The 56,591-nt window shown below is 73.1% G+C and carries 51 protein-coding genes and 2 tRNA genes (2 of these 53 only partly in view); 11 read left to right on the plus strand and 42 right to left on the minus strand.

The window, feature by feature from the left end; genetic code table 11:
- Together IH00_RS0105870 and leuA are read right to left on the minus strand one after the other, a co-directional pair.
- On the minus strand, positions 1–216 hold the start of the coding sequence (locus IH00_RS0105870) for a TerB family tellurite resistance protein (RefSeq protein ID WP_031070306.1). Its footprint begins 480 nt before the window's first position; only the first 216 of its 696 coding nucleotides appear in the window; it begins with the start codon at positions 214–216; its stop codon lies beyond the left edge, outside the window.
- A 190-nt stretch (positions 217–406) separates the two neighbouring features.
- Positions 407–2,170 (minus strand): 2-isopropylmalate synthase, encoded by a 1,764-nt coding sequence (gene leuA, locus IH00_RS0105875; RefSeq protein WP_031070308.1) that lies wholly within the window; start codon positions 2,168–2,170, stop codon positions 407–409.
- A 297-nt stretch (positions 2,171–2,467) separates the two neighbouring features.
- On the opposite strand from leuA, the gene IH00_RS0105880 reads away from it, so the two are divergent.
- Both IH00_RS0105880 and IH00_RS0105885 read left to right on the plus strand, forming a co-directional pair.
- Positions 2,468–3,535, plus strand: coding sequence for a M4 family metallopeptidase (locus tag IH00_RS0105880; protein ID WP_031070310.1), 1,068 nt, complete (start codon positions 2,468–2,470; stop codon positions 3,533–3,535).
- A 9-nt stretch (positions 3,536–3,544) separates the two neighbouring features.
- The gene (locus tag IH00_RS0105885) at positions 3,545–3,811 is read left to right on the plus strand and encodes a protealysin inhibitor emfourin (protein WP_031070313.1); all 267 of its coding nucleotides are present in this window, start codon (positions 3,545–3,547) and stop codon (positions 3,809–3,811) included.
- A 94-nt stretch (positions 3,812–3,905) separates the two neighbouring features.
- Here the strand turns inward: IH00_RS0105885 and era are convergent, their stop codons facing one another.
- The 5 genes from era to IH00_RS0105910 all read right to left on the minus strand — a co-directional run bounded on the left by era (position 3,906) and on the right by IH00_RS0105910 (position 8,771).
- On the minus strand, positions 3,906–4,856 hold the full coding sequence (gene era / locus IH00_RS0105890; protein WP_107064406.1) for a GTPase Era: 951 nt from the start codon (positions 4,854–4,856) through the stop codon (positions 3,906–3,908).
- A complete protein-coding gene (locus IH00_RS0105895) occupies positions 4,834–5,820 on the minus strand; it encodes a WxL protein peptidoglycan domain-containing protein (protein WP_031070317.1) in 987 nt (328 codons plus the stop codon). Before IH00_RS0105895 ends, era begins: the two co-directional genes overlap by 23 nt.
- A gap of 147 nt (positions 5,821–5,967) precedes the next feature.
- Positions 5,968–7,296: a hypothetical protein gene (locus IH00_RS0105900; RefSeq protein ID WP_031070318.1), complete on the minus strand. Its 1,329-nt coding sequence runs from the start codon at positions 7,294–7,296 to the stop codon at positions 5,968–5,970.
- 189 nt (positions 7,297–7,485) lie between these two features.
- Positions 7,486–7,839 carry a hypothetical protein gene (locus IH00_RS0105905; RefSeq protein ID WP_031070320.1) on the minus strand — a complete coding sequence of 118 codons (354 nt, stop codon included), beginning with the start codon at positions 7,837–7,839 and terminating at the stop codon, positions 7,486–7,488.
- The gene (locus IH00_RS0105910) at positions 7,836–8,771 is read right to left on the minus strand and encodes a helix-turn-helix transcriptional regulator (protein WP_078887569.1); all 936 of its coding nucleotides are present in this window, start codon (positions 8,769–8,771) and stop codon (positions 7,836–7,838) included. Before IH00_RS0105910 ends, IH00_RS0105905 begins: the two co-directional genes overlap by 4 nt.
- Positions 8,772–8,860: 89 nt before the next feature.
- Between IH00_RS0105910 and IH00_RS0105915 the strand changes: the two genes are divergently transcribed.
- Positions 8,861–10,288 carry an MFS transporter gene (locus IH00_RS0105915; protein ID WP_031070324.1) on the plus strand — a complete coding sequence of 476 codons (1,428 nt, stop codon included), beginning with the start codon at positions 8,861–8,863 and terminating at the stop codon, positions 10,286–10,288.
- Positions 10,289–10,301: 13 nt separating this feature from the next.
- Here IH00_RS0105915 and IH00_RS0105920 read toward each other — a convergent pair whose 3' ends face one another.
- From IH00_RS0105920 to IH00_RS0105940, 5 genes are all read right to left on the minus strand, one after another.
- Positions 10,302–10,655 carry an MmcQ/YjbR family DNA-binding protein gene (locus IH00_RS0105920; RefSeq protein ID WP_031070325.1) on the minus strand — a complete coding sequence of 118 codons (354 nt, stop codon included), beginning with the start codon at positions 10,653–10,655 and terminating at the stop codon, positions 10,302–10,304.
- Entirely contained in the window at positions 10,652–11,932 is a 1,281-nt protein-coding gene (locus tag IH00_RS0105925; protein ID WP_031070327.1) for a hemolysin family protein, read from the minus strand. The genes IH00_RS0105920 and IH00_RS0105925 overlap by 4 nt, the downstream gene beginning before the upstream one ends.
- Complete coding sequence (ybeY, locus tag IH00_RS0105930) at positions 11,929–12,426, minus strand: rRNA maturation RNase YbeY (protein ID WP_031070328.1); 498 nt, start codon at positions 12,424–12,426, stop codon at positions 11,929–11,931. The genes IH00_RS0105925 and ybeY overlap by 4 nt, the downstream gene beginning before the upstream one ends.
- Positions 12,427–12,440: 14 nt before the next feature.
- Positions 12,441–13,442, minus strand: coding sequence for a PhoH family protein (locus IH00_RS0105935; RefSeq protein WP_031070330.1), 1,002 nt, complete (start codon positions 13,440–13,442; stop codon positions 12,441–12,443).
- Positions 13,443–13,607: 165 nt separating this feature from the next.
- On the minus strand, positions 13,608–14,729 hold the full coding sequence (locus IH00_RS0105940; protein ID WP_031070332.1) for a carbohydrate kinase family protein: 1,122 nt from the start codon (positions 14,727–14,729) through the stop codon (positions 13,608–13,610).
- Positions 14,730–15,006: 277 nt separating this feature from the next.
- On the opposite strand from IH00_RS0105940, the gene IH00_RS0105945 reads away from it, so the two are divergent.
- Positions 15,007–16,368 carry an MFS transporter gene (locus IH00_RS0105945; RefSeq protein ID WP_031070334.1) on the plus strand — a complete coding sequence of 454 codons (1,362 nt, stop codon included), beginning with the start codon at positions 15,007–15,009 and terminating at the stop codon, positions 16,366–16,368.
- Here IH00_RS0105945 and IH00_RS0105950 read toward each other — a convergent pair.
- The 7 genes from IH00_RS0105950 to hrcA form a co-directional block, all read right to left on the minus strand.
- Positions 16,293–17,327 carry an adenosine deaminase gene (locus IH00_RS0105950; RefSeq protein ID WP_031070336.1) on the minus strand — a complete coding sequence of 345 codons (1,035 nt, stop codon included), beginning with the start codon at positions 17,325–17,327 and terminating at the stop codon, positions 16,293–16,295. The genes IH00_RS0105945 and IH00_RS0105950 overlap by 76 nt on opposite strands.
- A gap of 33 nt (positions 17,328–17,360) precedes the next feature.
- Entirely contained in the window at positions 17,361–18,263 is a 903-nt protein-coding gene (locus IH00_RS0105955) for a ribonuclease Z (protein ID WP_031070338.1), read from the minus strand.
- A 7-nt stretch (positions 18,264–18,270) separates the two neighbouring features.
- Complete coding sequence (locus IH00_RS0105960; protein ID WP_031070340.1) at positions 18,271–18,630, minus strand: histidine triad nucleotide-binding protein; 360 nt, start codon at positions 18,628–18,630, stop codon at positions 18,271–18,273.
- 56 nt (positions 18,631–18,686) lie between these two features.
- Positions 18,687–19,427, minus strand: coding sequence for a 16S rRNA (uracil(1498)-N(3))-methyltransferase (locus IH00_RS0105965; RefSeq protein WP_031070342.1), 741 nt, complete (start codon positions 19,425–19,427; stop codon positions 18,687–18,689).
- Positions 19,424–20,497 carry a nitronate monooxygenase gene (locus tag IH00_RS0105970; protein WP_031070343.1) on the minus strand — a complete coding sequence of 358 codons (1,074 nt, stop codon included), beginning with the start codon at positions 20,495–20,497 and terminating at the stop codon, positions 19,424–19,426. Before IH00_RS0105970 ends, IH00_RS0105965 begins: the two co-directional genes overlap by 4 nt.
- Before the next feature lie 144 nt (positions 20,498–20,641).
- Positions 20,642–21,778, minus strand: a complete 1,137-nt coding sequence (dnaJ, locus tag IH00_RS0105975) for a molecular chaperone DnaJ (protein WP_031070345.1) — start codon at positions 21,776–21,778, stop codon at positions 20,642–20,644.
- Entirely contained in the window at positions 21,778–22,794 is a 1,017-nt protein-coding gene (gene hrcA, locus IH00_RS0105980; protein WP_031070348.1) for a heat-inducible transcriptional repressor HrcA, read from the minus strand. The genes dnaJ and hrcA overlap by 1 nt, the downstream gene beginning before the upstream one ends.
- 165 nt (positions 22,795–22,959) lie before the next feature.
- On the opposite strand from hrcA, the gene IH00_RS0105985 reads away from it, so the two are divergent.
- Together IH00_RS0105985 and IH00_RS0105990 are read left to right on the plus strand one after the other, a co-directional pair.
- Complete coding sequence (locus tag IH00_RS0105985) at positions 22,960–23,691, plus strand: MBL fold metallo-hydrolase (protein ID WP_031070350.1); 732 nt, start codon at positions 22,960–22,962, stop codon at positions 23,689–23,691.
- Between the two features lie 10 nt (positions 23,692–23,701).
- Positions 23,702–24,517: a DUF3097 domain-containing protein gene (locus tag IH00_RS0105990; RefSeq protein ID WP_031070352.1), complete on the plus strand. Its 816-nt coding sequence runs from the start codon at positions 23,702–23,704 to the stop codon at positions 24,515–24,517.
- Positions 24,518–24,551: 34 nt separating this feature from the next.
- Here IH00_RS0105990 and hemW read toward each other — a convergent pair whose 3' ends face one another.
- The 4 genes from hemW to lepA all read right to left on the minus strand — a co-directional run bounded on the left by hemW (position 24,552) and on the right by lepA (position 32,395).
- Positions 24,552–25,784 carry a radical SAM family heme chaperone HemW gene (hemW, locus tag IH00_RS0105995; RefSeq protein WP_031070355.1) on the minus strand — a complete coding sequence of 411 codons (1,233 nt, stop codon included), beginning with the start codon at positions 25,782–25,784 and terminating at the stop codon, positions 24,552–24,554.
- A gap of 15 nt (positions 25,785–25,799) precedes the next feature.
- Positions 25,800–28,013 carry a SpoIIE family protein phosphatase gene (locus tag IH00_RS43835; protein WP_420710858.1) on the minus strand — a complete coding sequence of 738 codons (2,214 nt, stop codon included), beginning with the start codon at positions 28,011–28,013 and terminating at the stop codon, positions 25,800–25,802.
- 183 nt (positions 28,014–28,196) lie between these two features.
- A complete protein-coding gene (locus IH00_RS0106005; protein ID WP_031070358.1) occupies positions 28,197–30,086 on the minus strand; it encodes an AMP-dependent synthetase/ligase in 1,890 nt (629 codons plus the stop codon).
- 437 nt (positions 30,087–30,523) lie between these two features.
- Positions 30,524–32,395: a translation elongation factor 4 gene (gene lepA / locus IH00_RS0106010; RefSeq protein ID WP_031070359.1), complete on the minus strand. Its 1,872-nt coding sequence runs from the start codon at positions 32,393–32,395 to the stop codon at positions 30,524–30,526.
- Positions 32,396–32,601: 206 nt separating this feature from the next.
- On the opposite strand from lepA, the gene rpsT reads away from it, so the two are divergent.
- Positions 32,602–32,868, plus strand: a complete 267-nt coding sequence (gene rpsT / locus IH00_RS0106015) for a 30S ribosomal protein S20 (RefSeq protein ID WP_031070360.1) — start codon at positions 32,602–32,604, stop codon at positions 32,866–32,868.
- Positions 32,869–33,236: 368 nt separating this feature from the next.
- Here the strand turns inward: rpsT and holA are convergent, their stop codons facing one another.
- The 7 genes from holA to leuS form a co-directional block, all read right to left on the minus strand.
- Positions 33,237–34,223, minus strand: coding sequence for a DNA polymerase III subunit delta (gene holA, locus IH00_RS0106020; RefSeq protein ID WP_031070361.1), 987 nt, complete (start codon positions 34,221–34,223; stop codon positions 33,237–33,239).
- Positions 34,224–34,274: 51 nt separating this feature from the next.
- Entirely contained in the window at positions 34,275–34,520 is a 246-nt protein-coding gene (locus IH00_RS0106025) for a hypothetical protein (RefSeq protein WP_078887570.1), read from the minus strand.
- Between the two features lie 11 nt (positions 34,521–34,531).
- Entirely contained in the window at positions 34,532–37,090 is a 2,559-nt protein-coding gene (locus IH00_RS0106030) for a ComEC/Rec2 family competence protein (RefSeq protein WP_052411188.1), read from the minus strand.
- Positions 37,087–37,782 carry a ComEA family DNA-binding protein gene (locus tag IH00_RS45390; protein ID WP_420710859.1) on the minus strand — a complete coding sequence of 232 codons (696 nt, stop codon included), beginning with the start codon at positions 37,780–37,782 and terminating at the stop codon, positions 37,087–37,089. Before IH00_RS45390 ends, IH00_RS0106030 begins: the two co-directional genes overlap by 4 nt.
- Before the next feature lie 596 nt (positions 37,783–38,378).
- Complete coding sequence (locus tag IH00_RS0106045) at positions 38,379–39,224, minus strand: DegV family protein (RefSeq protein ID WP_031070367.1); 846 nt, start codon at positions 39,222–39,224, stop codon at positions 38,379–38,381.
- Positions 39,225–39,290: 66 nt separating this feature from the next.
- Positions 39,291–40,076, minus strand: a complete 786-nt coding sequence (locus IH00_RS0106050) for a magnesium transporter CorA family protein (protein ID WP_031070369.1) — start codon at positions 40,074–40,076, stop codon at positions 39,291–39,293.
- A gap of 150 nt (positions 40,077–40,226) precedes the next feature.
- Positions 40,227–43,091 (minus strand): leucine--tRNA ligase, encoded by a 2,865-nt coding sequence (gene leuS, locus IH00_RS0106055; protein ID WP_031070371.1) that lies wholly within the window; start codon positions 43,089–43,091, stop codon positions 40,227–40,229.
- Positions 43,092–43,585: 494 nt separating this feature from the next.
- On the opposite strand from leuS, the gene IH00_RS0106060 reads away from it, so the two are divergent.
- A complete protein-coding gene (locus tag IH00_RS0106060; protein ID WP_267882542.1) occupies positions 43,586–45,127 on the plus strand; it encodes a ferric reductase-like transmembrane domain-containing protein in 1,542 nt (513 codons plus the stop codon).
- Entirely contained in the window at positions 45,124–46,716 is a 1,593-nt protein-coding gene (locus IH00_RS0106065; RefSeq protein ID WP_031070374.1) for an NADH-quinone oxidoreductase subunit NuoF family protein, read from the plus strand. The genes IH00_RS0106060 and IH00_RS0106065 overlap by 4 nt, the downstream gene beginning before the upstream one ends.
- 54 nt (positions 46,717–46,770) lie before the next feature.
- On the opposite strand, the gene IH00_RS0106070 is transcribed toward IH00_RS0106065, so the two are convergent.
- Positions 46,771–46,843 (minus strand) — tRNA-Ala (locus tag IH00_RS0106070).
- Positions 46,844–46,977: 134 nt separating this feature from the next.
- Between IH00_RS0106070 and IH00_RS0106075 the strand changes: the two genes are divergently transcribed.
- Positions 46,978–48,210 carry a glycosyltransferase 87 family protein gene (locus IH00_RS0106075; RefSeq protein ID WP_031070377.1) on the plus strand — a complete coding sequence of 411 codons (1,233 nt, stop codon included), beginning with the start codon at positions 46,978–46,980 and terminating at the stop codon, positions 48,208–48,210.
- Here the strand turns inward: IH00_RS0106075 and IH00_RS0106080 are convergent.
- From IH00_RS0106080 to IH00_RS41680, 8 genes are all read right to left on the minus strand, one after another.
- Positions 48,189–48,422, minus strand: coding sequence for a hypothetical protein (locus tag IH00_RS0106080; RefSeq protein WP_026277450.1), 234 nt, complete (start codon positions 48,420–48,422; stop codon positions 48,189–48,191). The two genes, IH00_RS0106075 and IH00_RS0106080, sit on opposite strands and share 22 nt — an antisense overlap.
- Before the next feature lie 3 nt (positions 48,423–48,425).
- On the minus strand, positions 48,426–48,593 hold the full coding sequence (locus IH00_RS43260; protein ID WP_199819693.1) for a hypothetical protein: 168 nt from the start codon (positions 48,591–48,593) through the stop codon (positions 48,426–48,428).
- Positions 48,594–48,813: 220 nt separating this feature from the next.
- Positions 48,814–48,886 (minus strand) — tRNA-Ala (locus tag IH00_RS0106085).
- 73 nt (positions 48,887–48,959) lie between these two features.
- Positions 48,960–49,613, minus strand: coding sequence for a histidine phosphatase family protein (locus IH00_RS0106090; RefSeq protein WP_031070380.1), 654 nt, complete (start codon positions 49,611–49,613; stop codon positions 48,960–48,962).
- Complete coding sequence (rsfS, locus tag IH00_RS0106095; RefSeq protein ID WP_031070381.1) at positions 49,610–50,047, minus strand: ribosome silencing factor; 438 nt, start codon at positions 50,045–50,047, stop codon at positions 49,610–49,612. The genes IH00_RS0106090 and rsfS overlap by 4 nt, the downstream gene beginning before the upstream one ends.
- A gap of 69 nt (positions 50,048–50,116) precedes the next feature.
- The gene (locus IH00_RS0106100) at positions 50,117–51,895 is read right to left on the minus strand and encodes an LCP family protein (RefSeq protein WP_031070383.1); all 1,779 of its coding nucleotides are present in this window, start codon (positions 51,893–51,895) and stop codon (positions 50,117–50,119) included.
- 19 nt (positions 51,896–51,914) lie between these two features.
- On the minus strand, positions 51,915–52,535 hold the full coding sequence (gene nadD / locus IH00_RS0106105) for a nicotinate-nucleotide adenylyltransferase (RefSeq protein WP_031070385.1): 621 nt from the start codon (positions 52,533–52,535) through the stop codon (positions 51,915–51,917).
- 52 nt (positions 52,536–52,587) lie between these two features.
- On the minus strand, positions 52,588–52,752 hold the full coding sequence (locus IH00_RS41680) for a hypothetical protein (protein WP_031070388.1): 165 nt from the start codon (positions 52,750–52,752) through the stop codon (positions 52,588–52,590).
- A 235-nt stretch (positions 52,753–52,987) separates the two neighbouring features.
- On the opposite strand from IH00_RS41680, the gene IH00_RS0106115 reads away from it, so the two are divergent.
- Positions 52,988–54,076 (plus strand): M48 family metallopeptidase, encoded by a 1,089-nt coding sequence (locus tag IH00_RS0106115; protein ID WP_031070390.1) that lies wholly within the window; start codon positions 52,988–52,990, stop codon positions 54,074–54,076.
- A gap of 137 nt (positions 54,077–54,213) precedes the next feature.
- On the opposite strand, the gene IH00_RS0106120 is transcribed toward IH00_RS0106115, so the two are convergent.
- From IH00_RS0106120 to IH00_RS0106130, 3 genes are all read right to left on the minus strand, one after another.
- Complete coding sequence (locus IH00_RS0106120; protein ID WP_031070394.1) at positions 54,214–55,275, minus strand: SCO2583 family membrane protein; 1,062 nt, start codon at positions 55,273–55,275, stop codon at positions 54,214–54,216.
- A gap of 74 nt (positions 55,276–55,349) precedes the next feature.
- On the minus strand, positions 55,350–55,952 hold the full coding sequence (locus tag IH00_RS0106125) for an SCO2584 family spore wall biosynthesis protein (RefSeq protein WP_031070397.1): 603 nt from the start codon (positions 55,950–55,952) through the stop codon (positions 55,350–55,352).
- 72 nt (positions 55,953–56,024) lie between these two features.
- A protein-coding gene (locus tag IH00_RS0106130; protein ID WP_031070399.1) for a glutamate-5-semialdehyde dehydrogenase crosses the window boundary here: on the minus strand, positions 56,025–56,591 show its end. 738 nt of this gene lie beyond the right edge of the window; 567 of the gene's 1,305 nt are visible here — the last part of the coding sequence; its start codon lies beyond the right edge, outside the window; the stop codon is at positions 56,025–56,027.

Consider the following 56,591-nt stretch of genomic DNA (forward strand, 5'->3'; position numbering starts at 1 on the left):
GTGGCAGGCCGCGCACTCGACGACGGGCCCGGCGTCACCGCGCGGCAGCAGCGGGACACCGAAAAGAGTGAAGCGGCGGCGGCCGGTACGGCGCCGGTAGTTGCGGTCCCCGCCGCAGCCCGGGCAGAAGAACTCGCCGTCGCCGATCGTGTTCCATGTGGTCGAGATGGAGCAGATGCGCAGTTTCCGGCCGCGTGATCCTCGTGCTGGCAGCACGTCGCACCTCCATGAATCCCCCGCAGCCCTTCGGACACGGGAGGCACCGCCACGGCCACCTTGCCGCGTGGGCGTGATGTTAGCCACATCAGTGATGCCGCGTCAGTACCCCGTCCGGAGAACGCCACCGGACATGGCCGAACCCCGACCGCTCGCGGCGGGCGGGGTTCGGGCCGGAGAACCGGGCGGATCAGCGCGCGGAGCGGTTGACGGCCGAGATGACCGCCTTCAGTGAGGCGCGGGTGGTGTTGGGGTCGATGCCGATGCCCCACAGCACCTTTCCATCAATGGCGCATTCGATGTACGAGGCGGCCTGGGCGGACGCTCCCTCGCTCATCGTGTGCTCCTGGTAGTCCAGCAGGCGGGCGTCCACGCCGATGCCGGCCAGGGCGTCGAAGAACGCCGAGATCGGACCGTTGCCGGAGCCGGTCAGGACGACGTCCGCGCCGTCGACGACCGCCTCGACGGTCAGCGTGTCCGTGCCGTCCTTGTCGGTCGTGGTCTGGCCGGAGCGCAGCTGGATGCGGCCCCACGGGTTCTCCGGGTTCGGCAGGTACTCGTCCCGGAAGACCGCCCAGATGTCCTTCGGCGTGACCTCGCCGCCCTCGGCGTCGGTCTTCGCCTGGATGATCCGGGAGAACTCGATCTGCATGCGGCGCGGCAGGTCCAGCTTGTGGTCGTTCTTCAGGACGTACGCGATGCCGCCCTTGCCCGACTGCGAGTTGACGCGGATGACCGCCTCGTACGACCGGCCGACGTCCTTGGGGTCGATCGGCAGGTACGGGACCTCCCAGGTGATCTCGTCGACCGTCCTGCCGGCGGCGGCCGCGGTGGCCTCCATCGCGTCGAACCCCTTCTTGATGGCGTCCTGGTGGGAGCCGGAGAAGGCGGTGTAGACCAGGTCGCCCGCGTAGGGGTGGCGCGGGTGGACCTCCATCTGGTTGCAGTACTCGGAGGTGCGGCGGATCTCGTCGATCTGGGAGAAGTCGATCTGCGGGTCGACGCCCTGCGAGAACAGGTTCATGCCCAGGGTGACCAGGTCGACGTTGCCGGTGCGCTCGCCCTGGCCGAACAGGCAGCCCTCGATGCGGTCGGCCCCCGCCATGATCGCCAGCTCGGCCGCCGCCACCGCCGTGCCGCGGTCGTTGTGCGGGTGGACCGACAGGCAGACGTGCTCGCGGCGGGACAGGTTGCGCGACATCCACTCGAAGCGGTCCGCGTGCGTGGAGGGCGTCGAGCGCTCGACCGTGGCGGGCAGGTTCAGGATGATCTCGCGGCCCTCCTCGGGCTGCCAGACGTCCATGACGCCCTCGCAGACCTCCAGGGCGAAGTCCAGCTCGGTGTCGGTGAAGATCTCCGGGCTGTACTGGTAGCCGAAGGTGGTCTCGTCGCCCAGGATCTTGTCGGCGTACTCCATCACCAGACGGGTGCCGTCGACCGCGATCTGCTTGATGTCGTCCTTGGAGCCGCGGAAGACGACCCGGCGGAAGACGGGCGCGGTGGCGTTGTACAGGTGGACCGTGGCCCGGTGGGCGCCGCGCAGGGACTCCACGGTCCGCTCGATCAGGTCCTCGCGGGCCTGGGTCAGGACGGAGATCGTCACGTCCTCGGGGATCGCGCCCTCTTCGATGATGGAGCGTACGAACGCGAAGTCGGTCTCGCCGGAGGAGGGGAAGCCGACCTCGATCTCCTTGTAGCCCATGCGGACCAGCAGGTCGAACATCTCGCGCTTGCGGGCCGGGCTCATCGGGTCGATCAGCGCCTGGTTGCCGTCGCGCAGGTCGGTGGAGAGCCAGCGGGGCGCCTTGGTGATGCGCCGGTCGGGCCAGGTGCGGTCGGGGATGTCGACGGCCTCGTACGGGCCGTACTTGTGGATGGGCATCCCGGACGGCTTCTGGAGGTGCGTCGCGTTGGTGACGGGCGTGGGGCGGCCGATCCACTGTGACTGGGTCATTGCGTAGGGCTCCTGGGGTGTCCTTCTACGGGGGAAGGCCGACTGGGTCGAAGCAGCACCAGACTCCGCGGGGAGGGGGTCGGCCTACGACTACAGGCCCTCGCCGCGGCAGCTAAGGAGAAGCAGCCCGAAACGCATGATGTGCAGCAGCCTAGCCGAGGGACACGGTGGGCGGGGGGTCCGTTCCAGTATGCGGGATCGCCGTCCGCAATCCCGAAACCGTGACCTATCACTCCTTTTCAGCAATCATGGTCGCAGCTGGTGACAGCACGGTGACGCGCTGCCACATTGCGGAACATGACTCCCACGCTTGCTCCCGTGCACTGCACGATCGTGCCGCCCCACCTGCTGGACCGCCTCAGCCGCGCCGCCGACCCCGCGGTCGCCGCGGCCGCGCGCCGCACGCTCGTCGCGGACGCCGCCAACCGCACCGCGCGCCGCCTGACCACGGTCGTCGGCGCCACCCCCGTACCACTGGCGGCGGACGCGCCCCTCGACAAACCCCGGCGCACGATCTACGACGCCGGGCACACGACCCGGCTGCCGGGCAGCAAGGTCCGCGGGGAGGCCGAGGAGCCGACGCAGGACGCGACCGTCAACCGCGCGTACGCCGGCCTGGGCGCGACGTTCGAGCTGTTCCGCGACGCGTACGGGCGCAACTCGATCGACGGATCCGGGCTGCCGCTCGACGCGACCGTCCACTACGACCGGGACTACAACAACGCCTTCTGGAACGGCGACCGGATGGTCTTCGGCGACGGCGACGGCCGCATCTTCGTCGACTTCACCGTCGCGGTGGACGTCATCGGCCACGAGCTGGCGCACGGCGTCACGCAGTACACCGCGAACCTGGCGTACTTCGGCCAGTCCGGCGCGCTCAACGAGTCGATGTCCGACGTGTTCGGCTCGCTGGTCAAGCAGTACACGCTGAAGCAGACGGCGGAGCAGGCCGACTGGCTGATCGGGGCCGGGCTCCTGGCGGAGGACGTCCAGGGTGTGGCGCTGCGTTCGATGAAGGCCCCGGGCACGGCGTACGACGACGACGTCCTCGGAAAGGACCCGCAGCCGGCCACGATGGACGACTACGTGCACACGGGATCCGACAACGGCGGCGTGCACATCAACTCGGGCATCCCGAACCACGCGTTCTACCTCGTCGCCACCCGGCTGGGCGGCAACGCCTGGGAACGGGCGGGGCGGATCTGGTACGACGTCCTGACCGGCGGCGGACTCGCGGAGGACGCCGACTTCAAGGACTTCGCCCGCCTGTCGGTGGCGGCGGCCGGCGAGCGGTACGGCGCGGGCGGCGCGGAGCACGACGCCGTGGTCAAGGCATGGTCGACGGTGGGTGTGCCGACGGAGTAGACAGGGCCCATGCGGATTCGGGTGACGCGCACCGGCGGCTTCGCGGGCATCGAGCGGCGGGCCGAGGTGAACACCTCGGGCCGCCGCGACGCAGCGGAGTGGCACGCCCTGGCGGAGGCGGCGCTCGCCGCGGGCGGGGCCGCTCCCGCCGGCGGCGTGCCGGACGGCTTCCACTACACGATCACGGTCGACGGCCGCACGGTGCGCTGCGCGGACCCGTGCCTGTCGGAGGCGCAGCGGGAGCTGGTGAGCCGGGTGCTGCGGGAGGGCGCCTAGCGCCGGGCGGCCGCCAGGGGGTGTCTCGCCGATCCCACGGGCTCGCGGCGGCCGGCGCCGCTCACGGATCCGGCCCGACCGACGAGAACGCCCCCTAGAAGCCGAGCTTCCGCAGCTGCTTGGGGTCGCGCTGCCAGTCCTTGGCGACCTTCACGTGGAGGTCGAGGAAGACCGGCGTGCCCAGCAGGGCCTCGATGTGCTTGCGGGACTTGGTGCCGACCTCCTTCAGGCGGCTGCCCTTGGGGCCGATGATGATGCCCTTCTGGCTCGGGCGCTCGATGTAGAGGTTGGCGTGGATGTCCAGCAGCGGCTTGTCCGCCGGGCGGTCCTCGCGGGGCAGCATCTCCTCCACCACCACCGCGATCGAGTGCGGCAGCTCGTCCCGTACGCCTTCCAGCGCCGCCTCACGGATCAGCTCGGCCACCATGACCTGCTCGGGCTCGTCGGTCAGGTCGCCCTCGGGGTAGAGCGGCGGGGACTCGGGCAGCAGCGGGACCAGCAGGTCGGCGAGGAGCTGGACCTGCTTGTCGCCGACGGCCGACACGGGGACGATCTCGGCCCACTCGAAGCCGAGCTCCCGGCCGAGCCGGTCGATCGCGATGAGCTGCTCGGCGAGGGCCTTGGAGTCGACCAGGTCGGTCTTGGTGACGATGGCGACCTTCGGGGTCTTCTTGATGCCGGCGAGCTCCTTGGCGATGAACCGGTCGCCGGGGCCGATCTTCTGGTCGGCGGGCAGGCAGAAGCCGATCACGTCGACCTCGGCCCAGGTCGTGCGCACGACGTCGTTGAGCCGCTCGCCCAGGAGGGTGCGGGGCTTGTGCAGGCCGGGGGTGTCGACCAGGACGAGCTGCGCCTCCGGCCGGTGCACGATGCCGCGCACGGTGTGCCGGGTGGTCTGCGGACGGTTGGAGGTGATGGCCACCTTCTGCCCGACCAGAGCGTTCGTGAGGGTGGACTTGCCCGCGTTGGGACGGCCGACGAAGCAGGCGAAGCCGGCCCGGTGGGCGGTTTCGGTTTCAGGGTTACGAGCGCTCATGGGGGCCATTCTCCCCGATCGCCGGGCGTCGGACGTACCGCAGCCGGAGCAGCACCCCGGCGGCCGCCACGAGGACGGCGGCGACGAGCACGACGAGCCACGGCAGCACGAGGAATGATGCCCCGCCGGACGCGCGGACGTCCCGGGCGGTGGCGGTCACGGTGACCTCTCCCCGTTCCAGCCGGGGTGCGCCGGCCCAGCGGGCGCTGAGGCGGATCCGCTGCCGCGGCAGCAGCTCGGAGGGGACACCGCGCAGGTCACGGGTGAGGAGCGTCCGTCCGAAGAGGCCCTCGGCCCTGAGCGCGACCCGGGGGGAGAGGGTGACGTTGCCGGTGTTGTGCAGGGTGTACGAGATGAGAGCGGTGCTCTCGCCGGTGCCGGGGACCAGGGGCGCGTCCGCGGACCAGGTGACGTCCTCCACGGCCAGCGCGGGCACCGTCGGGCCGGTGACCCGCAGATGGATCCGGGCGCCGACGGCCCGCCGGACGCCCACCGCGGCGCCCCCGCGGGCGGTGGTGCGCTGCACGCGCTCGTCGAGCGCGACCAGGGCCCCGGCGTGGTCCCCGGGCTCGGCGTCGGGCGGGACGGTCAGGGTGTAGGGGACGGTGACCGTGCCGTGCGCGGGGACCGTGACCCGGTCCCGGTCGGGCACCGCCCAGGCGCCGACCCCGCGCCGGGGCTCGTCCGGGGCCCGTACGGCGAAACCGCCGTCCCGCTCGGTGTTGTACGCGTCGGCCGCGTACAACCGGAAGGTCAGCGGGGCGGCGGTCCTGTTGGCCAGGGTGACCCGGTCGGTCAGCGTGGCACCGGGGTCGGCGGACAGGTGGAAGTACGGCCGGGCGCCGAGTTGTGAGGCCTCGGGGTAGACGGCCCACTCGCCGTTCTCGGCGGCGCCGGCGGGAGCGGCCGGCAGCCCGAGGAGCGCCGCCAGGAGGATCGGGAGGGCCGGGAGGATCGCGGACAGCTTGCGCAGCACGGGTGCGGACTCCCCTTCTGTCGCGGTTGCCGTTGCGGGCCGGGACTCACGCGTCGTGCGGTCCGGGGCTCATGGCGCCGGCCCCCACGTCCACGCGGCTCACGTCACCGCGGCTCACGTCACCGCGGCTCACGTCACCGCGGCTCACGTCAGGGTGAGGGTGAGGACGCCCGCGTACGCGCCCGGGGCGGTGAACGGCGGGACGTCCAGCGTCAGCTTCGCGTCCACGGTGAACTCGCCACCGGTCAGCGCCGCGTCGGGGGCGGCGGCGAGCGTCGCGCCGGCCGTGCCGACCGGACCCGCGGAGCCGGGGGCGCAGGTGCTGGGGCTGCCCGGCCTGGTGGCGCAGGCGGGCGCCCAGCTGAGCTTCCCGGCGCCGATCGTGCCGCCGGGGCCGGTGAAGTCGGTGACCTTGCCGGTCAGCGACCAGCCGGCGGGTCCGCCGCGGAAGTCCTTCACGGTGACCGTCCGCAGGTCGCCGGTGGCCGCGCCGCCCTTGCCGAAGTCGACGGACGACAGCTGGACGGCGTCCCCGGCCTGCGTCATGGACAGGGTGCCGGCCGCGACCGCCGCGCCGATCCGCTGGCTGCCCGCCGGGAGCGGGGTGTCGTCGACGACGGTGTACGCCGCCGGGCCGGCGGCCTTGTCGGCGCTCCAGGCGTCGCCCTCGTACGCGACGATCCCGCTGGTCGCCTTGTCGGTGACCGTGAGGGAGGCGGTGAAGCGGCCGCTGCTGTCGGCCGTCACGGTCGTCCGGTCGGCGGTCTCCGCGGCGCCCGCGCGCCCGGCGACGGTGACGGTGGCGAGCGGGGTGAACCTGGTGCCCGTGACCGCGACCGGGGTGCCGGGCCTGCCGGAGGCGGTGGCGAGCGCGAGGGTCCGTTCGTTGGCTCCCGGTCGAGGGCTCGCGACGATGGTCTGCGACACGGGCGCGGGCGGGTTCGTGACCGTGCAGGGGGTGTCCAGCTCCATGATGTAGCTGGTGTGGATGTTGTAGTCGCCGGGCGAGAGCGTGATCGAGCCGGGCGCGGTGACCGTGAACGTACCGGTCATGGAGAAGGGCGGGAAGGCGCCCTTGCCCGGGACGGGCGGGTTCTTCTTCGGTCCGGTGACGGTGACCGCGCCGGACTGGGCACCGCCGAGGGCGACCTTGCCGGTGGGGGTCATGATGTCCGCCGGCAGCGCGAGATCGACGGGGTTGCCCGCGGCCGGCTTGGTGACCGTGTACGTGACGGTGACCGTGTCACCGACCCTGGGTGCCGCGTTGTCGACGGTGATCGCGGCGGTGGTCGGGCCGTCGATGGGCGGGATGCCGGCGATCGGCGGCGGTACGCAGTGGGTGGGGAAGTCGACCGCCCGCGCGGCGGTGACCTGCGCCGCGGCAGGGGTGGCGAGGCCGCCGGCGGTGAGTGCGAGAGCGGTGGCGCCGAGGAGCGCGAGGCCGCGGCGCCCTCTTCGCGGGGATGGTGCCATGGGGCCCTCCTGTGGGGACGAGAGGGCGCCATTGACGGCGGACGCGGAAGAGATGTCAATGCCGCGGCAACGCCTTGCCTGATGGCCCATCAGATTCTGTCAAGATCGGGCCTTTTCGCCGGCCGTACGGGCCGGGCGGCGCGCAGGGCCGCGCCCTCATCCCGCCCCGCGAGGCCGGCCATCCTGGTTTCAGCCGGCCGTCACGGTGGCGCGCAGCTCGCCGTCGGGACCGGCCACCAGCACCGGGGTGCCCGCCCCGCCGAGGTCGCGCACGGCGGCGCGGTCCTCGTCCGACGCGGTCGCGGCCTCGGTCACCACGGCCGCGGCCTCCAGCGACTTCGCGCCGCTGGCCACGGCCATCGCCACCGCGGTCTGCAACGCGCTGAGCCGGAGCGACTCCAGGGCGACGGTCCCTGCGACGTACGTGCGGCCGGTCTCGTCGCGCACCGCCGCGCCCTCGGGCACACCGTTGCGGGCGCGGGCGCTGCGCGCCAGCGTGATGATCTTGCGGTCCTCGGGGCCGAGGTCGGTGCTCTGTGTCATGACCCGAGCATAAGTCGGCGTCCGCCGCCGGTGCCGCCGGGCCCGGGCGCGTCGGCGCCGGGGGCGGTGAGGTCCCCCGCGACCGGATGCAGCGCTTCCCGCCGGCCCTCCGGGCTCGCCAGCCGCTCCAGTTTCGCCGCCGTGTCGCCCTCCGGCAGCGGGGTGTGCAGCACGATCACCAGGTCCGGCCGCGCCGGAACGCGCAGCTGCGTCGCCTCCAGGTGCAGGGTGCCGACCAGCGGGTGCGCCAGCTCCTTGCGGTTCTGGCCGCCGGGTGCGATGTCGCGGCGCTCCCACAGCTCGGCGAACTCGGCGCTGGCCGCCCTGGCCTCCTCCACGACCGCGCGGAAGCCCTCGTCGCCGGGGTGTTCCGAGCACGCGGCGCGGTACTGGGCGACGATCTGCGGGGCCACTTGCTCCCAACTGGTGGCGCGGGCCCGGTAGACGGGGTCGGTGAAGAAGGCGATCAGGCAGTTCTGGGAGATCTCGGGGCGCATGCCGAGGACGAGGGACGCGGAGTCGTTGTACATCACCGCGTTCCAGTGGACGTCCATGATGTGCGCCGGGTAGGGCATCCAGGCGTCGATCAGCCGCCGCAGCCCGTCGCACATGTCGCGGGCCGACGGATCGGGCCGCGGCTGGGGCGGGTTGAGCCCCGCCAGGACGTACAGGTGGCGGCGCTCGGCCTCGCTGAGCCGCAGCACCCGGGCGACGGAGTCCAGGACCTGCGGCGAGACCGTGATGTCGCGACCCTGCTCCAGCCACTGGTACCAGGAGACGCCGACACCCGCGAGCACGGCCACCTCCTCGCGCCGGAGCCCGGGCGTACGGCGCCGGACGCCGCCGTCGGGCAGGCCCACGTCGGCCGGCGTGACGCGGGCGCGGCGGCTCCTGAGGAACTGGCTCAGTTCGGCCAGCCGGTGGTCCTTCATGCCATGGCCCTCTCCCCCTGCCTGGTGGTGCGGCCAACAGGATAAGTCCCCGCTCCCCACCACCGGTTGGGCGAGCGGAGGGTGGGGCCATGGCTATGGACACCGACACCGACACCGGCACCCGCACCCACTCCCCCACCCCTCCCGGCTCCGCGTCCGCCGTGCCACGGCTGGACGGCCGGGCGCGACTCGTCCTGTTCGTCCTGTGCGCCGCCCAGTTCATGGTGGCGCTGGACTTCTCCATCCTGAACGTGGCGCTGCCCGTGCTGGGCGCGGACCTGGGGCTGAGCCGGTCCGCGTTGCAGTGGGCGGTGACGGCGTTCGCGCTGCCGTCGGGCGGCTTCCTGCTGCTGTTCGGGCGGATCGCCGACCTGTACGGCCGCAAGCGGCTGTTCCTCGCGGGGCTGTCCCTCTTCGGGGCGGCGTCGCTGCTGGCGACGTTCGCCTGGGACCCGGCGTCCTTCCTGACCGCGCGGGCGCTGCAGGGCCTGGGTGCGGCGGCGATCGTACCGGCCGGCATGTCGCTGCTGACGACGACCTTCCCCGAAGGGCCGCTGCGCGACCGGGCGCTGGGCATCAGCGGGACCCTGATGTCGCTGGGGTTCACCGTCGGCATGGTGCTGGGCGGGGTGATGACCGACACCCTGGGCTGGCGCTCCACGATGGGCCTGCTGGCGGTGTTCTCGCTGATCGTCCTGCCGCTGGCGCCGGGACTGCTGCCGGAGTCGCGCACGCCGGACCGGCCGCGTCTGGACGTGCCGGGCGCGGTGACCGTCACCGGCGGCCTGCTGGCACTGATCTACGCCCTGTCGACGGCCGCCGAGCACGGATTCGGCGGTACGGACGTTCGGGTGACGCTGGTCGCCGGGGTGGTGCTGCTGGTGGCGTTCGCGGTGGTCGAGTCGCGACACGCCGCTCCGCTGGTGTCGCTGCCGATGCTGCGGCGGCGGACGGTGGCCTTCGGCAACCTGGGCGGCCTGGTGACCTTCTCGATGATGAGCGCGGTGATCTTCGTCCTGACGCTGTACCTCCAGGAGGTCCTCCGGCTGTCGGCGTTCCTGACCGGCCTGGTCTTCGGTGTGCAGGGCGTGCTGTCGGCGGTCGCCGGCTCGCTGGCCCCCCGGCTGATCGGCCGCCTCGGCGCCCGGCGCACCCTCGTCCTCTCGCTCCTGGGACAGGGCGCCTTCGTGGCGCTGCTGCTGGGCCTGGGCCGGGAGTCCGGTGCGCTGCTGGCGACGGTCGCCGTCTCGCTGGCGAGCGTCTGCCACCTGGGCGCGATCATCTCGTACGGCCTCACGGCCACCTCCGGCGTTCCCGACGAGGAGCAGGGCCTGGCCACCGGTCTGGTGACCACGACGCAGCAGGTGGCCCTCACGATCGGCATCCCCGTCCTGGCGGTCGTGGCCACCGCCCGCGCGGACCTCTTCGCGGGCATCCGCACGGTCCTCGCCCTGGACGCGGCGATCGTCCTGGCCGCGGCGGCCCTGCTGGCGGTGGGACTGCGCAAGCGGGGGTGAGGGCCTTGTCCGGCTACGGCCGGTCCAGGCGCAGCCGGACGGCCCGGGGCAGGCCCGCGACCACGAGGTCGTAGGAGTCCTCGATGAGCTCCCGGACCATCCGGTCCGGGAGCCCGGTCACCGTGACCGTGTTCCAGTGGCGCTTGTTCATGTGGTAGCCCGGCACGATCGCCGGGTGCTCCGCGCGGAGCCGCACCGCGATCTCCGGGTCGCACTTGAGGTTGACCTTCAGCGGGCGGGCCTCCAGGGAGGCGAGGGCGAACATCTTGCCCGCGACCTTGAAGACCGAGGTGTCCGGGCCGAAGGGGAAGTCCTCGGACGCGTCGTTGAAGGCGAGGCAGAAGGCCCGCAGCTGCGCCGGTGTCATGCCGCCCTGTCCTCCGGTTCCGCGAGCACCGTGACGATCTTGTTGCGGCGGCCCGCCGGGGACTCGGCCGTCAGGCGCAGCGTCCGGCCGTCCGGCAGGTCCACCACGGCGGAGGCCCCGGCGATGGGCACCCGGCCGAGGGCCTTGGCCAGGAGGCCGCCGACGGTCTCGACGTCCTCGTCGTCGTACGCGTCGAGGCCGAAGAGCTCGCCGAGGTCGCCGATGTCGAGGCGGGCGGTGACCCGGTAGCGGCCGTCGCCCAGCTCCTGCACCGGGGGCAGCTCGCGGTCGTACTCGTCGGTGATCTCCCCGACGATCTCCTCGAGGATGTCCTCGATGGTGACGATTCCCGCCGTGCCGCCGTACTCGTCGATGACCACCGCGCAGTGGTTGCGCTCCTTCTGCATCTCGCGCAGCAGGTCGCCCGCGTTCTTGGTGTCGGGGACGAAGGAGGCGGGCCGCATGACCGTGGAGACCAGGTCGTTCTCGGCGTCGCGGTTGATGTGGGTGCGGCGGACCAGGTCCTTCAGGTAGACGATGCCGACGACGTCGTCCTCGTTGTCGCCGGTCACGGGGATGCGGGAGAAGCCGGAGCGCAGCGCCAGCGTCAGGGCCTGCCGGACGGTCTTGTACCGCTCGATGGAGACGAGGTCCGTGCGCGGGACCATCACCTCGCGGACGAGCGTGTCGCCGAGCTCGAAGACGGAGTGGACCATGCGCCGCTCGTCGTCCTCGATCAGGGACTCCTGCTCGGCGAGGTCGACCATGGCGCGCAACTCGGCCTCGGAGGCGAAGGGGCCCTTGCGGAAACCCTTGCCGGGTGTGAGGGCGTTGCCGATGAGGATCAGCAGCTGCGGTACCGGGCCCATCACACGGGCCAGCGGCAGCAGGGCGTAGGCGGCGGCGGTCGCGGTGTTCAGCGGGTGCTGGCGACCGATGGTGCGCGGGGAGACGCCGACGGCGACGTACGACACGAGCACCATCACGCCTATCGCGACCAGCAGCGCGGACCAGGTCGCGGCGAACTCGTTCAGGCAGACGTACGTGACGAGGACGCCGGCCGCCGTCTCGCACGCGACCCGCACCAGCAGGGCCACGTTGAGGTACCGGACCGGGTCGGAGGCGACCTGGGCGAGCCGGGCGGCGCCGCGCCGCCCGGCCCGTACCGCCTCGGCGGCGCGGAAGCTGGACACCCGGGCGATGCCCGCCTCCGCGCACGCCGCCAGCCAGGCGATCACGACCAGCGCGACCGCGCCGAGGAGCAGTTGGGCGGTCATGAGACGGTCGGCGCCGGGGAGGGGCCGGTCAGGCCCTTCTCCGCCCGCCAGCCGTCGACGATCGCCGCCTGGAGCCCGAACATCTCGGCCTTCTCGTCGGGCTCCTCGTGGTCGTACCCGAGCAGGTGCAGCACGCCGTGGACGGTGAGCAGCTGGAGCTCCTCGTCCATGGAGTGCTGCGTCGGTGCTTCCTGGCCCTGCTTGGTGGCGACCTCGGGGCAGAGCACGATGTCACCCAGGAGGCCCTGCGGCGGCTCCTCGTCGTCCTTCGCCGGCGGACGCAGCTCGTCCATCGGGAAGGACATGACATCCGTCGGGCCCGGCAGGTCCATCCACTGGATGTGCAGCTGCTCCATCGCCTCGGCGTCCACCAGGATCACCGAGAGCTCGGAGAGGGGGTGGATGCGCATCCGCCCGAGCGCGTAGCGGGCGACGTCGAGGATCGCCTGCTCGTCGACCTCGGTACCGGACTCGTTGTTGACGTCGATCGACATGGTGCTCGTGCGCTCTACTTCCCGTTTCGGTTGTCGTACTTCTCGTACGCGTCGACGATACGGCCGACCAGCTTGTGCCGTACGACGTCGTGCGACGTGAGCATCGAGAAGTGGACGTCGTCGACGCCGTCCAGGATCTCCCGGACCTGCCGCAGACCGCTCTTGGTGCCGCCGGGCAGGTCGACCTGGGTGATGTCACCCGTGATGACGATCTTGGAGTCGAACCCGAGCCGGGTGAGGAACATCTTCATCTGCTCGGGGTTCGTGTTCTGGGCCTCGTCGAGGATGATGAACGCGTCGTTGAGCGTCCGGCCGCGCATGTACGCCAGCGGCGCGACCTCGATCGTGCCCGCCGCCATCAGCCGCGGGATCGAGTCGGGGTCGAGCATGTCGTGCAGGGCGTCGTACAGCGGCCGCAGGTACGGGTCGATCTTCTCGTAGAGCGTGCCGGGCAGGAAGCCGAGCCGCTCGCCCGCCTCGACGGCCGGCCGGGTCAGGATGATCCGGGTGACCTGCTTGGACTGGAGGGCCTGGACCGCCTTCGCCATGGCGAGGTACGTCTTGCCGGTACCGGCCGGGCCGATGCCGAAGACCACGGTGTGCTTGTCGATCGCGTCGACGTACCGCTTCTGGTTGAGGGTCTTGGGGCGGATGGTCCGGCCGCGGCTGGAGAGGATGTTCTGGGTGAGGACTTCCGACGGCGTCTCCACGCCCCGTCCCCCCGTCTCCTCCTTGAGCATGGCGATGGAGCGTTCCACTGCGTCCTCCGTCATCGGCTGCCCGGTGCGGAGCACCAGCATCATCTCGTCGAACAGGCGCTGGATCAGGGCGACTTCCGCCGCGTCCCCGACCGCGCTGATCTGGTTGCCCCGGACATGGATGTCGGCGGCCGGGAACGCCTTCTCGATCACGCGCAGCAACGCGTCACCCGAGCCGAGCACGGTCACCATGGGGTGCTTGGCGGGTACGGTGAAATGGGCCCGTACCTGATCCTGGTCTGTGGGTGTGTGAGTCATGGGCCGGCTCTGTGGCCTGCACATACCTCCTGTTGCAAGGTTCTCGCCGATCGAGACCTCTGGACTGTCCAGCGTACGTCGTGCCACTGACAGCACCGAAGGCTTTTCCGGGTCCCGCTCCGCGGGGGTGCCCCGCGGCGCGGGTCCCGGGCACCGCGCCGGGCCTCACGCCGGGCGGCGGAACCCGATGGTCGGCACGGCCCTCCGCAGTGGCCAGGGCCGGATCGGCGCGGGCAGCAGCGACTCCAGGAACGCGTACCGGCGCAGCGCCGCCGGGTCCTGGTCGGTGCATTCCTGGACGTACTCCCACCAGGCCGCGACCTCCACCCACCCGGGGGCGGACAGCGACCCGCCGAACTCCTGCACCGACAGCGCGGCGGTCAGCCCGGCGAAGGCGAGCCGGTCGGCGAGCGGCCAGCCGGCGAGCGTGCCGGTGACGAACCCGGCCACGAAGACGTCGCCGGCGCCGGTCGGGTCGAGCGCCGCCACCTCGATGGCCGGGACCTCGGCGGTCTCGCCGGTGCGGGAGTCCACGGCGTACGCGCCCTCCGCGCCGAGCGTGACGACCGCGAGCGGCACCTTCTCGGCGAGCGCCCGGGCCGCGGCGCGCGGGCAGGTGGTGCCGGTGTAGCGCATCGCCTCCTCGGCGTTGGGCAGGAACGCCTCGCAGTGCTCGAGGTCGGCGAGGGCCGTGAGGTCCCAGCGGCCGGTGTCGTCCCAGCCGACGTCGGCGAAGATCCGGGTGGAGCGGCGGGCGGCCCCCGCGACCCACGGCTCCCGGCGGCCCGGCACGAGGGAGGCGACCGCGGCCCGCGCGGGGGGCGGGTACTCCGGGAGCTCCCCGACGGCGGTCCCCGGTGCCTCGTGGCCGTGGGAGACCATGGTCCGTTCGCCCTCGTACGCCATGGAGACGGTGACCGGGGAGTGCCAGCCGGGCACGGTCCGCGACCGGGACAGGTCGATGCCCTCGCCCTGCTCCAGGGCGTCCCGGCAGTAGTCGCCGTAGTGATCGTCACCGAAGGCGGCGGCAAGGTGGGTGCGCAGGCCGAGGCGGGCCAGGGCGGTGGCCATGTTGGCGACGCCCCCGGGGCTGGAGCCCATGCCGCGGGCCCAGGTCTCGGTGCCGCGGACGGGGGCGGAGTCCAGGCCGGTGAAGATGATGTCGAGGAAGACCGTGCCGGTGAGGAAGACGTCGCACTCCGGGTCGCCGGGGCCGCGCAGGGCGGCCAAGGGGTCGACGCCCGCGGTGTGTTGCCGAAGCTGCTGCTCTCCCCTGGGTGTGGTCACGGCGGGCTCCCCGGTCGCGGTTCCGATCTGGCCAGTGTGCCCGATTCCGGCCGTCCGCGACGGCGGGCGACGCACCGGAAATCCAGCTGCTTACCCGGCCTTCTCCGGCGCGAAACACTTTGTGACTCGGATCACATGACCTCGGCTTCTCCCGCGCCGCACGGCCTTGATACAAATTGGCCCGCGTTCCCGCGCGGCCATCGGCGTGCGACATCGGGCGCCCCTCCCCTCTTCCGCTCTTTTCCCGTCCGCCGGGAATCAGTTCGCTGGAACGCCCATGCCCTCGCGCCCGCGCGCCCCGTGGCCGCTCGTCGCCCTCTTCACCGCCGGCTACCTCGCCGCGTACCTCCTCCCGACCCTGGTCGGCAGCCTCTCCACCGGGCTCGGCCTCGCTCCCGCCCGGGCCGGACTGGTCGGCTCGGCCCTGCTGCTGAGCTCCGCCACCGCCGGCTTCACGCTCGCGGCCCGCGTGGAGCGGTACGGGCAGCGGCGGCTCGCCCGCCTCGGTCTGGCACTGGCCGTCGCCGGCTACGGCTGCGCCGCGCTCACCGCGTACGCCCCGCCGGTCGTGGCCGGCGCCGTCGTCGGGGGCTTCGGCTCCGGTACGGCGACGGCGGTCGCGGCGGCCGGGTTCGCGGGCCGCCGCGACCCGCACCGCGCCTCGACGCTGGGGCTGCTGTCGGTGTCCGCGACCGCGGGCGCGCTGTACCTGACGCTGCCGCACCTGGGCGGCGGGCACGCGCTGCCGTTCGCCTCGATCGCGCTGGTCGCGGCGGCGGTGTGGCCCGCCACGGCACGGCTGGAGACCGGGCACGACACCGGCGGGGCGCGGGAGGCGGGCGCACCGCTGCCGCGCCTGCGCTCCGGCGTGGTCCTGGCGGGCGCGATGGTGTGCTGGTCCCTGGCGCAGAACGCCCTGTGGGGCGTGAGCGGCCGCATCGGGCTCGACCAGGCGGGCCTGAGCGAGGTGACGGTCGGCGCGGTCTTCGCGGCCGCGCTCGGGGCGGGGCTCCTCGGCGTCCTCGGCGCCGGCGCGCTCGGCGCCCGGCTCGGCCGGGCGGTGCCGATCGGCGCCGGCACGGTCGTGATCGCCGGCTGCATCGCCCTGAGCTCCGCTGCCGAGGGCCTCGCGTCGTTCGCCACCGGCGAGATCCTCTGGAACACCTGCTACCCGGTGGTCCTGTCGTACGTGATCGGCCTCGCCGCCTCGCTGGACCCGCGGGGCCGCTGGGCGGTCCTCGTCGGCTCGGCGTCCTCGCTGGGCGTGGCGTGCGGGCCGGTGACCGGCAGCGTGCTGTCGGAGCGGGCGGGCTACCCCGGCATGGGCCTGGTGCTCGCCGCGCTCCTGCTGCTGCTCGCCGTCCCGATGACCGCGGTCGCCCTGCACACCTCGGGCCGGCCGCTGGTCCCGGGCGCGATCCGCCGCCGCGGCGGCGCCCCGGCGGCGGTGGTGGCGGCCGCCGCCGCGCCGGCCGCCGCGCTGGCCCCGCAGATGGGCGCCCCGGAGCAGCCGGTCGCGCAGATCCCGGTCGCGTCCGCCCCGGCGGCCGCGGCGCGGAATTCCTACGGCCTGGCGGAGTCCACCGCGTCGACCGAGTCGGAGGAGCCGAAGTCGTACGCCTCCACCTCGGCGAGGTAGCGCGCCCTGCGCTCCTCGTCGTCGTCCAGGAAGGACGCCAGGAAGGAGTTGCGGGCCAGCTCCCGCAACTGCTCCGGAGCCAGGCCCAGGGCCTCGTGGACCGCGTGGAAGGTGTCCCCGACGTAGCCGCCGAAGTAGGCGGGGTCGTCGGAGTTGACCGTCACCAGCAGCCCGGCCTCCAGCATGGACCGCAGTGGGTGGTCCTCCAGGAGGTCGATCGCGCGCAGCCGCACGTTCGACAGCGGGCACAGCGTCAGCGGCACCCGGTCCCGTACGAGCCGGGCCACCAGCTCCGGGTCCTCGACCGCCCGCAGGCCGTGGTCGATCCGCTCCACGCCGAGGACGTCCAGCGCCTCGCGGATGTACGCGGGCGGGCCCTCCTCCCCGGCGTGGGCGACCTTGCGCAGGCCGAGCGCCGCGGCAGCCTCGTACACCTCGGCGAACTTCGACGGCGGGTGGCCGACCTCCGCGGAATCCAGGCCGACGCCCGTGATCCGGTTCAGGTACGGCTTCGCCGCCTCCAGCGTCTCCCTCGCCGACTCGGCCGGCAGGTCGCGCAGGAAGCACATGATCAGCCGGGTGGAGATCCCGTGCCGCTCCTCGCTGTGGTCCAGCGCCCTGGCCAGCCCCTCCACCACGGTGCCGAAGGCGATGCCGCGGCCGGTGTGCGCCTGCGGGTCGAAGAAGATCTCGGCGTGCCGCACCCCCTGCGCGGCGGCGCGCGCCAGGTACGCGTCGGCGAGCTCGGCGAAGTCGTCCGCCGTGCGCAGCACGGTCATCAGGCCGTAGTACAGGTCCAGGAAGGACTGCAGATCGCTGAAGAGGTACGCCTTGCGCAGCTCCTCGGTGTCCGCCCAGGGCAGCTGGACGCGGTTGCGGGCGGCGAGCGCGAAGGCCAGCTCGGGTTCGAGGGTGCCTTCGATGTGGAGGTGCAGTTCGGCTTTGGGAAGCGGTGCCATGGGGAGTGCCTCGGTGCTTTCCAGCGCTGGTGCCTAGCGCTTGGGGAGGGGGACCCGGACGAGGTCGTGGGCGACGGTCAGCTCGCCGTCGAAGCCGGCCGCCCGGGCCTGCTGCTCGAAGGCGCCGGGGTCGCTGTAGCGCTGCGAGAAATGCGTGAGGACCAGGTGCCGCACGCCCGCCCCGCGCGCCACCGCCGCCGCCTGCCCGGCCGTCAGGTGACCGTGCTCCACGGCCAGTGTCTCGTCCTCGTCGAGGAACGTCGACTCGATGACGAGCAGGTCGCAGCCCTCGGCGAGCGCGTGGACGGCGTCGCACATCCGGGTGTCCATGACGAACGCGAACCGCTGCCCGCGCCGGAGCTCGCTGACGTCCTCCAGTCGTACGCCGTCGAGCTCGCCCTCCCGCTGGAGGCGGCCCACGTCCGGGCCCTGGATGCCGCGGGCGGCGAGCTTCCCGGGCAGCATGCGGCGCCCGTCGGGCTCGGTCAGCCGGTAGCCGAAGGACTCGACGGGGTGCGACAGCCGGCGGGCCTCCAGCGTGTACCCGGGGGTCGTGGCGAGCACGCCGTCGCCGGCGACCGGCGCCTCGGCGAGCTGCACCGTCTCGCGGTAGGCCGTGGCGTACCGCAGCCGGTCGAAGAAGCGCTGCCCGCTCGCCGGGTAGTGGGCGGTGACGGGGTGCGGGACCCGGTCGAGGTTGATGCGCTGGATGACCCCGGCGAGGCCGAGGGAGTGGTCACCGTGGAAGTGGGTGACGCAGATCCGGTTGATGTCGTGCGCGGCGACCCCGGCCCGCAGCATCTGCCGCTGGGTGCCCTCGCCCGGGTCGAAGAGGATGCCCTCCCCGTCCCAGCGCAGCAGGTAGCCGTTGTGGTTGCGGTGGCGTGTGGGCACCTGACTGGCGGTGCCCAGCACGACGAACTCCCGTACGGACATCCGTGCCCTACCCGGGGGGCCAGTTGAGGCCGCGGCCGCCCAGGACGTGCGCGTGCGCGTGCCAGACGGTCTGCCCGGCTCCGGTACCGGTGTTGAAGACGATGCGGTAGCCGGCGCCGTCGGTCTTCTCCTGCGCGGCGACCTCGCCGGCCTCGCGCAGCACGTCGGCGGCGATCTCCGGCGCGGCCGCGGCGAGCGAGGCGGCGTCGGGGTGGTGCGCCTTGGGGATCACCAGCACGTGCGTGGGTGCCTGCGGGTTGATGTCGCGGAAGGCGACGGTGGTCTCGGACTCACGCACGATCGTGGCCGGGACCTCTCCCGACACGATCTTGCAGAACAGGCAGTCGCTCCGCGGCTCTCCGGCCATGCTCCGGCCCCTTCCCGAATCGGATCATCACTGTGGGGGCAGCTTATCCGTGACGATCACGCCCAGCGGCCGGTCCGCCCCAGCAGCAGGGCCGTGGCGGCCGTGCCGGCGGTGGAGGTGCGCAGCACGCTGCGGCCCAGCCGGTACGGCCTGGCGCCCGCCTCCGCGAAGGCCGCCAGCTCCTCGGGCGACACGCCGCCCTCGGGGCCCACGACGAGCACGATCCCGCCGGTGGAGGGCAGGTCGGCGGTGGCCAGCGGCTCGGCGCCCTCCTCGTGCAGGACCGCCGCGAAGTCCGCCGCCGCCAGCAGACCGGCGACCTGCTTCGTCGACGCGGCCTCCGCCACCTCCGGGAACCGCAGGCGGCGCGACTGCTTGCCCGCCTCGCGGGCAGTGGCGCGCCACTTGGCGAGCGCCTTCAGGCCGCGCTCGCCCTTCCACTGCGTGATGCAGCGGGACGCCGCCCACGGCACGATCGCGTCGACGCCGGTCTCGGTCATCGTCTCCACGGCGAGCTCGCCGCGGTCGCCCTTGGGCAGCGCCTGGACGACGGTGATGCGGGGGCCCGGCTCCGGCTCGGTGCGCACCTCGCGCACGGCCACCTCCAGCCGGTCCTTGCCCTCGACGGCGGCGACGGTGCCGTACGCGCCGGTGCCGGCGCCGTCCGTCAGGACGATCTCCTCGCCGACGCGCAGCCGGCGCACGGACACGGCGTGCCGTCCCTCGGCCCCGTCGAGCGTGACGGTCCCGCCCGTCGCGGCCCGGAGCCGCTCGACCACGAACACGGGCGCGGTCATGACGCCTCCCGCAGCGCGAGTTCGGCCGCCGCGGCCTGCAGCTCGGCCTGGAGCACCTCGACCAGCCGACCGGCGGGCAGCTCGCGGGCCAGCCGGTGGCCCTGGCCCGCCCACAGCGCCATGCCCTGCGGGTCGCCGGCGGCCGCGGCGGCCTTGCGCAGGCCGCTGGTGAGGTGGTGCACCTCGGGGTAGGCGGCGGGGGCGTACGGGCCGTGCTCGCGCATGAACCGGTTGACGAGCCCGCGCGCGGGCCGGCCCGAGAAGGCGCGGGTGAGCTCGGTGCGGGTGAACAGCGGGTCCGTCATGGCCTGCTTGTGCAGCAGGTGCGCGCCCGACTCGGGACAGACCAGGAACGCCGTGCCGAGCTGTGCGGCCGCCGCGCCCGCCGCGAGGGCGGCGGCGATCTGGCTGCCGCGCATCAGCCCGCCGGCGGCGACCATCGGTATCCGCACGGCCTCGCGGACCTGCGCCAGCAGCGCCAGCAGACCGGTCCCCGACCCGTCGCCCTCCGGGTCGTCGCGATGCGTCCCCTGGTGCCCGCCGGCCTCGACGCCCTGGACGCAGACGGCGTCCGCGCCCGCGTACTGCGCCGCCTGCGCCTCCTCCGGCGAGGTGACGGTCACCACGGTGAACGTGCCGGCGCGCGCGAAGGCGTCGAGCGTCTCGCGGGCGGGGCACCCGAAGGTGAACGACACGACCGGTACCGGGTCGTCGAGGAGGATCGCCAGCTTGGCCTCGTACCCGTCGTCCCGCCCGGCGTCGGGGTCGCCGAGCGGCGTGTCGTACCAGCTCGCCTCGCCGGCGAGCTGGTGCCGGTAGACGTCGACGGCGGCCGCGTCGGCCTGTCCGGGCTGCGGCATGAACAGGTTGACACCGAAGGGCTGCGAGGTCAGCCCGCGGAGCTGTTTGACCTCCTGGTACATGCCGTCGGCCGTCTTGTACCCGGCGGCCAGGAAACCGAGCCCGCCGGCCTCGGACACGGCGGCGACGAGCCGGGGACAGGAGGCGCCGCCCGCCATGGGGGCCTGCACGATCGGGTACCGGCAGAGATCGGTCAGTGCGGAGGACATGCAGGCATGGTGTCACGCCCCTGCTCCCCCGCCGAACCCTCCCGCCCGTACGGCGGCGGAGGCGGCGCGGTACGGCTGAGGGGGCGGGGCACCCCGCCCCCTCAGCCGTACCGGCGCCCGGGGACCGCAGCCCCCGGCCACGGCCTACCGGCCGTTGAACGCGTCCTTCAGGCGCGAGAACAGGCCCTGCTGACCCGGCTGGAACTGCCCGGTCGGGCGCTCCTCGCCGCGCAGCTTCGCCAGCTCCCGCAGCAGCCGCTCCTGCTCCGGGTCCATCTTCGTGGGCGTCTGGACCTCGACGTGCACGATGAGGTCACCGCGCCCGCCGCCCCGCAGGTGCGTGACACCGCGCCCGTGCAGCGGGATGGACTGCCCCGACTGGGTACCGGGCCGGATGTCGACCTCGTCGACGCCGTCGAGCGTCTCCAGCGGCACCTTGGTGCCGAGCGCGCCCGCCGTCATCGGGATCGTCACCGTGCAGTGCAGGTCGTCGCCGCGCCGCTGGAAGACCGGATGCGGGACCTCGTGGATCTCGACGTACAGGTCGCCCGCCGGTCCGCCGCCGGGGCCGACCTCGCCCTCACCCGCGAGCTGGATACGGGTGCCGTTGTCCACGCCGGCCGGGATCTTGACCGTGAGCGTACGGCGGGACCGCACGCGGCCGTCGCCGGCGCACTCCGGGCACGGCGTCGGGACGACGGTGCCGAAGCCCTGGCACTGCGGGCAGGGCCGGGACGTCATGACCTGGCCCAGGAAGGACCGGGTCACCTGCGAGACCTCACCGCGGCCCCGGCACATGTCGCACGTCTGCGCGGACGTACCGGGCGCGGCGCCCTCGCCCGAGCAGGTCGTGCAGACGACGGCCGTGTCGACCTGGATGTCCTTGGTCGTGCCGAAGGTGGCCTCGTTGAGCTCGATGTCCAGCCGGATCATCGCGTCCTGGCCGCGCCGGGTCCGCGAGCGGGGCCCCCGCTGGGACGCCGTGCCGAAGAAGGCGTCCATGATGTCGGAGAAGTTGCCGAAGCCGCCCGCCCCGAAGCCGCCGGCGCCGGCACCGCCGGACGCGGACAGCGGGTCGCCGCCGAGGTCGTAGACCTGCTTCTTCTGCGGGTCCGACAACACCTCGTACGCGGCGTTGATCTCCTTGAACCGCTCTTGCGTCTTCGGATCGGGATTGACGTCCGGGTGCAGCTCGCGGGCGAGCCGCCGGAACGCCTTCTTGATCTCGTCCTGGGACGCGTCGCGGCGTACGCCGAGCACGGCGTAATAGTCCGTGGCCACTACGACTCCGCCAGGATCTGTCCGACGTAACGTGCCACTGCGCGTACCGCTCCCATCGTTCCGGGGTAGTCCATGCGGGTCGGTCCGACCACGCCGAGTTTGGCGACTGCCTCGTCGCCCGAACCGTAGCCGACCGCGACGACGGACGTGGAGTTGAGCCCCTCGTGGGCGTTCTCGTGCCCGATGCGTACGGTCATCGCCGAGTCCTTGGCCTCGCCGAGCAGCTTCAGGAGCACCACCTGCTCCTCGAGCGCCTCCAGCACCGGCCGGATCGTCAGCGGGAAGTCGTGCACGAAGCGGGTGAGATTGGCGGTGCCGCCGATCATCAGCCGCTCCTCCGTCTCCTCCACCAGCGTCTCCAGCAGCGTGGCCAGCACCGTGGAGACGGTCCCGCGGTCCTCCGCCTCGAAGGACTCGGGAAGGTCCTGCACCAGCTGCGGCACGTCGGTGAAGCGACGCCCGACGACACGGCTGTTGAGCCGCGCCCGCAGGTCGGCCACCGACTGCTCGCCGAACGGCGCCGGGCAGTCGACCATGCGCTGCTCGACACGGCCCGTGTCCGTGATCAGGACCAGCATCAGCCGGGCCGGGGCCAGCGACAGCAGTTCGACGTGCCGCACGGTCGAGCGGGTCAGGGACGGGTACTGGACGATCGCGACCTGCCGGGTCAGCTGCGCCAGCAGCCGCACCGTACGGCCGACGACGTCGTCCAGGTCCACCGCGCCGTCCAGGAAGTTCTGGATCGCCCGCCGCTCCGGCGACGACAGGGGCTTGACCCCGGCCAGCCGGTCCACGAAGAGCCGGTAGCCCTTGTCGGTGGGGATGCGGCCCGCGCTGGTGTGGGGCTGGGCGATGAAGCCCTCCTCCTCCAGCGCCGCCATGTCGTTGCGCACGGTGGCCGGCGAGACGCCGAGGTTGTGGCGCTCGGTCAGCGCCTTGGAGCCGACGGGCTCCTCGGTGCCGACGTAGTCCTGGACGATCGCGCGCAGCACCTCGAGTCTGCGTTCGCTGAGCATCGCGCGCACCTCCAGCTAGCTCCGGTTACTCGGCGTTCATTGGCACTCACCAGGTCCGAGTGCCAGGTATCACCCGGCAAGTGTACGGCGCCGGGGTACGCCCCTAGCAAGGGCGGCGGTCACGCTACCGCGCGGCGGACCGCCCGGTGCGGATAGCGTCGCGGTATGGACGACGGCTCGATCGCGTGGGAGAGGTTCGGCTGGGAGCGGCTCGCCGAGGGGGTCGGCAGGCGCCGGCTGCCCGTGTGGGACGCGACCACGGCCCTGGTGGCCGGTGCGGAGGGGGTGCTGCTGTTCGACACGGGCGCCACCCTCCGTGAGGGCGCCGAGATCCGGGCGCAGGCGCAGGCGATGCTGGGCGGGCGAAGGGTGACGCATATCGCACTGAGCCACCCCCACTTCGACCACGTGCTGGGCACGGCGGCGTTCGCGGGCGCGGAGGTCTTCGGCGCGGTCGGTGTCGACGCGCTGATCGTCCGTGAGCGGGACGCACTGCGCACGGACGCGATCCGGCACGGGGTCGCGGAGCAGGAGGCCGTCGAGGCGGTGGACGTGCTGGTCGCGCCGCACCACCTGGTGAGCGGGGAGTGGACGCTGGACCTGGGCGGGCGCCAGGTGCTGCTGGCCAACGTGGGGCCCGGCCACAGCGGCCACGACCTGGCGGTGCTGGTGCCCGGCTCCCCGGAGGTGGTGCTCTGCGGCGACCTGGTGGAGGAGTCCGGCGACCCGCAGGCCGGGCCCGACGCGATCCCGTCGTGCTGGCCGGCCGCGCTGGACCGGCTCCTGTCGCTGGGCGGCGAGGACGCGGTGTACGTGCCGGGGCACGGCGCGGTGGTCGACGCCGCCTTCGTACGCGCCCAACGGGATGAGCTGGCCCGGCGGTTCGGGGTGTCGTAGCGTCTGCGGAATGCGCCGTTACGACCCTGATCTGACGCCCTCGTGGAAGCGGCCGGCCCCCGTGCCGGAGGTGGCCGCCGAGCCGGACCTCGTGGTCGAGGAGGTGGCCACCGGCTTCTGCGGGGCGGTGATCCGCTGCGAGGCGGGCACGGTGACCCTGGAGGACCGGTTCGGCAAGCACCGGGTGTTCCCGCTGACGCCCCGCGGTTTCCTGCTGGAGGGCCGTGCGGTCACCCTGGTCCGCCCCTCGACGGCGCCCTCCCGCCCCTCGCGCACCGCTTCCGGCTCGATCGCCGTACCGGGGGCGCGCGCCCGCGTCGCCCGGGCGGGACGCATCTACGTGGAGGGGCGGCACGACGCGGAGCTCGTCGAGCGCGTGTGGGGAGACGACCTGCGCATCGAAGGCGTGGTCGTCGAGTACCTGGAGGGCGTGGACGACCTGCCCGCGATCGTCCGGGACTTCGGGCCGGGCCCGGACGCCCGCCTCGGGGTCCTGGTGGACCACCTGGTCCCGGGATCCAAGGAGTCCCGGATCGCCGCGGCCGTCACGGACGCCCACACCCTCGTAGTGGGCCACCCGTACATCGACATCTGGGAGGCGGTGAAGCCCGCGGCCGTCGGCATCCCGGCCTGGCCCCGGGTGCCCCGTGGCCAGGACTGGAAGGCGGGCGTCTGCCGCGCCCTCGGCTGGCCCGACAACACGGGCGCGGCCTGGCAGCACATCCTGTCGAAGGTCCACGGCTGGAAGGACCTGGAGCCGGAGCTGCTGGGCAGGGTGGAGGAGCTGATCGACTTCGTGACGGCCGGTGACCCGGGGCCGGTGTGACCCCGCTCCCGGGCCGGGGGCGGGGCCCGGCGGGTCAGTCCACCAGGTCGCGGACCACCGCGTCCGCGAGGAGCCGGCCGCGCAGGGTGAGGACGGCGCGTCCCGCCTCGTACGGGCCGGGCTCCAGGAGCCCGTCGGCCAGCGCGCGGCGCGACGCCGCGAGCCCCGCGGGGGCGAGGATGCCGAGGGGGCACCCCTCCCGCAGCCGCAGCTCCAGCAGGACCCGCTCGACGCGGCGGTCCTCCGCGGAGAGCAGCTCCCGGCCCGCTCCCGGTGAGCGGCCCTCCGCCAGCGCGGCGGCGTACGCGCCCGGGTGCTTGACGTTCCACCACCGCACACCGCCCACGTGACTGTGGGCTCCCGGTCCCGCGCCCCACCAGTCGGCGCCCCGCCAGTACAGCTCGTTGTGGAGGCAGCGCCCGGCCGGTGTCGTGGCCCAGTTCGACACCTCGTACCACGCGAAGCCGGCCCGCGACAGCACGTCCTCCGCGATGAGGTACCGGTCCGCGTGGACGTCGTCGTCCGTCATCGGCACCTCGCCGCGCCGGATGCGCCGCGCGAGCTGTGTGCCCTCCTCCACGATCAGCGCGTACGCGCTCACGTGGTCGGGCCCCGCGCCGATCGCCGCGTCGAGCGAGGCCCGCCAGTCGTCGTCGCTCTCCCCCGGCGTGCCGTAGATCAGGTCGAGGTTGACGTGCGCGAAGCCCGCCGCCCGCGCCTCCGCGACGCACGCCTCGGGCCGCCCGGGCGTGTGCGTGCGGTCCAGCACCTTCAGGACGTGCTGCCGGGCGCTCTGCATGCCGAAGGAGATGCGGTTGAAGCCGCCCTCGCGCAGCTCCGCCAGATAGGCCGGGCCGACGGACTCCGGGTTCGCCTCCGTCGTGATCTCGGCGTCCTCCGCGAGCCCGAACTCGTCGCGGACCGCCCCCAGCATGCGGACGAGGTCGCCGGCGGGGAGCAGCGTCGGCGTGCCGCCCCCGACGAACACCGTGCGGACCGGCCGCGGGTCGTCGCCCAGCACCTTGCGCGCCAGGCGGATCTCGTCGATGAGCGTGGCGGCGTAGTTGTCGCGGGAGGCGAGCACGCCGCCGGTGCCGCGCAGCTCGGTGGCGGTGTACGTGTTGAAGTCGCAGTAGCCGCAGCGGGTCGCGCAGTACGGCACGTGCAGATAGAACCCGAGCGGCCGCTCACCGGCCCCGAGCAGCGCGGACGCGGGGAGCGCGCCGTCCTCGGGCATGGGCTCGCCATCGGGCAGTACGGAAGGCATACCGCCCATTGTCCGTCACGCCGGGCGTTCCCGTGCCTGGAGCACCAGCAGGGCGAGGTCGTCCGCCACCGGCCCCTCGCCGAAGGCGTGCACGGCCTGCCGGATCCGGTCGGCGACGCCCTGGGCGGTCAGCCCGGTGCAGCCCGCGAGGACCTGGGCCAGGCCGTCCTCGTCGTCGAACATCCGGCCCGCCCGCGAGCGCCGCTCGGTGACGCCATCGGTGACGCACAGCAGGGTGTCGCCGGGGGCGAGGTGGAAGGTGTGGCTCTCGTACGCGACGTCGTCCACGACCCCGAGGAGCACCTGCGGCACCGCGACCGGGGTGACCGACCCGTCGGGGCGCAGGAGCAGCGGGAGGGGGTGCCCGGCGCAGGCGAGGGTGCAGCGGGCTCCGCCGCCCTCCTCCGGCGGCAGCGGGGTGAGCTCGCCGTACAGGAGGGACAGGAAGCGCGGCTGGGTGAGGTGCGTGCTCGGCGGCTGCGGGTCGGGGCCGCCGGCGGCCGCGACGACCAGGGCGGCGGCCTCGGCGGCCTCGGTGGCGTCGTCCAGGAGGAGCCGGTTGAGCCGGTCGAGGACCTCGCCGACCCGGTGGCCCTCGCGGGCGAGGAGCCTCAGCCAGGGCCGGGCGAGTCCGGTGACGACGGCTGCCTCGGGGCCGCTGCCCTGGACGTCACCGAGCATGAAGCACCACCGCCCGGGCCGCCCGCCGCCGCCCTGGACGGCCGTGACGGGCCCCACGGCGCTCCCGGCGGTCGCGGGGGCGGGGCGCGCGTCGGTGCGGAGGCCGGAGTCCGTGGCGCCCGGGCGCGCGTCGGCGCGAGGCCCGGAGTTGCCGGCGCCGGGGCGCGCGTCGGTGCCCGGGCGCGGGTCCGGGAGCGCGCCGAGGCCGACGCCCGTCCCCGTGCCGAAGCCCGTGCCGGCGGCCGGCGCGGCCGCCTGGAAGACGTCGTAGAAGTCGCCGCCCGCGAGCCCGTCGTCGCTCGGTTCGTACACCACGCAACTGGCCACGCCCGGGATCTGCGCCATCTGGCTGGGCAGCAGCCCCCGCTGGAGCACCCGGCTGATGGTGGCCTGGCGCGTGTACCGGCGGGCCGCGCCGATCGCCAGCGCCACACGGCGTGCGAAGTCCTCGACGAGCGCGGTGACCGCGTCCGGGACGCGTTCCGTGCCGCGCCGCCCGAGCATCAGCGTGCCGAGTCCGCGTCCGCCCACGACCAGCCGGCAGGCCAGCGCCGTACCACCGCCGTCGGCATCGCCGTCGCCGTCGGCGCCGGGCCACCGGACGGGCACGGGTCCGCCGAGCCCGGCGTCGGGGGCGGGCGGCGGCTCCTTGTGGAGTGCGGCGCGCAGCGGCTCGATGGCGGACTCGTCGGCGTGCCAGACGCGGGCGAGACGGGGTGCGGCCACGGGCCCCTCTCCGCCGTCGCCCTCCAGCCAGAAGGCGCACCAGTCGGCCAGCCGCGGCACCAGGAGCTGCCCGGCGAGCGCGGCGACGAGGTCCTCGTCCAGTTGTCCGGCGAGGAGGTCGGACGCCTCGGCGAGGAACGTCAGCGCGCCGCTGCCGGCCCACTCCTGGTCGTCGCGCACGGGGCGGCGCGGTGCGGGCGCGAGGATCTCGGCGGCGCGCAGGCCGCGCTGGATGGCGGGCTCGGTGCCGGGCACGGGGCAGGTGTCCCAGCCGTCGAGGGGCAGCCGCGCCCAGACGGTCTTGAGGCCGGGGCGATAGGTGATGCCCCAGCATTCGGCGAGCGCGGCGACGAGCTGGAGGCCGCGGCCGTACTCCTCGGGGCCGCCGCCGTCATCGGCCGCGGGGTGCTCGCTGCGGACGGTACGGGTGGGGTGGTGGTCGGAGACCTCCAGGACCAGGGCGGCGGGCTGATCGGCGTCGGGCTCCTCCAGGCGGAGGAGGAGCTCGACGGTGGTGCCCGCGTGGACCACGGCGTTCGTGACCAGTTCGGCGACGACGAGGACGGCGTCGTCGGCGACCCGCTCGGTGATCGCGGCGGCGGCGGGCAGGGCGAGCCCGGTCCAGTCGGCGAGGGCCGCCCGGACGAAACGGCGGGCGGCGGCCGGGGCCAGCGGGTTGCCCGGCAGGCTGGTGCGCGCGACGGAATGGTTCGGCGGCGGCTGGTGGGGCGGCAGGTGATGGCGGTGGGCGGGCGGCAGCTCGGTGATGTCGTACGGCGCCGGCTGCGGCCGCTCCGCCCGCTGTGTTGGAAAGGACCCCACGTGCGCTCCTCGTCGGCTCCCGGTCTGGACACCGACAGAGTGACAGATCGAGCTCGCCCATAAGCACCGAGTCATCGAAGTAGGCGGGCGAAGGACACGAAAGGACACGAAAAGCGGGCGCGGCCGTCGTCGGCCCGCGCCCGCTTTCCGTGTCGTGTCCGGCCCCGCTCGGGGCGCCGGCCGTCAGCCTTCCCTGACCCCCTCGTACATCTCCTCGATGAGGTTCTTGTACTCCCGCTCCACGACGGGCCGCTTCAGCTTGAGGCTGGGGGTGAGCTCGCCGTGCTCGATGTCGAGGTCGCGCGGCAGCAGGCGGAACTTCTTGATGGTCTGCCAGCGCTGGAGCCCCTCGTTGAGGCGGTCCACGTAGCCCTGGACGAGCCGGCCGACCTCCGGGGTCGCCACGACCTCGGCGTACGGCTTGCCGCCCAGGCCGTGCTCCTCGGCCCAGCCGAGGATGGCGGCCTCGTCGAGGGCGATGAGCGCCGTGCAGTAGTTCCGGTCGGCACCGTGGACGAGGATGTTCGAGACGTAGGGGCAGACCGCCTTGAACTGGCCCTCGACCTCGGCGGGGGCGATGTACTTGCCGCCGGACGTCTTGATGAGGTCCTTCTTGCGGTCGGTGATGCGCAGGTAGCCGTCGACGGACAGCTCGCCGATGTCGCCGGTGTGGAACCAGCCGTCGGACTCCAGTACTTCGGCGGTCTTCTCCGGCAGCCCGTGGTAGCCCTCCATGATGCCGGGGCCGCGCAGCAGGATCTCGCCGTCGTCGGCGATGCGGACCTCGGTGCCGGGCAGCGGCTTGCCGACGGTGCCGGTGCGGTAGGCCTCGCCCGGGTTGACGAAGCTGGCGGCGCTGGTCTCCGTGAGGCCGTACCCCTCCAGGATGTGGATGCCGGCGCCGGAGAAGAAGTAGCCGATGTCGGGCGCGAGTGCGGCCGAACCGGAGATGGCGGCGCGCAGCCGGCCGCCGAACGCCTCGCGGAGCTTGGCGTAGACGAGCACGTCGGCGACCTTGTGTTTGGTGGTGAGGCCGAAGGGGGCACTCGCGGTACCGGTGCGGCGGAAGTTGTCCTGGGTGACCTTGGCGTATTCGCGGGAGACCTCGGCCGCCCACTTGAAGATCTTGTACTTGGCGCCGCCGCCGGCCCTCGCCTTGGCGGCGACCCCGTTGTAGACCTTCTCGAAGATGCGCGGCACGGCGGCCATGTAGGTCGGCTGGACGACCGGCAGGTTCTCGATGATCTTGTCGACGCGGCCGTCGACGGCGGTGACGTGCCCCACTTCGATCTGGCCGGAGGTCAGCACCTTGCCGAAGACGTGCGCGAGCGGCAGCCACAGGTACTGCACGTCGTCCGCGGTGATCAGGCCGGTCGCGGCGATGGCCTTGGCCATGTAGGACCAGTTGTCGTGCGGCAGCCGCACGCCCTTGGGGCGGCCCGTGGTGCCGGAGGTGTAGATGAGGGTGGCGAGCTGCTCCTTGGCGATCGCCCCGACCCGCTCCTTGACGGCCTCCGGGTGCTTGTCCAGGTAGTTCCGGCCGCGCTCCTCCAGGTCGGTGAGGGAGAGGACCCAGCCGTCGGGGTCCGCCCCGTCCGCCTCCACCCCGCTCGGGTCGATGACGACGACGTGGGCGAGGTGCGGCAGGTCGGTGCGCTTCTCGCGCGCCTTGGCGAGCTGGCCGGCGTCCTCGGCGATCAGGACGCGGCTGGCGGAGTCGGCGAGGATGTACGCGGACTCGTCGGCGTTCGTCTGCGGGTAGACGGTCGTGGTCGCGGCGCCGGCGCACATGACGCCGAGGTCGCTGAGGATCCATTCGACGCGGGTGGCGGAGGCGAGCGCGACGCGCTCCTCCGGCTGCACGCCGAGGTCGATCAGGCCGGCGGCGATGGCGTAGACGCGGTCGGCGGCCTGCTGCCAGCTGAGCGACTTCCAGTCGTCGGGGCCCTGGCCGGACGCCGCGGGCACCGGGTAGCGGTAGGCCTCTGCGTCCGGGGTTTTCGCTACCCGCTCAAGGAAGAGGGACGCCACGGAGGGCGGTCGGTTCTCGATCAGGTTCTGGGTGTCGCTCACGGCGTCCTCCGGGCGGCTTGCGGCAGGGCTGCACGACGGGATGATTGTTTAACTGGCGAGTAACCCTCGGGCGGCATCAGGTTAGAGCGCCGTCGTCCGCCATGTAAGGGGCTACGGCCCGGCGGTTCATACCCGCTTCATAACGACTGTGCGCTTCCTGTGCGGTGCGCGGGGCCCGCCCGGAGGCCGCACGGAGCCGCACGGACGCGCAAAAGCGCCCGTCCGTGAACGAACGGGCGCTTCGGCGTCGTGCGCCGGGGCCGGTGCGGGCCGGGCGCCGGCGTGCCGCTGGGGGCGGCGCCCGGCTGTGTGCCCATGCGCCGTCCGCCGCGGGTGAGGGCGGGTGCCGGCGTGCCGTGGGGCGGGTGCCGGGGCGGTGCCGGCCGGGTGCCGGTGCCGGCTCCGCCCCGGCTCCGGCTCCGGCTCCGGCTCGGTGGCTACTTCTTGCTCTTGCCGCCCGCGGAGTCGTCGCTGGACAGCACCGCGATGAAGGCCTCCTGCGGGACCTCGACGGAGCCGACCATCTTCATCCGCTTCTTGCCTTCCTTCTGCTTCTCCAGCAGCTTCCGCTTACGGGAGATGTCACCGCCGTAACACTTGGCGAGGACGTCCTTGCGGATGGCTCGGATGGTCTCGCGGGCGATGACGCGCGAGCCGATGGCCGCCTGGATCGGCACCTCGAACGCCTGGCGCGGGATGAGCTCGCGCAGCTTGGCGACGAGCCGCACGCCGTACGCGTACGCCGCGTCCTTGTGCGTGATGGCGGAGAAGGCGTCGACCTTGTCGCCGTGCAGCAGGATGTCGACCTTGACGAGGCTGGAGGCCTGCTCGCCGGTGGGCTCGTAGTCGAGGGAGGCGTAGCCGCGGGTCTTGGACTTCAGCTGGTCGAAGAAGTCGAAGACGATCTCGGCGAGCGGGAGGGTGTAACGGATCTCGACCCGGTCCTCGGAGAGGTAGTCCATGCCGAGCAGGGTGCCGCGGCGGGTCTGGCACAGCTCCATGATGGAGCCGATGAACTCGCTGGGGGCGAGGATCGTGGCGCGTACGACCGGCTCGTACACCTCGCTGATCTTGCCCTCGGGGAACTCGCTCGGGTTGGTGACCGTGTGCTCGGTGCCGTCCTCCATGAGGACGCGGTAGACCACGTTGGGGGCGGTGGCGATCAGGTCCAGCCCGAACTCGCGCTCCAGCCGCTCGCGGATGACGTCGAGGTGGAGCAGGCCGAGAAAGCCGACGCGGAAGCCGAAGCCGAGGGCGGCGGAGGTCTCCGGCTCGTAGACGAGCGCGGCGTCGTTGAGCTGGAGCTTGTCGAGGGCGTCGCGCAGCTCGGGGTAGTCGGAGCCGTCCAGCGGGTACAGCCCGGAGAACACCATCGGCTTGGGATCCTTGTACCCGCCGAGAGCCTCGGTGGCGCCCTTGTGCAGGGTGGTGATGGTGTCACCGACCTTGGACTGCCGGACGTCCTTCACACCCGTGATCAGGTAGCCGACCTCGCCCACGCCGAGACCGTCCGCCGGGAGCATCTCGGGGGAGTTCGTCCCGATCTCCAGCAGCTCGTGGGTCGCGCCCGTGGACATCATGCGGATGCGCTCGCGCTTGTTGAGCTGGCCGTCGATGACACGTACATAGGTGACGACACCGCGGTACGAGTCGTAGACCGAGTCGAAGATCATCGCGCGGGCGGGCGCGTCGGCGACGCCGACCGGGGCGGGCACGTCCTGGACGACACGGTCGAGCAGCGCCTCGACGCCCATGCCGGTCTTGGCGGAGACGCGCAGCACGTCGTCGGGGTCGCAGCCGACCAGGTTCGCCAGCTCCTCGGCGAACTTCTCCGGCTGGGCGGCCGGGAGGTCGATCTTGTTGAGCACCGGGACGATGGTGAGGTCGTTCTCCATCGCCAGGTAGAGGTTGGCGAGGGTCTGCGCCTCGATGCCCTGGGCGGCGTCGACGAGCAGGATCGTGCCCTCGCAGGCCGCGAGCGAACGGGACACCTCGTACGTGAAGTCGACGTGCCCGGGGGTGTCGATCATGTTGAGGATGTGCGTCCGGCCCTGGCCGTCGCCCGTGGTGGGCGCCCACGGCAGACGGACGGCCTGGGACTTGATCGTGATGCCGCGCTCGCGCTCGATGTCCATGCGGTCGAGGTACTGAGCGCGCATCTGCCGCTGCTCGACCACACCGGTCAGCTGGAGCATCCGGTCGGCAAGGGTCGACTTGCCGTGGTCGATGTGCGCGATGATGCAGAAGTTGCGGATCAGCGCCGGGTCGGTACGGCTCGGCTCGGGCACGTGGGTAGGGGTCGCGGGCACGCAGGGTCCTGATTCTCGAGACGCTGGCGTCTCTGCTCGGGTCGACGTCGGATCGATACGTAGGTTCCATGGTCCCACGGACGGGGACCGGCGCTCGGTTTGGGCCGCTCGGACAGCGACTGGTAGCCTGGGCAGCTGTGTCTCGTAGCCCTCTCAGCCTCGGGGCACACCTCAAGAAATCCTTACGAACCTGAAAAGGCTCTTTCGTGGCGAACATCAAGTCCCAGATCAAGCGGAACAAGACGAACGAGAAGGCGCGCCTGCGCAACAAGGCCGTCAAGTCGTCGCTCAAGACCGCGATCCGCAAGGCCCGTGAGGCTGCCGCCGCGGGTGACGTCGAGAAGGCCACCGTGGCCGCTCGCGAGGCCGCCCGCAAGCTGGACAAGGCCGTCTCCAAGGGTGTCATCCACAAGAACGCCGCCGCCAACAAGAAGTCGGCGCTGGCTGCCAAGGTTGCCACCCTCCAGGGCTGAGCTCCACCTTCTGATCTGACCGCCGGAAGGGACCCAGCGGGCCCTCTCATCCGCTCCTGACCGGCACCCCCGAGCTCGTACGCGGCCTGCGTTCGCCACGCGGGTACGAGCTCACCCCGTACCACCCGAGGCCCCGGCCCCGTTCTTCCCCAGAACGGCATCCGGGGCCTTCGGCATGCCGCCGTTGGTCCTGCTCCGGGGGCCGGGCCCGCCCGGGACGGCGGCCGGGGTCCTGCTCCGGGCAGCGGGTCAGGTGCCCGGAACTGGGCTGCGGGCGGGGCGGGGCACCGCGACCATGCGTGGCGCCGGGGCGGGGTCGGCGGAGAAGGCCGGCGGTGAGAGAACAGCGGTGGGGATCAGCGGCGGGATCAGCGGCGGGAGCGGGCCGCCCGGGCGATGGTGACGACCGCCTTTTCCAGGGCGTACTCCGGGTCGTCGCCCCCGCCCTTGACGCCCGCGTCAGCCTCCGCGACGGCGCGCAGCGCGACGGCCACGCCGTCCGGCGTCCAGCCGCGCATCTGCTGGCGCACGCGGTCGATCTTCCACGGCGGCATGCCGAGCTCACGTGCGAGATCGGCTGGCCGCCCGCCCCGCGCGGACGACAGCTTGCCGATCGCCCGCACCCCCTGCGCCAGCGCGCTGGTGATCATGACCGGAGCGACGCCCGTGGCGAGCGACCAGCGCAGCGCCTCGAGGGCCTCGGCCGCCCGGCCCTCCACCGCCCGGTCGGCGACGTTGAAGCTGGACGCCTCCGCGCGGCCCGTGTAGTACCGGCCGACGACGGCCTCGTCGATCGTGCCCTCGACGTCCGCGGTGAGCTGGGACACCGCGGACGCGAGCTCCCGCAGATCGCTGCCGATCGCGTCGACGAGCGCCTGGCACGCCTCGGGCGTCGCCGACCTGCCCAGCGCGCGGAACTCACTGCGTACGAACGTCAGGCGCTCCGCCGGCTTGGTGGTCTTCGGGCACGCCACCTCCCGCGCACCGGCCTTGCGGGCCGCGTCGAGCAGCCCCTTGCCCTTGGCGCCGCCGGCGTGGACGAGGACGAGGGCGATGTCCTCGACGGGCGCGCCGACGTACGCCTTGATGTCCTTGACCGTCTCGGCGGAGAGGTCGTGCGCGTTGCGCACCACCAGCACCTTGCGCTCGGCGAAGAGCGACGGGCTCGTCAACTCGGCGAGCATGCCCGGCTGCAGCTGATCGGCGGTCAGGTCACGGACGTCCGTGTCGGCGTCGGCGGCACGGGCCGCCGCCACCACCTGCTGCACCGCACGGTCCAGGAGGAGATCCTCCTGGCCCACGGCGAGGGTGACGGGGGCGAGCGGGTCGTCGGTCGCGTACTTTCTGGTGGCCATCGCACACCAGCATCGCACGCGCCACTGACAGCTCCGCTCGTCCGACCGCCCCTACGGCTCCTCCCGCCAGCCGTCCCACTCGGCCGCGAACTCGTCCAGCTCGGCCGCTGCGAGCCGGCCCTCGGGGTCCTCGACCACGACGAGCCACTGCGCGTCCTCGGCGTCGTCCTCACCGGCCAGCGCGTCGCGCACCAGCTGCGGTTCCTCGTCCGTGCCGAACCGGTCGCCGAGCGCCTCGGCCACCTCCTCCGCCGCATCCCGGTCGGGCAGCACCAGCACATGTCTCACATCGCTCACATCACCATTGTTCAGCCCTTCCGTCCGCCGTCGGACCCCGGGTCCGCCGGCCCGTCCCGGACCGCGGCCCGCAGGCCGGCGCCGGTGCCGGCGACCGCGATCGGGCCGTCCCGGTCCGTGCGCAGCACCACCGCTCCCCCGTCGCGCAGGGCGCCGACCGTACGCGGCGAGGGGTGGCCGTAGTCGTTGTCCCGGCCGGCCGACACCAGGGCCAGCCGGGGCCTGACCCTGCTCAGCAGGCGCGGGTCCTGGTGGGCCGAGCCATGGTGGGCGACCTTGAGGACGTCCACCGGCGGCAGGTCCGGGTGGGCCCGCAACAGACCCCGCTGTGCGGGTGGTTCGAGGTCGCCCAGGAGCAGCAGGCTCGTGCCCGAGGCGGTACGCACGAGCAGCGTGACACTGGCGTCGTTCGCCTCCTCGGGGCCGGGCCCCGGGAGGACGCCCGGCCAGAGCACACGCCACTCCAGCGGCCCGGCCCGGCGCCGCTCGCCCGGGGCCGCCCGGATGACGGGCACCCCGGCCGCACGGGCCGTCCGGTGCACGAACGCGGCCTGCCCCGCGGGCTGCTGGAGGCCGGTGGTCTGGATCGCGGCGACCTCGCGGCCGCGCAGCACCCCCGGCAGCCCGGCGACATGGTCGGCGTGGAAGTGCGTGAGCACCACGAGCGGCACCCGGCTGACGCCCAGGTCGCTCAGGCACCGGTCGACGGGGCCCGGGTCGGGACCGGCGTCGACCACCACGGCCGCGCCGCCGCCCGCCGAGAGCACCGTGGCGTCGCCCTGGCCCACGTCGCACATCGCGTACACCCAGCCCGGAGGCGGCCATCCGGTGACGAGTCCGGCCAGCGGAGGCGGCCGCACCACCGCGAGCAGCAGCAGCGCGGCGCACCCCGCGGCCACCCAGGGGCGGTACGGCATCCATCGGGCCAGCAGGAAGCATGCGCAGACGACGGCGGCGAGCAGCAGCCCGCCCTGCCGACCGCCCGGCCAGTCGGCCTGCGCACCGGGCAGCGCGGCCCCCGCCCGGGCGACGGACGCGATCCACCCGGCCGGCCATCCCGCGATCTCCGCGAGCAGCCGCGCCGCGGGCATCGTCACCGGAGCCGTGGCGAGCGCGGCGAAGCCGAGCACGGTGGCGGGGGCCACCGCCAGTTCGGCGAACAGGTTGCACGGGATCCCCACCAGGCTGACCCGGGCCGCGAACACGGCCACCACCGGTGCGCAGACAGCCTGCGCGGCAGCCGCCGCGGCCAGAGCTTCGGCGATCCGCGGCGGCACCCGGCGCCGCCGCAGCGCGGCGCTCCAGCGGGGAGCGAGGGTGAGCAGGGCTCCGGTGGCCAGCACGGAGAGCAGGAAGCCGTAGCTGCGGGCCAGCCACGGGTCGTACAGCACCAGGAGCAGCACCGCGGCGGCCAGCGCGGGGATCAGCGATCTGCGGCGCCCCGTCCCGATGGCGAGGAGGGCGATCGCCCCGCAGGCAGCGGCGCGCAGCACGCTGGGGTCCGGCCGGCAGACCACGACGAAGGCGAGCGTGAGCACTCCGCCGGCCAGCGCCGTTCCCCGCAGTCCGATGCCGAGGCGGGGCGCCAGACCGCCGCGCTCCGCCCGCAGCGCGGCGCCGGGCGGGCCGATGAGCAGCAGCAGTACGACGGTGAGGTTGCTGCCGGACACCGCCAGCAGATGCGTCAGGTCGGTCGCCCGGAAGGCGTCGTGGAGGTCGGGCGGCACCCGCGAGGTGTCCCCGACGACCAGCCCCGGCAGCAGGGCCCGGGCATCCGGTGCCAGCCCGTCCGTCGCATCGCGCAGCCCCGCCCGCAGGCTCCCCGCGGTCCGCTGGAGCGCGTTGGGCCCGGCGGTGACGAACGGCGGCCCGCCGCGCACGCGTACGGCGGCCGCGAAGCGGTCACCGGTGCGCCGCGGCGGGGCCAGCAGCCCGGTGGCGCGCACGGTGGTGGACGGCAGCAGCCGCTGCCACCCGCGGCCGGCGGGGGCGATCAGCAGCACGGGCGTGCGGATCCTGGTGACGGTCCCGCCGGTCTCGCCGCTCCCCGGCGGACCGGTCTCCGCGAAACGCGTGGCCTCCCCGTCCAGGACGACGGAGCCCACTCCCCCGGGGCCCCGCCCGCGTACGGGGCGCGGGTCGGAGGTGACGGTCACGTCCAGGGTGACCCGCGCGTACTCCTGTGCCAGCTTCGGCAGCGGTCCGCGCCGCAGGTCGGCACCGTGGAACCCGGCCGACGCGGCCCCCGCGGCGCCGCACAGCGACACCATGGCGCACGCCGTGGCGACCTCCCGCCACCACCCGTAGGGCGACGGGCGCCCGGGCCGCAGACGGCCGGCCGCCAGGGGGGCGAGCAGCGCCGTCGCCACCGCGACGCTGAGCGCCACCGCCATGACGGTCCGGTGTCCCGGTGCGCCGATCGCGAACGCCGCCGCGCACCACGCGGCGAGGGCCGGCGGCACGAGCCGCAGGTCCGCGGGGCCTTCCTGCCGCGTCGGGTCGGCGGCCCCCAGCCGGTGCCCTGACGCGGCGTGAACCGGGGCGCGTGCGGGGCTCTTCGCGCCCGTCATGGCCGTACGAGGGACCGGAGGTCCGCGAACCGGCGGTCGCCGATCCCGTTGACCTCACGCAGTTCGTCGACCGACCGGAAGCCTCCGTGCCGCGTGCGGTGGTCGATGATGTGCTGGGCCAGCACGGGCCCGACGCCGGGCAGCGCGTCGAGTTGTTCGGCGGTGGCGGTGTTGAGGGCGAGCGGCGCACCGGGGGCCGGACCGGGCTGGCCGCCGCCGGGCCGGCCGGCAGAACCGGGTGCCGGCCCCGCGGGAGCCGGTGTGACGCCCACGACCACCTGCTCCCCGTCCATCAGCACGCGCGCCCGGTTGAGCCCGGTGACGTCCGTTCCCGGCCGGACACCTCCCGCCGCGCGCAGGGCATCCGCCACCCGCGATCCGGCGGGCAGCCGCAGTACCCCCGGCCGCCGTACCTTTCCGCTCACGTCGACCACCACGGGCGCGGACACGGGAGTCGCCCGCGGGCCGTCCGCGCCGGCCGAGAGGGTGGCGGCCGGTTCCGCCGCCCCGACCACCTCGGGCGCCCGCACGGGTTCCGGCCGCCCCATCCAGAAGTACCGTCCGGCGAGCACCGCCGCCACGACGAGGACCACCGCGAGCGCGGCCAGCGCCCTCAGCTCCACGCCGCAGCGCAGCTGGAGCCAGAGCGGCAACCGTTCCCGGGCGGCCGGCCACCACCGCTCCCGCGGCACGGACACCTCCCGCCCGGCCTCCCCCGCACCGGGCCCGCCACCGGAGCCGGGCACCGCCGCGGGCGCAGCCCCAGGCGGCCCCGACCCCGCCGCAGGCGCACCCCCGGGCGCCGGCGCGCGAGCAGGCATCCCTGCCGGTTCCGGCGGCGGATGGGCCGCGTACGGCCCCGGAGCTGCGAAGAGCGCCTCGGCCCGCTGCCGCACGTTCTCCCCAGGATCGGGAGCCGGACCCCGAGCCAGAACCGCCCCCCGAGCCGGAGCCTGCCCCCGCCCAGGAGCCGGCCCCGCAGCCGCAGGCCCCGCCGCGCCCGCCGCACGCCGTGGAGGACGCCCGGCCGTACGGACACCGCCCGCCCGTCGCCGGAAGCGACCACGGACGGGAAAGCCGTCGCGAGTCCTCCGGTCGGAACCCGCAGCGCGTCCGGGTCCGCTCGTCCTCGATGCCGATCTGGTCACGGAGTGTGTTCGGTTCGCCATGTCGCCTTACGCTACGCACAGCTGACCGAACCCGCCGGGGCCGGGCAATAACCGTGGACAACACGGTGGTTGTGGAAAAATTCGTCACCCGGACGAGCGATCGCCGCGCTCACGCACCGTCATCGGGCGGAGACCACGAGCCCCAGCAGGCCCGGCCCGGTGTGCGCGCCGATCACCGCGCCCACTTCGCTGACGTGGAGGTCGGCGAGGCCGGGGACGCGTACGCGCAGCCGGTCCGCCAGCGCGGCGGCCCGCTCGGGAGCCGCCAGGTGGTGCACGGCGATGTCCACCGGTCCGGCGCCCGCACGCTCGGCGGCGATCTCCTCCAGACGGGCGATCGCCTTCGACGCCGTGCGCACCTTCTCGCGCAGCTCGATCCGGCCGCCCTCCAGCTCCAGCAGCGGCTTGACCGCGAGCGCCGAGCCGAGGAGCGCCTGGGCCGCGCCGATGCGGCCGCCCCGGCGCAGGTAGTCGAGGGTGTCGACGTAGAAGTAGGCGGAGGTCCCCGCCGCACGCTTCTCGGCCGCGGCGACCGCGTCGTCCAGCGTGCCGCCCGCCTCCGCCGTCTCGGCGGCCGCGAGGGCGCAGAATCCGAGCGCCATGGCGACCATGCCGGTGTCGACCACCCGCACCGGTACCGGCGCCTCCTTCGCGGCCAGCACCGCCGCGTCGTACGTCCCCGAGAACTCCGCCGACAGGTGCAGCGAGACGATGCCGTCGGCGCCGCGCTCCGCGGCCGCCCGGTACGCTGCCGCGAAGGTCTCCGGGCTCGGCCGGGACGTCGTCACGGAGCGCCGCTTCTGCAGGGCGAGAGCGAGCGAGCGGGCCGAGATCTCGGTGCCCTCCTCAAGGGCCCGGTCACCGAGGACGACGGTCAGCGGCACCGCGGTGATGCCGTGCCGTTCCATCGTCTGCGGCGGCAGGTAGGCCGTTGAATCGGTGACGATCGCGACATGGCGGGACATGACCGGGAGGTTACCCGCCGGGGGCGTCCCACGGCAGCCCGCCCCCGCCCGCGTGCTCGGTTCGGGTCAGTTGGTGGTCTCGGGACGCGTCGACTTCTGCCACGCATAGCCGTGCGGCAGGCGCGGGTCCCGCGCCGTGATCGCCGGGCGCTCGGCCGGGGCAGCGGGCTCGTCGCCACCGGGCTGCGGGCCGGAGGTCGCCTCCGGCTCCGGGGCGCCCGCATCGCCGGCCCCAGCCGGGTGGCTCCGCTCCGGCGCCTGTCCGGCCGCCGCCTCCGGCCACCGGAAGTCGTCCCGGCCGCCGGACTCCTCGGGCCAGTGGCGCAGTGCGCCCGCCTCGATGTCGATCTGGGCGCTCAGGTTCGCCAGGTCGTCGTCCGCGAACCTCCGGGCGCGGTCGCGAGCCGCCCACCGCAGCGAGTCCGCCGCGTGCGTGATGCGCTCCGTGCGCTCACGCAGGTCGCCGAGCTGCGCCGCGACCCTGGCCCGGTCCGGGTCCCGCTCCATCCGCTTGAGGTCGTCGTCGAGCTCGTGCCCGTGCGCGCTCAGGCGCCGGAACAGCTCCAGCGACTCCTTGACCGAGGCGTCCTCGACCGCGCCCGCCTCCAGCGCGTCCTGCGTGGCCCGCATCGACGTGCGCAGCGACAGCCGCAGTTGCGCGAGTTCGCCCCCGACACCGCCCTGCCCGTAGCTCTTGGCCCGCAGGGTCGTGTCCTCGACGGTGCGCCGCGCCTGGGTGATGGTGCGGTCGACCCCGCGCTTGGCGGCGTTGACCGCCTTGACCGTCACGTACACGCCCAGGGCGACGAAGGCGACGAAGAGCAGCGCCAGGATCAGGATCGCGGCTTCCATGAAGTCCCCTCGGTGTCGGCGCCGGACGTATTCGCCCGTCGTTCCTCCACGGTAAACGGAACGGGCAGGTGGAGGGTTCCATCGGAACCCCCACCGTGCCCGTAAGGGAAATCCCCCAGGGGGCACCGGGCCGACGGCACCGGGTGCCGGCTACGCCGGGACGATGTTCACCAGCTTCGGCGCCCGCGCGATCACCTTGCGGATGCCCGCACCGCCCAGGGCCGCCACCACGGCCGGGTCGGCCAGGGCCAGCGCCTCCAGCTCGGCGTCGGTGATCGAGGGAGCGACCTCCAGGCGGGCCTTGACCTTGCCCTTGATCTGGACCACACAGGTCACGGTCTCGTCGACGACGTACGCCGGGTCGGCGACCGGGAAGTCCTGGTGCACCACGGAGTCGGTGTGGCCCAGCCGGTGCCACAGCTCCTCGGCGATGTGCGGCGCCAGCGGCGCGATCAGCAGCACCAGCCGCTCGGCGACGGACCGCGACACCGGGCCGGCCGACTTGGTCAGGTGGTTGTTCAGCTCGGTGACCTTGGCGATCGCCGTGTTGAACCGCATCGCGGCCATGTCCTGGGACACGCCGTCGATGGCCTTGTGCAGGGCGCGCAGCGTGTCCTCGTCGGGCTCGCCGTCCACGACGGTGACCTCACCGGTCGCCTCGTCCACGATGTTGCGCCACAGCCGCTGCAGCAGCCGGTACTGGCCCACGACCGCTCGGGTGTCCCACGGGCGCGAGACGTCCAGCGGGCCCATGGCCATCTCGTACAGGCGCAGCGTGTCGGCACCGTACTCGGCGCAGATCTCGTCCGGGGTGACGGCGTTCTTCAGGGACTTGCCCATCTTGCCCAGGACGCGGCTGACCTTCTCGTCCTGGTACCAGAACGCGCCGTCGCGCTCCTCGACCTCGGCGGCCGGCACGGCGATGCCGCGCGCGTCGCGGTAGACGAAGGCCTGGATCATGCCCTGGTTGTACAGCTTGTGGAAGGGCTCCGCGGAGGAGACGTGGCCCAGGTCGTACAGCACCTTGGACCAGAAGCGGGCGTACAGCAGGTGCAGGACGGCGTGCTCGGCGCCGCCCACGTACAGGTCGACGCCGCCGTGCGGCTGCCCCTCGCGCGGGCCCATCCAGTACCGCTCGGTCTCGGGGTCGACCAGCCGCTCGCTGTTGTGCGGGTCCAGGTAACGCAGCTCGTACCAGCAGGAACCGGCCCAGTTGGGCATGGTGTTGGTCTCACGCCGGTACTTCTTCGGCCCGTCGCCCAGGTCCAGGGTGACGTTGACCCAGTCCTCGTTCCGCGACAGCGGCGTCTCGGGCTGGGTGTCGGCGTCCTCCGGGTCGAAGGTGCGCGGCGAGTAGTCCTCGACCTCGGGCAGCTCCAGCGGCAGCATCGACTCGGGCAGGGCGTGCGCGACGCCGTCCTCGTCGTAGACGATCGGGAAGGGCTCGCCCCAGTACCGCTGTCGGCTGAACAGCCAGTCGCGCAGCCGGAAGTTGACGGTGCCCGCGCCGATGCCGCGGGCCTGCAGCCACTCGGTGATCCTGGCCTTCGCCTCGACGACGCCCAGCCCGTCCAGCGAGATGTCGTCGTTGGACGAGTTGACGATCGCGGCCTCGTACGAGTCGAAGGCGTCGTCCCAGGCCGACGGGTCGGTGCCGCGGTCGTCGGAGGGCTGGACGACACAGCGCATCGGCAGGTCGAAGGCGCGGGCGAAGGCGAAGTCACGGCTGTCGTGCGCCGGGACGGCCATGATCGCGCCGGTGCCGTAGCCCATCAGGACGTAGTCGGCGATGAAGACGGGGATCCGCTCGCCGCTGACCGGATTGGTGGCGTACGCACCGGTGAAGACGCCGGTCTTCTCCTTCGCCTCGGCCTGCCGCTCGACGTCGGACTTCGAAGCGGCCTGCTTGCGGTAGGCGTCGACGGCCAGGGCCGGGGTGGCGTGCCCGCCGGTCCACAGCGCGTGGGTGCCCTCCGGCCACGCCTCCGGGACGATCCTGCCGACCAGGTCGTGCTCGGGCGCCAGCACCATGTAGGTCGCGCCGAACAGGGTGTCCTGGCGGGTGGTGAAGACGGTGATGGCTTCCTCGCCGACGGCGAAGTCCACGCGGGCGCCTTCGGAGCGCCCGATCCAGTTGCGCTGCTGCAGCTTGATGGCCTCGGGCCAGTCCAGCGCGTCCAGGTCGTCCAGCAGCCGGTCGGCGTAGGCGGTGATGCGCATGTTCCACTGGCGCAGCTTCGCCTTGAAGACGGGGTAGTTGCCGCGCTCGGAGCGTCCGTCGGCCGTGACCTCCTCGTTGGCCAGGACGGTGCCCAGCCCGGGGCACCAGTTGACCGGCGCGTCCGAGGCGTACGCCAGCCGGTACCCGCCCAGGACGTCGGCGCGCTCGGTGGCGCTCAGCTCGCTCCAGGAGCGGCCGCCGGGCACCTCGCGCTCACCGGACTCGAAGGCGGCGACCAGCTCGGCGATGGGCCGGGCCTTCTTCGCCTCCTGGTCGTACCAGGAGTTGAAGATCTGCAGGAAGATCCACTGGGTCCACTTGTAGTAGTCCGGGTCGATCGTGGCGAACGACCGGCGCTTGTCGTGGCCCAGGCCCAGCCGGCGCAGCTGGACCTTCATGTTCTCGATGTTCGCCTCGGTCGACACGCGCGGGTGCGTGCCGGTCTGCACGGCGTACTGCTCGGCCGGCAGGCCGAACGCGTCGAAGCCCAGCGTGTGCAGGACGTTGTGCCCGGTCATGCGCTGGTGGCGGGCGAAGACGTCGGTGGCGATGTAGCCCAGGGGGTGGCCGACATGCAGGCCCGCACCCGACGGGTACGGGAACATGTCCATGATGAACTTCTTGGGGCGGGCGACGACGGCCGGATCACCGGCCAGGTCCCCCTTCGGGTTCGGCGCCTCGTAGGTGCCCTCCGCGTCCCAGAAGTCCTGCCAGCGTGCCTCGATGTCGGCGGCCATGGCCGCCGTGTAACGATGCGGGGCTGCTGCCTCGGCAGCAGAAGTCGTCTCGCTCATGATCCTTAAGGCTCCATCGATCGTCTCTGCCACGAAATGAAAAATCCCCTCGCACAGGAGGGGACGCCGCGCCGAATCCGACCGGATCTTTCATCCGTCGGAACTGATCAGCGCGGCTCGCTAAGCAGAAGGCGTACGGCACGCATGGCGCCAGGGTACCGCAGGGCCCGGACGAGCCGCATCGAGGTTCCGCCGACCGGGCAGCGGCGACGCCCGGCCCGCTCCGGCGCCGCGGGCCGCGCCCCGGCCACCGGAGCCCCCCGCGGTTACCCCGCGTATCGCCCTTATCCAGGGCAACCCCAGAGTCAGTTGCCGAGGTTCCGAGCCATAAAGGCTCAAATCTCGTACTGGTTGGTATGCGTCGACTTAGCATGCGGCCACGGGACCTCTTTTCCGCACCACTGGAGTCGCCCCCCATGAACCCTCATCGCAAGAACCGCTCATCGCCCGCTCCGAAGGGCGGCATGAGCCGGCCGGTGCAGGGCGGGTTGTCCGTGGCAGCTGTGGTGCTCATACCCCTGCTCGCGGTCGGCGGCAGCGACAGCTTCCGCGCCGCCCTGGACTTCACCACGGGCGTCCTGTCCCTGGTGTCCCTGACCGCCTCCGTCGCCTGGGGTCTGATCGCCACCGACCGGCTGCTCCTGTCCGTCCGCCACCGGCTGCTCGCCCAGGCCATCCACCGGACCACGGCGGTGGCCTCCCTGGGCTTCCTGCTCCTGCACGCCACGGTCAAGGTCTCCCTCGACCACACGGAACTCATCGGGGCCCTCATCCCCTTCGGGCTCGGCCTCACCGGCTCCTCCGGGCTCATCGGCTTCGGGTCCCTCGCGGGCCTGCTGATGGTGATCGCCGCGTCCACGGGCGCCGCGCGCAGCGCCCTCGCGGGGCGCGGCAACATCGCGGCCCGCTGGCGACCACTGCACATGCTGGCCTACCCGGCCTGGTGCGCGGCGCTCGTCCACGGCCTGTACGCCGGCCGCCCGGCGGCCACCTGGGTCGTCGTCATGTACAGCCTCGCGCTCACCGGTGTGGCCGCCGCCGTGTCCGTACGGATGCTCCCGCGCCCCGTCCAGGACCGCCTGGCGGGACGGCTGCTGGCGCTGCTGGGGCCGGGCACCACGCAGTCGGAGCGCGAACGGTCCCGGCGCGACCTGTCGGTGTCGCCGCTGCCCGGGGCCGGGGACGTCCCGGCGCCCCCGCCGTACGAGCAGCGGATCGAACGGGAACCGGCCGAGCCCGTCATGCGGCCCGTTCCCACCGACTCGCTCCTCGCCGGCCCCTCGGCCGCCCAGCGTTCCTTCGGCTCCCCCGATACCGGGGAACCCCTCTTCGGCCGTCCGGATCCCACGGAGTCCTTGTGGGGCCGTCCCGATCCCCCGGCACCCTCGTTCGGCGACCCCGCCCCCTCCGGGCGGGGTTTCGGCGGTGGTGATCCGGAGCGGTCGCTGGGTCTGACGGCCTCGGCCTCCGCCGAGCCCTCCTTCGGTACCCCGGCGTCCGGCGAGTCCCCGTTCGACGGCGGCCCGGCCTCGCCGGATCCGCTCTTCGGCGGTACGGGCACCTCCGAGCCGCTCTTCGGCGGCGACGGAACCTCCGACCCGCTGTTCAGCAGCCCCGGAACCTCCGAAGCGCTCTTCGGCAGTACGGCCCCGGGGGAGCAGGCGTTCGGTCGGCCGCGCGAGCAGCCCCCGAGCCCCTTCGACACCTCTTCCCCGTACGACCCGCCCGCCGCGCCCCGCTCCGCGGCGGGCGCCGGGCTGTCCGCCGGGTACCGTGCGGTGTCCCGCGGCAACGCGAGCGTCCCCACCCAGGAGATACCGCTCGCCGAGCGCATCCCCATGACCGAGGAGCTGCCCGTCGTCACGGACGACGGGCCCGCGACCCGGCCGGGCTACTGGCCCACTCCCTCCCCTCCGCCGCCCGCCCAGTCCCCCACGCCTCCCTCGTACAACAGCCCCACCGATCCCACCGCCGGCCCCTTCCAGTACCCGCCGGCCGGTGAACCGTGGACCGCACCCGCAGGAGACCGCCCGTGAACGCCCCGCTCCCCGACGTCCCCGAAGTCCGCGTCGTCGGCCTGCCCCACCTGACCCAGGGCTTCGACCTGGTCGAGCGGCTGGACCTCCAGATGCACCTCAAGGTGCACGGTCCGCTCGAACCGATACCCGGCGAGCGGCTGGCCCAGCTGGCCGAGGAGATCTCGCTGCGCGGCCGGGGCGGCGCGGGCTTCCCCTTCGGCAAGAAGCTGCGCGCGGTCGCGAAGGCGGCGATCCGGCGCGGGGTGCGGCCGGTGGTGGTGGTCAACGGCAGCGAGGGCGAGCCCGCCTGCCGCAAGGACACGGTCCTGCTCAACCGCGCCCCGCACCTCATCCTGGACGGGGCCCTGCTGGCGGCGGAGGCGCTCGGCGCCCGCACCCTGATCGTCGCGGTCACCCGCAACTCCACGGAGGTCTCCATCCGTGCCGCGCTCGCCGAGCGGGGCCTGTCCGACCGGCGCGGGCAGCAGCTGCGCGCGCGTGTGGTGCGTACTCCGGAGCGGATGGTCTCGGGCGAGGCGTCGTCCGTGATCCGGGCGGCGGGCGGCGGCCCCGCCATCCCGCCCGGCCGGCGGGAACGGGCCGCCGAGTCTGGTGTGGGCGGTGCGCCGACGCTGCTGTCGAACGCGGAGACGTTCGCGCAGCTTGCCGTCGCCGGCCGGATCGGCGCCCGCCGGTACGGCCAGCAGGGCCTGGACGGCGAGCCGGGCACGGTGATGCTGACGATCTCCGGGCAGGTCGCGCGTCCCATGGTGGTGGAGGTCCCCACCGGCGTGCCCATGCGGTACGTGCTGCAGCTGGCCGGTGCGCCGCCGGTCCCCCAGGGCGTGCTGACCGGCGGGTACCACGGCGACTGGATCGACGCGATGGCCGTCGACAACTGCGTGATCTCGCGGCAGTCCATGGCGGCCGTCGGCGGCGCCCTGGGCGCGGGGGCGATCCTGCCGATCGGACCGGACACGTGTCCCCTCGGCGAGGCCCAGCGGGTGGCGAACTGGCTCGCGGCCGAGACGGCCGGTCAGTGCGGCCCCTGCCGCCTGGGCCTGCCGGCCGCGGCGGGGGGCCTGTCGGATGTGCTGAACGGGGGCGGTCCCGCCGCGCTGGAGGCACTGCGCGAGGTGACCCAGGCGGTGAAGGGCCGGGGCGTGTGCAAGCACCCGGACGGCTCGGCGCGCTTCTTCAGCTCCACGCTCTCCGCGTTCACCGACGATCTCGCCGCGCACGTCCTGCACGGCGGCTGCGGGCGCCCGACCGTCGGGGTGCTGCCGCTGCCCGAGCCGGGCTACCAGGAGGTCGTGGAGTCCATCCCGAGCGGCGAGAAGCTGGCCGTGGACTGGACCCTGTGCAAGGGCCACGGGCTGTGCGCGGACATCGTGCCGGAGCTGATCCGGATGGGCCGGGACGGCTACCCGGTGCTCGCGGACGCGTCGGTGCCGGTGCACCTGAGCACGCGGGCGCAGCTGGCGGTACGCCGCTGTCCCGAGCTGGCGCTGCGGCTGGAGCGCTCCGAGGAGGACCGTTCCGGCCGCCAGAGCCGTCCCGCGCTGCCGAGCGCCGCCCGCAAGGCGCTGGGCAGCGGCCGGGGTTGACGGGAGACGAAGAAGCGGGCCATCCGATCCGGATGGCCCGCTTCCTGGGTCCTGTGGAGCTAAGGAGAATTGAACTCCTGACCTCCTGCATGCCATGCAGGCGCTCTACCAACTGAGCTATAGCCCCTTGCGGTGTGTCGTCCGCTGTGGTCTCCCTTGCGGGTTTCCCTCGCGGCGACACAGAGAACATTACACGGTCCCCCGGGTGGTTCACCAAATCGTTTACGGTCGGTAGGGCTCTGGCCGGTAGCGTCGCCCCTCGTGACCGTGACCCTGAACGTGCGGGCCCGCCTGCGGAGCCTGCCTCTCCCCGCCGCCGCGGCGGCCTGTCTGCTGTCGTTCGTGGCCTTCTGGATGGCGCAGCGCGCCGCCAACGTCACGATGCTCGACCTCTCCGTCTACCGGGCGGAGGGGGAGACCGTACTGGCGGGCGGCGACCTGTATGCGATGCGCGCCACATCGGCGAACCTGCCGACGACGTACCCGCCCTTCGCAGCGCTGCTGTTCACCCCGCTGACGCTGCTCGGCGTCCCGGAGATGCGCACTCTGGCCACCGCGGGGAACCTGCTCCTGCTGCTGGCCCTGGTGCACCTGTCGCTGCGCCTGGTGGGCCGGGACCGGCCGGGTACGGCGCTGTGGGCGGCCGCGGTCCTCGTGTGGTGCGAGCCGGTGTGGACGACGCTGCGGTACGGGCAGATCAACCTGCTCATCGCGGTGGCGGTGCTGTGGGACCTGACCCGGCGGGAGAACAACCGGTGGGCCGGCGTGGGCACGGGTCTGGCGACGGCGGTGAAGCTGACGCCCGGGCTCTTCGTGGTCCTGCTGCTGATCGTCGGGGTGGCACGCGCGCGTGCGCACGGCTGGAAGTGGAATCCGTGGCTGCGGCAGGCCACGACGGCCACCGGGGTGTTCGCCGCCGTGACGGTGGCGTCCGCCGTCATCCTCCCGTACGACTCGCGCCGCTTCTGGACCGAAATGATCTTCGAGACGAGCCGGGTGGGCCGTACGGAGGAGACGGCGAACCAGTCGCTCAGCGGGGTCCTGGCCCGGCTGATGCACACCACGGACCCCGGGCACTGGTGGCTGGTCACCGCACTTCTGGTGGGCGTCGCGGGGATCGCCGTGGCGGCACTGGCGGCGCTGCGCGGGGACCGGCCGGTGGCGGTGGTGGCCTGCGCGACGACGGCGCTGCTGGTGAGCCCGATCTCCTGGTCGCACCACTGGGTGTGGTGCGTGCCGGTGCTGGTGCTTCTGGCCACCCGGGTGCGTGCGGGGTGGACGGTCGCCGTGGGGCTGGTGTTCGCGTCGTTCGCCCTGTGGTGGGTGCCCCACGCCCCCGCCCCCGTACGGCTCGAACTGCACCAGAACGCCTGGCAGATGCTGCTCTCGGGGCTCTACACCCTGGTCGGGCTGGGGCTCTTGGCGGCTTTCGCGCTGCGGCTGCGGCTGCGCGGAGAGGTGCGCCTTCCGCGTCAGGCGGTGGCGAAGGAGTAGAACCGCTTGAGCGTGCAGTGCTCGTCGAGCAGACGCCCGTAGATCGGCTCCCCTTCGAGTTCCCGGTAGGTCTCGATGGGGTCGCCTTTTATGATCAGCGCCCGCGCGCACTCCTCGCACCAGTACTGGTACTCGGGGTTGACCGGGTCCATGTCCCGGACGATCGGCGTACCGCTGCCGCACCAGTCGCACTTCCGCCTGTGTGCACCCATCACTCAGCTCCAGCTGTGGCCGCAGGATGTGCACACATAGGACACTCCGCCGTTGTCGCCGAGCATCTGTGCCACATGGGAGGAGCCGCACGAGGGGCAACCGAGACCGGTGTCCGCCCGGGACGCCGCGGCGAGCCGGGCGGCCGGATCCTCGAAACTGCTGGCGGCCATCGCGCACTCCCTCCCGTCCGACCGTCGTCCCCTCCGGCGGTCCGATTCTGCCATGGCCTCGCATGAGGGTCAGCGGGTCGGCGAACCAACCCCGTCGACGCGCCCGGACGGCTGGGGAGGAATGTGCCGAAGGTCACGGCGCCGCGGTGCGGCAGTAACGTCGGGGAGACGGCGTAAACGCAGGATCCCGCCCCCTTGCGGGGACGGGATCCGGTGCTTGTGGAGCTAAGGAGAATTGAACTCCTGACCTCCTGCATGCCATGCAGGCGCTCTACCAACTGAGCTATAGCCCCTCGTGTTCTTCGCGCTCCGCGCTGCGAACAAGAAGAACTTTAGCCTGCGACCTGCCGGAAAGTGAAATCCGGGTCAGTCGTCGTCGCCGAGGACCGGTTCGGGGAGCGTTCCGGCGTTGTGTTCCAGCAGCCGCCAGCCGCGGGCACCCTCGCCCAGGACGGACCAGCAACAGTTGGAGAGCCCGCCCAGGCTCTCCCAGTGGCGCGCCTCCAGACCCAGCAGGCGGCCGATGGTCGTACGGATGGTGCCGCCGTGGCTGACGACGACGAGGGTGCCGTCCTCGGGCAGCTTGTCCGCGTGCTCCAGCACCACCGGTGCGGCCCGGTCGGCGACCTCGGTCTCGAGCTCGCCGCCGCCGCGCCGCACCGGCTCCCCGCGCTTCCAGGCGGCGTACTGCTCGCCGTACTGCGCGACGATCTCCTCGTGGGTCAGACCCTGCCAGGCGCCCGCGTAGGTCTCGCGCAGCGCCGAGTAGTGGTTGACCTGATGGCCGGTGATCGCGGCCAGCTCGCCGGCCGTGGCCGCCGCCCGCTTCAGGTCCGAGGCGATGATCGCGTCGGGCTTCAGCGCGGCGAGCAACCGGGCCGAGCGGCGCGCCTGGGCGACGCCGGTCTCGGTGAGCGCGATGTCCGTGGAGCCCTGGAAACGGCGCTCCAGGTTCCACGACGTCTGGCCGTGCCGCCAGAGGACGATGCGGCGGCCCCTGCCGCCCTTGGTGCCGTTCAGCTCAGCTCACCGTCCGCGGCCTCGGCGCCCGCGAGCCGGGCGTGCTCCTCCGCCTTGCCGCGGGTCTTCACCGCGTCGTCGGGCAGCGGCAGCTCCGGGCAGTCCTTCCACAGCCGCTCCAGGGCGTAGAAGACGCGCTCCTCGCTGTGCTGGACGTGGACCACGATGTCGACGTAGTCGAGGAGGACCCAGCGGGCCTCGCGGTCGCCCTCGCGGCGCACCGGCTTGGCGCCCAGCTCCTTGTTGAGCCGCTCCTCGATCTCGTCGACGATCGACTTGACCTGGCGGTCGCTGGGTGCCGAGGCGAGCAGGAAGGCGTCGGTGATCGACAGGACGTCGCTGACGTCGTAGGCGATGATGTCGTGCGCGAGCTTGTCGGCGGCCGCCTGTGCGGCGGTCGTCACGAGCTCGATGGAACGGTCAGTAGCGGTCACAAGCAGGCTTTCGTCGGCGGTCCGGAACACCTCAAGGGTCTCACGTACCGCCGACAGCCCCGCAAACCATTACCCGGCCTCGTAGTCCCGGCCCAGGACGACCATGACGTCCGTGTTCGCCGGGGGCGTGCCCTTCTCGACCGCGCCGGCGGGCAGTCCCAGGGTCTTGGCGACCTCCTCGGCCTTCGCCTTGTGCGCGGCGTCGCCGTAGAGGACCTGCGTGGCGGCCTCCGTCCCGGCTGCCTTGCCGCCGTCGATGACGGCGTAGCCGCCGTTGACCAGGACGATCCGGGCCGCCTCGGTGGCCTCGGCGTCGCCGGAGGCGTTCTTGACGCCCACGCGGACGGCCGAGCCCTGCTCGGGCGCGGTGACCGAGCCGCCGAGGATGTCCTTGACGACGCTGCGTGCGGCCTCCTCGCTGAGCGTGCCGTCCTGCTGCACGGGCAGCAGCGCCGTCTTGTAGTCGCCGACCTTGGCGTGCTCCGCGAGCTTGGCGAGGGAGGCCCCCAGGTCCTTCTCCGGCAGGGAGGGGTCGAGGATCTGCGCCAGGGTCTCGACGGTGACGGTGGCGGCCCGGGGGTCGTCCGACATCTTGCGCAGGACGCCGTACATGACCTGGCCGAACCGCTGGAGCTGCTGGGCCTCGGCCTCGCCGGGCCCGCGGTGGGTGGCGTACGCGACGGCCATGCGCCCGTTCAGGGTCTGGTTCTCGCCGCGGGGCACCAGGGGCGCTTCGCCCTTCTTGGCGGCGGGCACCTCGGTGTCGGTGGTCAGGTCGATGCCGCCGACGAGTTCGACGAGGTTCTCCAGGTAGGGGGTGTCGAGCCGCCAGGTTCCGGTGATCTCCGTGCCGAGCAGGGCGCCGATGGCCTCACGGGTGCCGGCCGAGCCGTCGTCGTCGACGGACTTCGCGAGGGTGGTGGTGGTGCCGTCGTCATGGGCGACGGAGAGGGCGTTGGGGAGCAGGACGGTGGTGCCCTGCTCGGTGGTGGCGTTGTTGACCAGGAGAGCGGTGGAGGTGTCGTCGTTCTTGGTGTTGTGCAGGTGGACGACGATCGTGTCGCGCTTCTGCGGACCGCTCGCCGTGCTTCCTTGCGCGGCGGTGGAGTCGTCGCCGAGACCGGGGAGCTTGCCCGCGGACCAGAGGTAGCCGACACCGCCGACGAGGGCGACGGCGAGGACGGCGACGAGGGCGACGATCCGGTTGCGGCCGCGGCGTCGGGCCTCCTCGCGGCGCTCGGAGCGGCTCTCGGTGAACTTCAGCCAGTCGATGACGTCTTCGGATTCCTCGTCGGGGTCCTCGACGAAGGCGAACTGCTCGGTGCGGTACTCGCGGTCCTGCGACGCTTCACGGCCCTGTCCCGGGTCGCGGTCCGGTGCCGGGCGGCGCGGCCGGGGCACGGAGGCGGTCGGGGCCGGGTCGCCGTGCTCCCGTGCCGGTGCCGATGCCGTCCGCGGGCGGCCCGGGTCCTGCCGGGTGGACTGCGGATCCGGCTGCGACTGCGGCTGGTGCTGCTGCGGGATCCACTGCTGGGGCTGCTGGGGCTGCTGGGCGGTGCCGTACCCGCCGTAGCCGTCGCCCGGATAGCCGTCGTACCCGTAGCCGCCCTGGCCCTGCTGCGGGTAACCGTCGTACGGCTGCGTCTGCTGGGGCTGGGCGTACTGCTCGTAGCCGTAACCCTGCTGCTGTTGCTGCTGGTATTGCTGAGGCTGCTGCTGCGCGTAGGGGTCGTACTGCTGCTGGGCCTGCTGCGCCTGCTGGTACACCGGCTGCCCGTACTCGTCGTAGCCGACGATCTGCGGCTGCGGCGGGTAGTACGGGTCGTACGGATTGTGCTGGTCGTTCACCGGTGCCCCTCTCCGTGGCTCATTCGCCGCGGTACAACTGGCGCTTGTCGATGTAGCGCACCACGCCGTCCGGCACCAGATACCAGACGGGATCGCCGGCGGCCACCCGCGCCCTGCAGCCCGTTGACGAGATGGCCAGCGCGGGCACCTCGACGAGGGTGACCCCGCCCTTGGGCAGCCCGTCGTCCGACAGGTCGTGGCCCGGACGGGTCACACCGATGAAGTGGGCGAGCGAGAAGAGCTCCTCGGCGTTGCGCCATCCCGGCATGATCTGGGAGAGCGCGTCCGCCCCGGTGATGAAGAAGAGGTCCGTGTCCTCGTTGAGGGCACGCAGGTCCCGCAGGGTGTCGATGGTGTACGTCGGCCCCGGCCGATCGATGTCGATGCGGCTGACCGAGAACTGCGGGTTGGACGCCGTGGCGATGACCGTCATGAGATAGCGGTCCTCCGCCGGGGAGACCGTCTTGTGGGTCTTCTGCCACGGCTGCCCGGTGGGAACGAACACCACCTCGTCCAGGTGGAACAGCGCGGCCACCTCACTGGCGGCCACCAGGTGTCCGTGATGGATCGGGTCGAACGTCCCGCCCATCACGCCGAGTCGGCGTCTGCCGGGACTGGTAGGCACTTCCTGGTCTCCCATGCATGCAGAGCCTACTGGCACGGCGACGCGCCCCGTCCCGGCGGTCACCGGCTCAGCGGTCGCGGTTGAAACGGGTGGTGATCCAGAGCAGCAGGAGCAGCACGACGAAGGCGCCGCCACCGGTCAGGTACGGGCTGAGGCTTTCGTGGTTGCCGCCGTGCTCGGTGCTGCCCTCGGCGAGCGTGACGAGGCTGGCGGCGGCGCTGGGGATGCTCATCTTCGGAAGGACCTATCCATGGGGAGTCGGAGCGGAGACTTCGCGCACATCGTATGCGGGCGGTGCGAGCACGCTCACGCCGACTCAGGCGTTGTCATCTTCCGGGCCGCCTTCCGCGTCTGTGTCCATGAAGGCCGGAGTTATCCACAGGCTCCCGTCCCGCGGTGTCCCACGGCCTAGTCTGGGGTCCGCCAGGGGGACGAGGCGCGTCTCGTACGAACAGGGGGCATCATCCATGACCGACAGCACCGGCGGCACCGGCAGTGGTGGCGAGAACCAGCCGAGCAGGCAGCGCAGGCGTTTCCCGGGCATCTCCTCGCGTGCCTACGAACACCCCGCGGACCGCTCGGCGCTGGTGGCGCTGCGCAAGCTCAGCGGGTTCGACACCGTCTTCAAGGCGCTGAGCGGGCTGCTGCCGGAGCGCAGCCTGCGGCTGCTCTTCCTGTCCGACTCGGTGCGGGTGAGCGACGCCCAGTTCGCGCACCTGCACACCATGCTCCGCGACGCCTGCTACATCCTGGACCTGGAGAAGGTCCCGCCGATGTACGTCACGCAGGACCCGAAGCCCAATGCGATGTGCATCGGCCTGGACGAGCCGATCATCGTGGTCACCACCGGGCTGGTGGAACTGCTGGACGAGGAGGAGATGCGGGCGGTCATCGGCCACGAGGTGGGCCACGCCCTGTCGGGGCACTCCGTGTACCGCACGGTGCTGCTGTTCCTGACGGGCCTCGCGGTGAAGGTCGCCTGGATCCCCCTCGGGAACGTGGCGGTCATGGCGATCGTGACGGCGCTGAGGGAGTGGTTCCGCAAGTCGGAGCTGTCGGCGGACCGGGCGGGGCTGCTGGTGGGGCAGGACCTGCGGGCGTCGATGCGGGGCCTGATGAAGATCGCCGGCGGCAACCACCTGCACGAGATGAACGTGGACGCGTTCCTGGAGCAGGCCGAGGAGTACGAGGCGGGCGGCGACCTGCGCGACTCCGTGCTGAAGATCCTGAACGTGCTGCCGCGCTCGCACCCCTTCACCACGGTGCGGGCGGCCGAGCTGAAGAAGTGGGCCGAGAGCCGCGACCACCAGCGGATCATGGACGGGCACTACCCGCGGCGCGACGAGGACAAGGACACCTCGGTCACGGACTCCTTCCGCGAGTCCGCCTCCCACTACGCCGAGTCGGTGCGCAGCAGCAAGGACCCGCTGATGAAGCTGGTCGGGGACATAGCCGGCGGCGCGGGCGACCTGGGCGGCAAACTCCGCGACCGCTTCACGGGCGGCACGGGCAACCCCGGCGGTTCGGGAGGCTCGGGAGGGCCGGCGGACGCGTAGCCGGGCGGGGGGCGGGCCGGGGCGCCGGTCCCGGTCGGCCACCGGTCCCGGTCGGCCACCGAGCCGAGCCGGGCGGGCCGGGGCGGGGCGGGGCGAACGCGATGTCCCGCTGCTCCGGCCTGACCCGCGCGGCACTCCTAGGGCTGAGCCCGCGGGGAGAGCGTGCCGCAGAGGGCGGCGGGGACCCGTTCCGTGGCGTAGGGGTCGGTGGCGCGGGGGGACTGCTGGGTGGCCCGCTGTCCCGCCAGCAGCGGCCGCATGGCACCCGCGGACTCGGCCGAGCAGGACTGCGGCCCGGCCACGACGTGGCTGCTCACCAGCTCGGCCCGGTGCATCCGCAGGTCGTCGCGGTCGAAGCGGAAGAGCATCTGGCGGCGGACCGTGAACAGCGAGGACTCCGCGCGTTCCGTGCCGGCGGGACGCACCGCGTAGACGAAGGTGTGGTCCGCCGTGACCTCCAGGACGTCGGGGACCGCCTCGTCGACGCGCAGGGTGCCGCGGACGCGGACGGCTGTGTCGGCCAGCGCCACCTTCCTCGGATCGAAGCGCACGAGCCAGCCGGTGGCCGCGTGCCGTCCGTCGTCGGCGGGTGACGTGACGCTCCGGTCGAACTGCTCCAGCTGCTCGGGATCGAGCAGCAACCGCACCGGCCGGACGGCGTCCCCGGTGAGGACGTCCGGGTCGAGCGCCGACCGCACCAGGTAGTCCTTCGCCGTGTCCAGCGCGGCCACCACCTGGTTCTCGGAGAAGTGCGCGGTGCTCCGGGCGGGCGGCATGGCGATGCCGGCGGCGCCGGAGCGGAACTGGTCGGCCGGGCTGCGGGCGAACAGGCGGGCAGGCTCGCCGCCCGGTACGACGCCCTGCGGGGCGAGGGACACGATCGTGGCCCGCAGCGGTTCGGCCCGCTGGTCGGGCGGGGGGTGGTACGGGCGGGCGCCCGCGTAGATCGCGGCGGCCAGGGCGAAGGCGATCACCAGCACGAGGGCCAGTGAGCCGTGCCGGGGGCCGGCCCGGGGATGCCAGGCGGGGCGGCGGCGGACGGCCTGGGCGTGCTCCCCCATGCGCTCCTGCGCGGAGAACTCCTGGAGGCGGGCAGCGCGGACGAACGACTCGTCGAAGACGACGGATCGGTACTCGTCCTCACCACCGCCGGGGAGTCCTTCGGGGGTCCCCTCAGGCGGGTCGCCACTCCCTGCCATACCTTCAGGGTAGGTCGGCGGGGCACCCCGTAAACGCGCTGCGGCGGGCCGACCGCAGGGACCGGCGTCGCCGGTCAGGAGGCGCGTGGCACGGCCGCGGCGGGTGGGGCGGTGTACTCGGCGGAGGCCGAGGGGACGGACGGGGACGGCTTGTCGATGCCGGTCGTCGCGGGCATCGGGATCTGGTCGTCACGGCTGCCGGAGGCGCCGCGGTAGACGGCCGTGAAGGCGAGGGCGATCATGCCGACGCCGAGCACCAGCGCCAGGATCCAGGCCACGGGGCGGTGCCAGCGGGCGCTGGGCCGGTACGGCCGCAGGGCGCCGCCGTGCGGGCCGTACGGGTGGGCATGCCCGCACCCGCAGCCGTATCCGTGGTCGTGGCCGCGGGGGTCGTCGCCTTCGGCGCACGCGTCGCAGTCGTCGTCGTACCCGGGCTCGTGGGCGTGTGCGCCGGATCCGTATCCGTCGTCGTAGGGCCTGCCCCGCGCCGCGTCGGCGTCGGCGCGCGCCTGCGCTGCGGCCAGCAACCGCTCCACGGCGGTCGGTTCGTGGATTGCGGCGGCCCGTACGAAGTCCTCGTCGAACACCACGGAGGCGAAGTCCTCGTCCGCGCCCCCGCGGTCGTCGTCGGGCTCCCAGCCGTCCGGGAACGGCTTGCCCCCCACGTCGTCCGGCACGCCTTCAGGGTAGACCGGGCAGGTGGGTTTGGGCAGGGAGAGTGCGAACTCTCCCTGCCTCGTGCGGGATGTCTACCGGATGTGCCCGTCGCCCGTGACGATGTACTTCGTCGAGGTGAGCTCCGGCAGGCCCATCGGGCCGCGGGCGTGGAGCTTCTGCGTCGAGATGCCGATCTCGGCGCCGAAGCCGAACTGGCCGCCGTCGGTGAAGCGCGTGGAGGCGTTCACGGCGACCGTGGTGGAGTCCACCAGCTGGGTGAAGCGGCGGGCCGCGGCCTGCGAGGTGGTGACGATCGCCTCGGTGTGGTGGGACGACCACAGCCGGATGTGCGCGACGGCGGCGTCCAGTGAGTCGACGACGGCCGCGGCGATGTCGTACGAGAGGTACTCCGCCTCCCAGTCCTCGGGCGTGGCCGGCACGACGGTGGCCTTCGAGGCGTCGGCGTGGACCTGGACGCGCTCGTCGCCGTGGACGGTGACGCCCGCCTCGGCGAGGGCGTCGAGGGCGCGCGGCAGGAAGGTGTCCGCGATGTCACGGTGCACGAGGAGCGTCTCGGCGGCGTTGCAGACGCTGGGCCGCTGCGCCTTGGAGTTGATCAGGATGTCGACGGCCATGTCGAGATCGGCCTCGGCGTCGAC

Origin of the sequence: Streptomyces sp. NRRL S-118, from assembly GCF_000716335.1 — a bacterium.
Classification (GTDB): domain Bacteria; phylum Actinomycetota; class Actinomycetes; order Streptomycetales; family Streptomycetaceae; genus Streptomyces.

Bases quoted from the DNA above. Each gene is read 5' to 3' on its own strand.
- leuA (WP_031070308.1), bottom strand. From the start codon at position 2,170: ATGACCCAGTCACAGTGGATCGGCCGCCCCACGCCCGTCACCAACGCG.
- IH00_RS0105880 (WP_031070310.1), top strand. From the start codon at position 2,468: ATGACTCCCACGCTTGCTCCCGTGCACTGCACGATCGTGCCGCCCCAC.
- IH00_RS0105885 (WP_031070313.1), top strand. From the start codon at position 3,545: ATGCGGATTCGGGTGACGCGCACCGGCGGCTTCGCGGGCATCGAGCGG.
- era (WP_107064406.1), bottom strand. From the start codon at position 4,856: ATGGCCCCCATGAGCGCTCGTAACCCTGAAACCGAAACCGCCCACCGG.
- IH00_RS0105900 (WP_031070318.1), bottom strand. From the start codon at position 7,296: ATGGCACCATCCCCGCGAAGAGGGCGCCGCGGCCTCGCGCTCCTCGGC.
- IH00_RS0105905 (WP_031070320.1), bottom strand. From the start codon at position 7,839: ATGACACAGAGCACCGACCTCGGCCCCGAGGACCGCAAGATCATCACG.
- IH00_RS0105910 (WP_078887569.1), bottom strand. From the start codon at position 8,771: ATGAAGGACCACCGGCTGGCCGAACTGAGCCAGTTCCTCAGGAGCCGC.
- IH00_RS0105915 (WP_031070324.1), top strand. From the start codon at position 8,861: ATGGCTATGGACACCGACACCGACACCGGCACCCGCACCCACTCCCCC.
- IH00_RS0105920 (WP_031070325.1), bottom strand. From the start codon at position 10,655: ATGACACCGGCGCAGCTGCGGGCCTTCTGCCTCGCCTTCAACGACGCG.
- IH00_RS0105925 (WP_031070327.1), bottom strand. From the start codon at position 11,932: ATGACCGCCCAACTGCTCCTCGGCGCGGTCGCGCTGGTCGTGATCGCC.
- ybeY (WP_031070328.1), bottom strand. From the start codon at position 12,426: ATGTCGATCGACGTCAACAACGAGTCCGGTACCGAGGTCGACGAGCAG.
- IH00_RS0105935 (WP_031070330.1), bottom strand. From the start codon at position 13,442: ATGACTCACACACCCACAGACCAGGATCAGGTACGGGCCCATTTCACC.
- IH00_RS0105945 (WP_031070334.1), top strand. From the start codon at position 15,007: ATGCCCTCGCGCCCGCGCGCCCCGTGGCCGCTCGTCGCCCTCTTCACC.
- IH00_RS0105950 (WP_031070336.1), bottom strand. From the start codon at position 17,327: ATGGCACCGCTTCCCAAAGCCGAACTGCACCTCCACATCGAAGGCACC.
- IH00_RS0105955 (WP_031070338.1), bottom strand. From the start codon at position 18,263: ATGTCCGTACGGGAGTTCGTCGTGCTGGGCACCGCCAGTCAGGTGCCC.
- IH00_RS0105960 (WP_031070340.1), bottom strand. From the start codon at position 18,630: ATGGCCGGAGAGCCGCGGAGCGACTGCCTGTTCTGCAAGATCGTGTCG.
- IH00_RS0105965 (WP_031070342.1), bottom strand. From the start codon at position 19,427: ATGACCGCGCCCGTGTTCGTGGTCGAGCGGCTCCGGGCCGCGACGGGC.
- IH00_RS0105970 (WP_031070343.1), bottom strand. From the start codon at position 20,497: ATGTCCTCCGCACTGACCGATCTCTGCCGGTACCCGATCGTGCAGGCC.
- hrcA (WP_031070348.1), bottom strand. From the start codon at position 22,794: ATGCTCAGCGAACGCAGACTCGAGGTGCTGCGCGCGATCGTCCAGGAC.
- IH00_RS0105985 (WP_031070350.1), top strand. From the start codon at position 22,960: ATGGACGACGGCTCGATCGCGTGGGAGAGGTTCGGCTGGGAGCGGCTC.
- IH00_RS0105990 (WP_031070352.1), top strand. From the start codon at position 23,702: ATGCGCCGTTACGACCCTGATCTGACGCCCTCGTGGAAGCGGCCGGCC.
- hemW (WP_031070355.1), bottom strand. From the start codon at position 25,784: ATGCCTTCCGTACTGCCCGATGGCGAGCCCATGCCCGAGGACGGCGCG.
- holA (WP_031070361.1), bottom strand. From the start codon at position 34,223: ATGGCCACCAGAAAGTACGCGACCGACGACCCGCTCGCCCCCGTCACC.
- IH00_RS0106030 (WP_052411188.1), bottom strand. From the start codon at position 37,090: ATGACGGGCGCGAAGAGCCCCGCACGCGCCCCGGTTCACGCCGCGTCA.
- IH00_RS0106045 (WP_031070367.1), bottom strand. From the start codon at position 39,224: ATGTCCCGCCATGTCGCGATCGTCACCGATTCAACGGCCTACCTGCCG.
- IH00_RS0106050 (WP_031070369.1), bottom strand. From the start codon at position 40,076: ATGGAAGCCGCGATCCTGATCCTGGCGCTGCTCTTCGTCGCCTTCGTC.
- leuS (WP_031070371.1), bottom strand. From the start codon at position 43,091: ATGAGCGAGACGACTTCTGCTGCCGAGGCAGCAGCCCCGCATCGTTAC.
- IH00_RS0106080 (WP_026277450.1), bottom strand. From the start codon at position 48,422: ATGGGTGCACACAGGCGGAAGTGCGACTGGTGCGGCAGCGGTACGCCG.
- IH00_RS43260 (WP_199819693.1), bottom strand. From the start codon at position 48,593: ATGGCCGCCAGCAGTTTCGAGGATCCGGCCGCCCGGCTCGCCGCGGCG.
- nadD (WP_031070385.1), bottom strand. From the start codon at position 52,535: ATGGGAGACCAGGAAGTGCCTACCAGTCCCGGCAGACGCCGACTCGGC.
- IH00_RS41680 (WP_031070388.1), bottom strand. From the start codon at position 52,752: ATGAGCATCCCCAGCGCCGCCGCCAGCCTCGTCACGCTCGCCGAGGGC.
- IH00_RS0106115 (WP_031070390.1), top strand. From the start codon at position 52,988: ATGACCGACAGCACCGGCGGCACCGGCAGTGGTGGCGAGAACCAGCCG.
- IH00_RS0106120 (WP_031070394.1), bottom strand. From the start codon at position 55,275: ATGGCAGGGAGTGGCGACCCGCCTGAGGGGACCCCCGAAGGACTCCCC.